General features: G+C 40.3%; 51 protein-coding genes and 1 riboswitch (1 of these 52 running past the window's edge). Of the genes, 43 read left to right on the forward strand and 8 right to left on the reverse strand.

The features are described 5' to 3' along the window. Positions 1-1044, forward strand: a 1044-nt coding sequence (locus Ga0466249_RS13980; protein ID WP_246588734.1) for an electron transfer flavoprotein subunit alpha/FixB family protein, incomplete at its 5' end; no start/stop codon positions are given. Between the two features lie 289 nt (positions 1045-1333). Next, positions 1334-1762: a MarR family winged helix-turn-helix transcriptional regulator gene (locus tag Ga0466249_RS13985; protein ID WP_215830087.1), complete on the forward strand. Its 429-nt coding sequence runs from the start codon at positions 1334-1336 to the stop codon at positions 1760-1762. A 163-nt stretch (positions 1763-1925) separates the two neighbouring features. On the opposite strand, the gene Ga0466249_RS13990 is transcribed toward Ga0466249_RS13985, so the two are convergent. Then, positions 1926-2693, reverse strand: coding sequence for a DeoR/GlpR family DNA-binding transcription regulator (locus Ga0466249_RS13990; RefSeq protein ID WP_215830088.1), 768 nt, complete (start codon positions 2691-2693; stop codon positions 1926-1928). A gap of 545 nt (positions 2694-3238) precedes the next feature. Here Ga0466249_RS13990 and Ga0466249_RS13995 point away from each other — a divergent pair. The 12 genes from Ga0466249_RS13995 (at position 3239) to Ga0466249_RS14050 (ending at position 17086) form a co-directional block, all read left to right on the forward strand. After that, positions 3239-4393 (forward strand): iron-containing alcohol dehydrogenase, encoded by a 1155-nt coding sequence (locus Ga0466249_RS13995; RefSeq protein ID WP_215830089.1) that lies wholly within the window; start codon positions 3239-3241, stop codon positions 4391-4393. Between the two features lie 29 nt (positions 4394-4422). Beyond that, positions 4423-5268 carry a class II fructose-bisphosphate aldolase gene (locus tag Ga0466249_RS14000; protein WP_215830090.1) on the forward strand — a complete coding sequence of 282 codons (846 nt, stop codon included), beginning with the start codon at positions 4423-4425 and terminating at the stop codon, positions 5266-5268. Between the two features lie 15 nt (positions 5269-5283). Next, complete coding sequence (iolC, locus tag Ga0466249_RS14005) at positions 5284-6303, forward strand: 5-dehydro-2-deoxygluconokinase (protein WP_215830091.1); 1020 nt, start codon at positions 5284-5286, stop codon at positions 6301-6303. 6 nt (positions 6304-6309) lie between these two features. Continuing rightward, positions 6310-7104, forward strand: a complete 795-nt coding sequence (locus Ga0466249_RS14010) for a 5-deoxy-glucuronate isomerase (RefSeq protein ID WP_246588735.1) — start codon at positions 6310-6312, stop codon at positions 7102-7104. Between the two features lie 21 nt (positions 7105-7125). Further along, entirely contained in the window at positions 7126-8988 is a 1863-nt protein-coding gene (gene iolD / locus Ga0466249_RS14015) for a 3D-(3,5/4)-trihydroxycyclohexane-1,2-dione acylhydrolase (decyclizing) (protein WP_215830092.1), read from the forward strand. A 16-nt stretch (positions 8989-9004) separates the two neighbouring features. Continuing rightward, on the forward strand, positions 9005-9901 hold the full coding sequence (gene iolE, locus Ga0466249_RS14020; protein ID WP_215830093.1) for a myo-inosose-2 dehydratase: 897 nt from the start codon (positions 9005-9007) through the stop codon (positions 9899-9901). Positions 9902-9961: 60 nt separating this feature from the next. Further along, positions 9962-10987 (forward strand): inositol 2-dehydrogenase, encoded by a 1026-nt coding sequence (gene iolG, locus Ga0466249_RS14025; protein ID WP_215830094.1) that lies wholly within the window; start codon positions 9962-9964, stop codon positions 10985-10987. Positions 10988-11111: 124 nt separating this feature from the next. Beyond that, complete coding sequence (locus Ga0466249_RS14030; protein ID WP_215830095.1) at positions 11112-12620, forward strand: sugar ABC transporter ATP-binding protein; 1509 nt, start codon at positions 11112-11114, stop codon at positions 12618-12620. Beyond that, positions 12607-13605: an ABC transporter permease gene (locus tag Ga0466249_RS14035; RefSeq protein ID WP_215830096.1), complete on the forward strand. Its 999-nt coding sequence runs from the start codon at positions 12607-12609 to the stop codon at positions 13603-13605. Before Ga0466249_RS14030 ends, Ga0466249_RS14035 begins: the two co-directional genes overlap by 14 nt. 177 nt (positions 13606-13782) lie before the next feature. After that, entirely contained in the window at positions 13783-14745 is a 963-nt protein-coding gene (locus Ga0466249_RS14040) for a sugar ABC transporter substrate-binding protein (RefSeq protein WP_215830097.1), read from the forward strand. A gap of 276 nt (positions 14746-15021) precedes the next feature. After that, the gene (locus tag Ga0466249_RS14045; RefSeq protein WP_215830098.1) at positions 15022-16401 is read left to right on the forward strand and encodes a flavodoxin family protein; all 1380 of its coding nucleotides are present in this window, start codon (positions 15022-15024) and stop codon (positions 16399-16401) included. Between the two features lie 25 nt (positions 16402-16426). After that, positions 16427-17086: a TetR/AcrR family transcriptional regulator gene (locus tag Ga0466249_RS14050; RefSeq protein WP_215830099.1), complete on the forward strand. Its 660-nt coding sequence runs from the start codon at positions 16427-16429 to the stop codon at positions 17084-17086. 30 nt (positions 17087-17116) lie between these two features. On the opposite strand, the gene Ga0466249_RS14055 is transcribed toward Ga0466249_RS14050, so the two are convergent. Then, on the reverse strand, positions 17117-17779 hold the full coding sequence (locus Ga0466249_RS14055; RefSeq protein ID WP_215830100.1) for a hypothetical protein: 663 nt from the start codon (positions 17777-17779) through the stop codon (positions 17117-17119). Between the two features lie 302 nt (positions 17780-18081). Here Ga0466249_RS14055 and Ga0466249_RS14060 point away from each other — a divergent pair, with 302 nt between their 5' ends. The 14 genes from Ga0466249_RS14060 (at position 18082) to Ga0466249_RS14125 (ending at position 31348) form a co-directional block, all read left to right on the forward strand. After that, complete coding sequence (locus Ga0466249_RS14060; RefSeq protein WP_215830101.1) at positions 18082-18792, forward strand: ATP-binding protein; 711 nt, start codon at positions 18082-18084, stop codon at positions 18790-18792. 59 nt (positions 18793-18851) lie between these two features. Beyond that, on the forward strand, positions 18852-19040 hold the full coding sequence (locus Ga0466249_RS14065) for a ferredoxin (protein ID WP_215830102.1): 189 nt from the start codon (positions 18852-18854) through the stop codon (positions 19038-19040). A gap of 39 nt (positions 19041-19079) precedes the next feature. Beyond that, entirely contained in the window at positions 19080-20645 is a 1566-nt protein-coding gene (hcp, locus tag Ga0466249_RS14070) for a hydroxylamine reductase (protein ID WP_215830103.1), read from the forward strand. Between the two features lie 153 nt (positions 20646-20798). Then, entirely contained in the window at positions 20799-21305 is a 507-nt protein-coding gene (locus Ga0466249_RS14075) for an HD domain-containing protein (RefSeq protein ID WP_312889776.1), read from the forward strand. 81 nt (positions 21306-21386) lie between these two features. After that, the gene (locus Ga0466249_RS14080) at positions 21387-22829 is read left to right on the forward strand and encodes a M20 family metallopeptidase (RefSeq protein ID WP_215830104.1); all 1443 of its coding nucleotides are present in this window, start codon (positions 21387-21389) and stop codon (positions 22827-22829) included. Positions 22830-22906: 77 nt separating this feature from the next. After that, positions 22907-23557 carry a nitroreductase family protein gene (locus Ga0466249_RS14085; protein WP_215830105.1) on the forward strand — a complete coding sequence of 217 codons (651 nt, stop codon included), beginning with the start codon at positions 22907-22909 and terminating at the stop codon, positions 23555-23557. A gap of 45 nt (positions 23558-23602) precedes the next feature. Next, entirely contained in the window at positions 23603-24343 is a 741-nt protein-coding gene (locus Ga0466249_RS14090) for a DUF6125 family protein (RefSeq protein WP_215830106.1), read from the forward strand. A 231-nt stretch (positions 24344-24574) separates the two neighbouring features. Continuing rightward, complete coding sequence (gene cobO / locus Ga0466249_RS14095) at positions 24575-25129, forward strand: cob(I)yrinic acid a,c-diamide adenosyltransferase (RefSeq protein WP_215830107.1); 555 nt, start codon at positions 24575-24577, stop codon at positions 25127-25129. Between the two features lie 57 nt (positions 25130-25186). Further along, positions 25187-26869, forward strand: coding sequence for a methylmalonyl-CoA mutase family protein (locus Ga0466249_RS14100; protein WP_215830108.1), 1683 nt, complete (start codon positions 25187-25189; stop codon positions 26867-26869). Between the two features lie 58 nt (positions 26870-26927). Continuing rightward, positions 26928-27332: a cobalamin B12-binding domain-containing protein gene (locus Ga0466249_RS14105; protein ID WP_215830109.1), complete on the forward strand. Its 405-nt coding sequence runs from the start codon at positions 26928-26930 to the stop codon at positions 27330-27332. A 1-nt stretch (position 27333) separates the two neighbouring features. Continuing rightward, positions 27334-28311: a methylmalonyl Co-A mutase-associated GTPase MeaB gene (gene meaB / locus Ga0466249_RS14110; protein ID WP_215830110.1), complete on the forward strand. Its 978-nt coding sequence runs from the start codon at positions 27334-27336 to the stop codon at positions 28309-28311. Between the two features lie 24 nt (positions 28312-28335). Then, the gene (locus Ga0466249_RS14115; RefSeq protein WP_215830111.1) at positions 28336-29523 is read left to right on the forward strand and encodes a M24 family metallopeptidase; all 1188 of its coding nucleotides are present in this window, start codon (positions 28336-28338) and stop codon (positions 29521-29523) included. Between the two features lie 35 nt (positions 29524-29558). Then, positions 29559-30536, forward strand: coding sequence for a CoA transferase subunit A (locus Ga0466249_RS14120; protein ID WP_215830112.1), 978 nt, complete (start codon positions 29559-29561; stop codon positions 30534-30536). Then, positions 30536-31348 carry a CoA-transferase subunit beta gene (locus tag Ga0466249_RS14125; protein WP_215830113.1) on the forward strand — a complete coding sequence of 271 codons (813 nt, stop codon included), beginning with the start codon at positions 30536-30538 and terminating at the stop codon, positions 31346-31348. The genes Ga0466249_RS14120 and Ga0466249_RS14125 overlap by 1 nt, the downstream gene beginning before the upstream one ends. Before the next feature lie 67 nt (positions 31349-31415). Here Ga0466249_RS14125 and Ga0466249_RS14130 read toward each other — a convergent pair whose 3' ends face one another. Next, positions 31416-32816, reverse strand: a complete 1401-nt coding sequence (locus Ga0466249_RS14130; protein ID WP_215830114.1) for a hypothetical protein — start codon at positions 32814-32816, stop codon at positions 31416-31418. Positions 32817-32828: 12 nt separating this feature from the next. After that, positions 32829-34163, reverse strand: a complete 1335-nt coding sequence (locus Ga0466249_RS14135) for an FAD-dependent oxidoreductase (RefSeq protein WP_215830115.1) — start codon at positions 34161-34163, stop codon at positions 32829-32831. 520 nt (positions 34164-34683) lie between these two features. On the opposite strand from Ga0466249_RS14135, the gene Ga0466249_RS14140 reads away from it, so the two are divergent. The 15 genes from Ga0466249_RS14140 to thiT all read left to right on the forward strand — a co-directional run bounded on the left by Ga0466249_RS14140 (position 34684) and on the right by thiT (position 54620). Further along, positions 34684-35874 (forward strand): pyridoxal phosphate-dependent aminotransferase, encoded by a 1191-nt coding sequence (locus tag Ga0466249_RS14140; protein ID WP_215830116.1) that lies wholly within the window; start codon positions 34684-34686, stop codon positions 35872-35874. 25 nt (positions 35875-35899) lie between these two features. Further along, complete coding sequence (locus Ga0466249_RS14145; RefSeq protein WP_215830117.1) at positions 35900-36889, forward strand: 2-hydroxyacid dehydrogenase; 990 nt, start codon at positions 35900-35902, stop codon at positions 36887-36889. Positions 36890-36895: 6 nt separating this feature from the next. Then, positions 36896-37852, forward strand: a complete 957-nt coding sequence (locus tag Ga0466249_RS14150) for a phosphoglycerate dehydrogenase (protein WP_215830118.1) — start codon at positions 36896-36898, stop codon at positions 37850-37852. Between the two features lie 198 nt (positions 37853-38050). Beyond that, positions 38051-39448 (forward strand): amino acid permease, encoded by a 1398-nt coding sequence (locus tag Ga0466249_RS14155; protein WP_215830119.1) that lies wholly within the window; start codon positions 38051-38053, stop codon positions 39446-39448. A gap of 164 nt (positions 39449-39612) precedes the next feature. Then, the gene (locus Ga0466249_RS14160; RefSeq protein WP_215830120.1) at positions 39613-40599 is read left to right on the forward strand and encodes a GGDEF domain-containing response regulator; all 987 of its coding nucleotides are present in this window, start codon (positions 39613-39615) and stop codon (positions 40597-40599) included. Between the two features lie 15 nt (positions 40600-40614). Then, positions 40615-43188: a chemotaxis protein CheA gene (locus tag Ga0466249_RS14165; protein WP_215830121.1), complete on the forward strand. Its 2574-nt coding sequence runs from the start codon at positions 40615-40617 to the stop codon at positions 43186-43188. Further along, a complete protein-coding gene (locus tag Ga0466249_RS14170; protein WP_215830122.1) occupies positions 43185-43634 on the forward strand; it encodes a chemotaxis protein CheW in 450 nt (149 codons plus the stop codon). The genes Ga0466249_RS14165 and Ga0466249_RS14170 overlap by 4 nt, the downstream gene beginning before the upstream one ends. A 21-nt stretch (positions 43635-43655) precedes the next feature. Continuing rightward, positions 43656-45662 carry a methyl-accepting chemotaxis protein gene (locus Ga0466249_RS14175; RefSeq protein WP_215830123.1) on the forward strand — a complete coding sequence of 669 codons (2007 nt, stop codon included), beginning with the start codon at positions 43656-43658 and terminating at the stop codon, positions 45660-45662. 40 nt (positions 45663-45702) lie between these two features. Beyond that, positions 45703-46779, forward strand: a complete 1077-nt coding sequence (gene cheB, locus Ga0466249_RS14180; protein WP_215830124.1) for a chemotaxis-specific protein-glutamate methyltransferase CheB — start codon at positions 45703-45705, stop codon at positions 46777-46779. A 12-nt stretch (positions 46780-46791) separates the two neighbouring features. Further along, the gene (locus Ga0466249_RS14185) at positions 46792-47649 is read left to right on the forward strand and encodes a CheR family methyltransferase (RefSeq protein ID WP_215830125.1); all 858 of its coding nucleotides are present in this window, start codon (positions 46792-46794) and stop codon (positions 47647-47649) included. After that, positions 47646-48017 (forward strand): response regulator, encoded by a 372-nt coding sequence (locus tag Ga0466249_RS14190; protein WP_215830126.1) that lies wholly within the window; start codon positions 47646-47648, stop codon positions 48015-48017. Before Ga0466249_RS14185 ends, Ga0466249_RS14190 begins: the two co-directional genes overlap by 4 nt. A gap of 4 nt (positions 48018-48021) precedes the next feature. Beyond that, complete coding sequence (locus tag Ga0466249_RS14195; RefSeq protein ID WP_246588736.1) at positions 48022-48492, forward strand: chemotaxis protein CheX; 471 nt, start codon at positions 48022-48024, stop codon at positions 48490-48492. Positions 48493-48688: 196 nt separating this feature from the next. Continuing rightward, positions 48689-52921, forward strand: a complete 4233-nt coding sequence (locus Ga0466249_RS14200; protein WP_215830211.1) for a 2-hydroxyacyl-CoA dehydratase — start codon at positions 48689-48691, stop codon at positions 52919-52921. Positions 52922-53023: 102 nt separating this feature from the next. Further along, complete coding sequence (locus tag Ga0466249_RS14205; protein ID WP_215830127.1) at positions 53024-53758, forward strand: thiamine diphosphokinase; 735 nt, start codon at positions 53024-53026, stop codon at positions 53756-53758. Between the two features lie 69 nt (positions 53759-53827). Next, positions 53828-53932: riboswitch (TPP riboswitch) on the forward strand. 67 nt (positions 53933-53999) lie between these two features. Next, a complete protein-coding gene (gene thiT, locus Ga0466249_RS14210) occupies positions 54000-54620 on the forward strand; it encodes an energy-coupled thiamine transporter ThiT (protein WP_215830128.1) in 621 nt (206 codons plus the stop codon). Here the strand turns inward: thiT and Ga0466249_RS14215 are convergent, their stop codons facing one another. The 4 genes in view from Ga0466249_RS14215 to Ga0466249_RS14230 are tightly spaced (at most 14 nt apart) and all read right to left on the reverse strand, a layout consistent with a single transcriptional unit that may run on beyond the window. Further along, complete coding sequence (locus tag Ga0466249_RS14215; protein WP_215830129.1) at positions 54621-55055, reverse strand: 3-hydroxyacyl-ACP dehydratase FabZ family protein; 435 nt, start codon at positions 55053-55055, stop codon at positions 54621-54623. It lies immediately after the preceding gene. Positions 55056-55069: 14 nt separating this feature from the next. Continuing rightward, the gene (locus tag Ga0466249_RS14220) at positions 55070-56386 is read right to left on the reverse strand and encodes an AMP-binding protein (protein WP_215830130.1); all 1317 of its coding nucleotides are present in this window, start codon (positions 56384-56386) and stop codon (positions 55070-55072) included. 4 nt (positions 56387-56390) lie between these two features. Next, a complete protein-coding gene (locus Ga0466249_RS14225; RefSeq protein ID WP_215830131.1) occupies positions 56391-57545 on the reverse strand; it encodes a thiolase family protein in 1155 nt (384 codons plus the stop codon). Next, positions 57542-57671, reverse strand: partial view of a biotin transporter BioY gene (locus tag Ga0466249_RS14230; RefSeq protein ID WP_215830132.1) — the 3' end only. The gene runs 422 nt beyond the window's last position; the window shows 130 of its 552 coding nt (coding positions 423-552); its start codon lies beyond the right edge, outside the window; its stop codon occupies positions 57542-57544. The genes Ga0466249_RS14225 and Ga0466249_RS14230 overlap by 4 nt, the downstream gene beginning before the upstream one ends.

Genomic DNA, 57671 nt, shown 5'->3' on the forward strand with positions numbered 1-57671 from the left:
GCAATAGAACGCGAAGCTGTTGAATCGACAGCGACAGTAGATAAGAAAGATTACAAAGGTGTTTGGGTTTTCGTAGAACATCAAAAAGGATTGGCACGTGGCGTCGCTCATGAACTTTTGGGCGAAGGCCGGATTCTTGCCGACAAACTTGGCGAAGAATTGGCAGCTGTTGTCATTGGCGGCAATACAGAAGAAATCGCCAAAGATGTCATTGCCAGCGGTGCGGACAAGGTCTATGTTGTAGCAGGCGAAGAGTATGCCCATTACAATCCAGATGCTTATACCATTGCATTTGTTGACTTAATCAATACGTATAAACCCAATGTGATACTATTAGGCGCAACAGTAGATGGACGCGATCTTGGACCGCGTGTGTCTTGTCGTGTCAAAGCAGGTCTAACTGCCGATTGTACCAATTTGGATATTGATGAAGAAACCCGTTTAGTTGCTTGGACGCGTCCCGCTTTTGGCGGTAATATTATGGCAACGATTCTTTGTCCTGACTATCGTCCACAAATGGGAACAGTTCGTCCGAAAGTATTTAAACGTCCGGAGCAAGACTTTAGCCGGACAGGCGAAATTATTAAAGTGCCAAGTAAAGTAAAACCCGAAGACATTCGTACCAAGCTTATTGAAGTCATCAATCTTTGTACAACTTCCGTCAACATTGAAGAAGCGGAAATTATCGTTTCCGGTGGACGCGGCATGTGTGATATGGCAAACTTTAAATTGCTTGAAGAACTAGCTGAGGCTGTGGGCGGTGCTGTAGGTGCTTCACGTGCAGCAGTTGATGCCGGCTGGATGCCTGCGCTTCATCAAGTAGGACAGACAGGCAAGACAGTGGCACCGAAAATTTATTTTGCTTTCGGTATTTCCGGTGCCATTCAGCATTTAGCGGGTATGAGTACATCAGACATCATTATCGCAATCAACAAAGATCCCGATGCAAATATCTTCAAATTTGCTAATTATGGTATTGTAGCTGACGCGCTGCAAGTTATTCCGATGCTCACCGCAGAATTCAAAAAGTTAAAAGCAAACTGATGGTTTTTAGGAATACACCTCTTCATCTATGGTAGTTGGTTTAGTTACCTTCTTTTTACCATTTTTGAATAGGGGTGTATTTTTTTATAACAAATACGTTTTTTTACTGAAATGAGAGAATTGGCTAAAAAAGAGAATTTCTATTACTAAATTACCGAATTTAGTGAAAACGGAGAAAATTAGTCAAATTAGATTAACAGCATTGCATATGCAACTAAAATATTGTATTATATTAAATATTGATGTTCAAAATAGTTTGCTTACAAAAAAAAATCAGAGGTAGTGGAATATGTTGGAAATTTTCGACAGTAGTTGCATTTTATTAGCAAAGGCCGAGCAAAAACATTATCAGTATACAAAGAGATTACTGGCAACGCAGGGTCTGGAGATTACGCCAGGACAAATGTCTGTATTGTATACCTTGTATAAGCGTGATGGTATTTCCATTACTGACTTGAGTAAAAATTGTTACTTAGATAATTCTACATTGACTGGTCTTATTGACCGATTGGAACGTTTAGAACTAGTTTTCCGTAAAAATGTACCTGAAGATCGTCGCTTGTATTATATTTTTTTATCCGAAAAAGCTCATAGCATTCGTGATAAGGTAATCAATGTTATGACTCAAGTATCAGAAACAATGTTGGATGGATGCAGCGAAGAAGAGACCAAAATATTTCGTCATGTGTTATTAAATATTTTCAATAAACTGGGATAAAAATCAAGTAAAAAAAATTACATTTGTAATATTGGCCTGGAAAATGAATCAATCGTATTTGGACAGTAAAAAAGGATTTGAACGAATTGTATCGTTCAAATCCTTTTTTTTATTCGGTTTTTACCATATCTGGAATAAAGTATCTACACGTTGAGGTATTTATTTACGCAGGAGCTTGGGGGGTGAGTAATGCAATGTTGTGTTCTTTAAAAAAATCGACATATTCATCGGCAGGTTGGACGTTCGTTATAAACGTTTGGATATCTTTTAAATTATAATAAGTCGTTAATGAAGCGCGTCCTAATTTAGTATTATCAGCTAATAAGATAATATTATCACATTTTTCAACAATATACTTTTTTATGTCATACTCATAGGATGATGAATTAGTGACTCCTTTTGAAATGGAAACTCCGGTAGTGGCCATAAAAGCTTTTGAAATATTATATTTCTTGAGTAAGCTAACAGCTTCTATTTCAACAAACGAGTTTGTTCTTCTAAATAGTGTTCCGCCTGTGGAAATAATATTTAGATTAGAGAATGGGATGGAATCCATAATGACATTTAGGTTATTTGTAATGATGGTTAAATTTTTTATTTGAGATAAATAAGGGATCATGTGCAAGGTGGTGGTTCCTGAGTCAATGTAAATAATGTCCCCATCATCAACTAATGTACTCGCAATATGGGCAATTGCCTGTTTGGCTTCTTTATTTCTTACTTCTCTGGATTCGAATGGTTCAGTGGTTTTCTTGTCATTTAGGATAATTCCACCATAAACTTTTTTAATCATACCCTGTTTTTCCAACTCATTAATATCTCTTCGCATGGTGTTTTTAGAAACTTTGAGTAAGTTACATAATTCTTCAATTGTTGCCCGTTCATTTTCAATAATATAAGTTTCCAGTTCTTTAATTCTGCTTGCTTTCAAGTTATCACCTCAGTAAAATTCTGTTTTAAATCTTAAATGGGGCTGAGTAGACTATAACTCCAATTTTTAGGGAATGCATTTTTGGCGATAATTAAGTATTTTAGCCATATTTTGTGTCTATTAAAAGATCAACTTTATTATACAATAACAAAATATAATAATCAAATAAAATCAATATTACCAAGTTAAATAACCAATATAACCAAAAAATATTAGTTCAATGTTTAATGAAATGACTACTCATTCTAGAGTGGGTAGTCTTATACATTTAGGAATGTATTGAAGTACGATTTTTCAAAATAACAACATTTAAGTATGAATTGCATTTCTGTTGGTAACTAAAGAGCAAATCTATTATTTTTCTTATATTTGAATACTGAAAACATTTAAAAAAATATAATTTTAATATTGTAATTACTATTTGCACGGATTATAATGTAACCATAAAGTGATAGAAAAAGCTCTAACATTTTATTGAAAGTAATCAAAATATAATAAAATATAACCATTACGGTATCAACATGTACAAAGAAAGGATGAATGTTATGGCGAATTTGTTTTTAACTCCACAAAGAATTATTTCAGGCAAAGAAGCATTGTTGAAGTCCGGTCCCTATTTAAAAACGTTTGGAAATAAAGCACTTATTGTTACGGATAAGATTATGTTGAGTATTGGTAATGTAAAAAAAGTAACTAATCTCTTGGATAGTCAAAATATTATGTATGAAGTGTTTCCGAAAATTAACAGTGAGCCCACCGATAAGATGGTTTATCAAGGAGTTGAAGTTTATAGAAAGACCGATTGTAATTTCTTGATTGCTCTTGGCGGGGGTAGTCCTATCGATACCATGAAGGCTATCGGAATTATGCTCAATACTTTCAGTAAGTTAGCTGATTATATGGGAAAAGAAATCACGGTTCTTCCGCCTAAATTAGTTGCTATACCGACAACTGCGGGAACTGGCTCAGAAGCCACACAGTTTACGATTATATCGGATACGCAAACTGAGGTTAAAATGTTGTTGAAAGGTGCAGTTTTATTGCCTGCACTAGCTGTTGTCGATCCAGATTTAACGATTACTTCACCAAAGAAAGTTACTGCCGCAACAGGTCTTGATGCTTTGACCCATGCGATCGAAGCCTATACCTCGAAGAAGGCCCAGCCCTTATCAGATATTTTTGCTCTTTCGGCCTGTAAACGTATTTTCGAAAATTTAAAGCAAGCTTATGAAAATGGAAATGATTTAGAAGCGAGAAATGAAATGTCACTTGCTTCACTTGAGGCTGGGATTGCTTTTAATAATTCCTCGGTTACACTTGTTCATGGTATGAGTCGGCCTATTGGTGCATTATTTCATGTGCCGCATGGAATGTCGAATGCGATGCTGCTTGTAGATTGCTTAAAATTCGCCATGTACGGTGCACAAGCAAGATTTGCTGATATTGCAAAAGAGGTAGGTTTTTATAAAGAAGGGATGAGTGATGAAAAAGCAGCTTTGTGTCTTTTAAATGAGATTAAAAAGTTGTGCGATCAATTACAAGTTCCAACTTTAGAAGAATTTGGCGTGGATAAAAATCATTTTTTTGCCATGATCAATAAAATGGCTCAGGATGCTATGGAAAGCGGCAGTCCGAACAATACAGTGAGAAAAGTAGACCAAGACGACATCAGTGCTATATATACGAGACTTTGGAATTAAGAGTATTGCTTTTAAGGAGGAAAACTTAGATGTCGTTAGTCACGATGAAAGATATTTTGAAATACACACAGCAGTCTCATTGTGGAGTGGGATCATTTAGTGTTGTCAGTATGGAAATGGTTATGGGAACGATCAGGGCCGCAGAAGAACTGCACTCGTCAATTATCTTGCAAGTTGCTGAAGTACGGCTAAAATATTGTCCCCTTGATTTGATTGGTCCTGTTATGATTCAAGCTGCACAAAAAGCAAAGGTGCCTGTTGCTGTTCATCTTGATCATGGATTGAAAGTCGAAACCATTCGGCAGGCATTAGAATTAGGTTTTACATCGGTCATGCTGGATGGTTCACAGTTGCCATTGGAAGACAATATTGCGAGGACCCTTGAAGTCATAAGATTAGCGAAAAAGTATGGAGCATCGACAGAAGCTGAGATAGGCAGAGTGGGCGGTAGTGAAGATGGCTCGGAAGAAATTGAAATGATGTGCACCGATGTTCATGATGCGAAACGTTTCTTTGAAGCCACAGGTGTGGACGCATTAGCAGTGGCAATTGGCAATGCCCATGGAATGTATAAAGATAAACCTTGCTTGCAATTTGGGCGTTTGGCAGATATTCATCAGGCTGTCGAAGTTCCGTTAGTCCTTCATGGGGGTTCTGGATTAACAACGGAAGACTTTCGCGGATGTATCAAAAATGGAATTAAGAAAATCAATGTACAGACAGCAACCTTGAATAAAATTATTGAAAATGTACAACTTCTTTTTCAACAAAAACAAAAAGTGGAATATTTTGACTATCAGCAATGTGTGATTGATGCGGCATGTGAAAATGTGAGAAATCACATTCAAGCATTTCAAAGTAATCATCAGGTTTAAGAAGGGGCGGTTGAAGTGAATCACATTGTGTTTGATCAGAAACGAAAAATGGATATTATCCCGGTTGGTAGAGTCGCTATTGATTTTAATCCCATCGATATGAATAAGCCGTTAGAAGAAAGTACGACTTTTAAAAAATATCTGGGGGGATCTCCTGCTAATATTGCTGTAGGTATGGCGCGTTTAGGGAAAAAAGTCGGGTTTATTGGTAAGGTATCAGACGATCAATTTGGCCGGTTTGTGACGCAGTACTTTCAAAAAGAAGGCATTGATATTTCAAACATTGCTATAGCGAAAAACGGCGAGTCTTTGGGACTTACTTTTACAGAAATTGCGAGTCCGACAGATAGCAGTATTCTGATGTATCGCAATGCTGTGGCTGATTTAGCTTTGTCACCGGAAGACATTAATGAAGAATATATCAAAAATGCAAAGTCTATTGTCATATCAGGTACGGCTTTAGCGGCCAGTCCTTCACGCGAAGCGGCGTTATTGGCTTTGGAATATGCAAAGAAAAATGGCACTATTGTAATATTCGATATTGATTATCGCAGTTATACGTGGAAATCAAAAGCAGAACTTGTTGTTTATTCCTCAGCAGTTGCCAGGTTAAGCGATATTATTTTAGGTTCGAGAGAAGAATTTGATTTAATGGAAAGTCTTCTAAGGTCGGAAGTTAGTACAGATCAGGAAATTGCGCAACGGTGGTTTGCGCAGGGCAATCAGATTATTGTTATTAAACATGGCAAGGAAGGTTCAACTGCTTATACTGCCGATGGGCAAAAGTATGTCATTAAACCGTTTCCAATTAAATTGTTGAAATCTTTTGGCGGCGGAGATGCTTATGCGTCAGCTTTCTTATATGGACTAATGGAAGGCTGGGATATTATTGACTGTCTTGAATTCGGCAGTGGTTCAGCTTCTATGTTGGTATCCAGTCACAGTTGTTCGGAAGCCATGCCAACTGTAGATGAAATTAAGAACTTTATTAGCAAGGAAAAACAAGAATATGGTGAAATGATCGCTCGAGTATAGGAGGGAATGATTATGGTACAAGATTTCGGTGAGCTCAAGGATGGCTCCAATACATTATGTGAAGTAAATGGAAAAAATGAAGAAATGTTAATGGATATTAACGTGGAAAAATTGAGTACAAAAGACAAAAAATCTTATTATCAACAAACGAAGGAAATGGCTATTTTACTTCTGGAAGGCAAGCTGAAAATAAGCTGGTCTGGCAAGGAAAAATTAATTGAGCGAAAATCGGTATTTGATGAAGATCCCTGGTGTCTTCATGTTTCCAAAGAAACTGAAGTTACTTTGGAAGTGCTAGAGGAAAGCGAAGTTATTGTTCAATGTACTGAGAATGCCAATAAATTCGAAGATAAATTATATTCTCCTCAAGACTGTCAAAGTGATATCTTTGGGGAAGGCGTTTGGCATGATACTGCCAGAAGAGTGGTGCGGACAGTATTTGACTATCGTAATGCACCTTACTCTAATATGGTTATGGGAGAGGTGATTACTTATCCAGGTAAATGGTCCAGTTATCCACCTCATCATCATCCACAACCTGAAGTCTATTATTATAAATTTAATAAACCACAAGGATTTGGATTATGTTTGGTAGGCGAGGATGCTTACAAGATAAAAGATCATAACTTTGTGACAATTAAGGGAGGCCTTGTTCATCCTCAAACAGCTGCGCCAGGTTATGCGATGTATTATTGCTGGATGATACGGCATTTGAAGAATAACCCTTGGACAGATAGAATTGATGATCCTAATCATACTTGGTTATGGGATGAAAATGTTAAAATATGGCCGGATAAATAGCTAAACGGGAGGGGATATGAATTGAAAACAATCAAACTAACAATGGGACAAGCGTTGCTTAAGTTTCTGGATCAGCAATACGTCGAATTCGATGGGGTAGAAAATAAATTTGTCAAAGGTGTTTTTACCATTTTTGGTCATGGCATGGTTGTTGGTTTTGGTGAAGCTTTACAACAATATCAGGGAGACATGGTTGTATACCAGGGGAAAAATGAACAAGGCATGGCGAATGCTGCCATTGGTTATGCCAAACAAAAAAATCGGCGTGAAATTATTGCTTGCACTTCTTCCATTGGTCCGGGTGCTTTGAATATGGTTACTGCAGCAGGTACAGCATCTGTTAACAGGATTCCGTTATTGTTATTTCCCAGTGATACATTTGCTTGTAGGCAGCCTGATCCAGTATTGCAACAACTTGAAAATCCGACGAGTATATCTATTACTGCCAATGATGCTTTTAAACCGGTGTCAAAATATTGGGACAGAATTGCTCGCCCTGAGCAGTTGATGACAGCTATGTTAAATGCTATGCGGGTTTTGACTGATCCGGCAGATACGGGTGCGGTAACCATTTGTTTGCCTCAGGATGTGGAAGGGGAGGCTTATGATTATCCTGTTGAGTTTTTCGCCAAACGGATTCATTATATAACGCGAAAAATCCCGACTCAAGGAGAAATTGCCCGAGCAGCAGCTAAAATTCAGCGTAGTAAAAAACCGCTCATGATTTGTGGCGGTGGAGTTGTTTATGCTGAAGCTGGTGAAGCTTTAAAACAATTTGCCGAGAAATTTAACATTCCCTTTGGCGAAACGCAGGCAGGAAAAGGGGCAATTCCCTGGAACCATAGCCTGAATTTAGGGGGGATCGGAGTTACCGGTGGATTAGCTGCTAATAAGATTGCAGCCGATGCAGATTTAATTATTGCAGTAGGTACACGGTTGTCTGATTTTACTACATCATCTAAAGGATTATTCAAAAATCCCTTGGCGGAAGTTTTATCGCTGAATGTTAATTCCTTTGATGCCTACAAGATGAATGCAATGGCTGTAGTTGCCGATGCGAAAGAAACGCTGCAGACACTTACTGCCTCACTGGACCAAGCTGGCTACAAATCGCAGTATAACCAAGAAGTTGTTTTAGCCAAACAGGAGTGGGATCAGGAAGTTGATCGGTTATTTGGTGTTGAGATGGATGCAGGATTGTCACAAACGCGGGTTTTAGGTGAAATTTCTAAAATGATGAGTGAAGACGACATTATTGTCGGAGCTTCAGGAAGTTTGCCAGGGTGTTTGCAACGACTATGGCGGCCAATAAAGCCGAAAACCTATCATATGGAATATGGATTTTCCTGCATGGGTTATGAAGTATGTGCCACCTTGGGTGTTAAGATGGCTGAACCACAGAAAGAAGTCTATTCCATGGTTGGCGATGGAAGCTATTTAATGCTTCACTCGGAGTTCGTTACAAGCATTCAGGAAGGCTACAAGATTAATATTCTTTTATTTGATAACAGTGGGTTTGGCTGTATTGAAAATTTACAAAATAGTCAGGGAATCCCATCTTTCGGAACGCAATTTAAATTTCGTGATTCCACTACCGGTCAGTTATCAGGATGTAATTTGCCAATTAATTTTGCTGAATGCGCCAGAGGATATGGGGCAAAAACCTATACGGTACATACCATTCAGGAATTAAAAGAGGCTTTTGCAAGTGCCCGCCAGGATAAAGTATCCACTTTGATTGATATTAAGGTTTTGCCCAAGACCATGACAGGCGGTTATGAATCATGGTGGCGTGTTGGAGTACCGGAAGTATCGGAAAATCCGTCTGTTCGTGCAGCTTATCAGCAAATGAAAACAGAGATTGTCAAAGCGAAGAAATTCTAATTTGGAGGGACTGTGTATGTTAGATAAAACAAAGGTGAAACTGGGAATCGCTCCTATTGCCTGGACGAATGATGATTTGCCTGAACTTGGAAGCGAAAATACTTTTGAACAATGCGTGAGTGAAATGGCGCTTGCTGGATTTACTGGCAGTGAAGTGGGTAATAAATATCCGAGAGATACAAAAGTTCTTAAAAAAGCTTTGAAGTTGCGTGGAATCCATATTGCGAGTGCCTGGTTCAGTTCTTTTTTGACTACTAAGCCGTTTGAAGAGACAAAGACAGCATTTATAAAGCATCGGGATTTTTTACATGCCATGGGAGCCAAAGTAATTGTTGTTGCGGAACAGGGCCATAGCGTGCAAGGAATGATGGACGTAGCGGTATTTGACGGAAAACCTACTTTTACCGAACAGGAATGGACCGATTTAGCAACAGGTCTGGAAAATTTGGGGCGTCTAGCAGCAGAAAAGGATATGAAGATTGTTTATCATCACCATATGGGAACAGGCGTACAAACGACTGCAGAAATTGATAAACTCATGGCAATGACAGATGAGAAACTGGTTTATCTGTTATTTGATACAGGTCATCTAGTATTTTCAGGCGAAAATCCAGAACAAATTTTGCAAAAATATGTTAAAAGAATTAAACATGTCCATTTGAAAGACATTCGTTCTGCTGTATTGGCCAAAGTAAAGAGAGAAAAATTGAGTTTTCTACAGGCCGTAAAATTAGGCGCTTTTACTGTACCAGGCGATGGCATGATCGATTATGAACCGCTGTTTAAAATATTAAATGACAATTATTATGAAGGCTGGTTTGTCGTTGAGGCCGAACAGGACCCCGCCAAGGCCAATCCACTTGAATATGCATTAAAAGCACGTCAGTATATTAGGGAAAAAACAGGTTTGTAATAGTTAAATTGTTTTGATGATATAAAAATGCACATTGGATAATGGAGAGGTGGAATATTGATGGTGAAGATTGGTATTATTGGGGCCGGCAGAATTGGTAAAGTTCATGCGGAAAGTATTAGTAAATATGTTAAAGATGCCAAGGTTAAGGCGATTGCAGATCCTTTTCTTAATGAAGAAACAGAGCGTTGGGCAAAAACACTGGGAATTCAACATGTCTACAAAGATTATCATGATATTCTTCAGGATTCTGATATTGCAGCAGTGCTTATTTGTTCTTCGACGGATACCCATTCGTCTATATCACTTGAAGCTGTGAAGGCTGGCAAACATATTTTTTGCGAAAAACCAATTGACCATGATGTTGAAAAAATTAAATCTGTTATGGAAGCTGTAAAACGGTCAAAAGTCAAATATCAGGTTGGATTTAATCGGCGGTTTGATCATAATTTTCGTGCGGCTCAGGAAGCGGTGTTGAACGGTAAAATTGGTACTCAGCACGTTATTAAAATTACATCAAGAGATCCTGAGGCACCCCCTGTTAGCTATGTAAAAGTATCTGGTGGGATATTTTTGGATATGACCATTCATGATTTTGATATGGTAAGATATTTGTCCGGTAGCGAGGTAGAAGAAGTCTATGCCATCGGCTCTGCTTTGGTAGATCCAGCTATTGGTGAAGCCGGGGACATTGATACGGCGATTATTACGATGAAATTGGCTAACGGGGCGATGGCTGTGATTGATAATTGTCGACGTGCTACCTATGGTTATGATCAGCGTGCTGAAGTATTTGGATCAAAAGGCTCAGTAGCTGTAACGAATGATACCGCTTCTACGGCTACATTGAGTACCGAAGACGGAGTTGTTGCTGAAAAACCACTGTATTTTTTCCTGGAGAGGTATATGCAAGCCTATGCTAATGAAATTGCCGCGTTCGTTGAGGCTATTGTAAAAGATGTACCGGTCCCTGTAAATGTCGTAGATGGTTTGGAACCTGTATTGATTGGACTGGCCGCTAAAAAATCTTTAGCAGAAAACAAACCGGTGAAACTTGCCGAGATTAAAAGTTTATTTGATCTATAAATTGTCACTTGAAGTGCTCACGGTATCTTTTTTAAAAGTATTTATATTAACATAAAAAATCGCAATATTATGAAATAAAGTTAGGTTTTAATATTAGATGATAATTATAAAGGAGGTGGCGACCATGAACGAATACTTTCTAAGTTTAAAGGGAATATGCAAAAGCTTTCCTGGTGTTAAAGCTTTAGATAATATAGATTTAGATATTAAACCCGGGGAAACCCATGCGCTTGTGGGCGAAAACGGAGCGGGAAAGTCAACGCTTATTAAAATATTAACGGGTGCCTATCAATATGATGAAGGTGAGATGTATTGCCAGGGGAAGCAAGTACGCTTTGCCAGTCCAAAAGATGCTTATGCTTTAGGAATTGCTTGCATTTATCAAGAACTTAGCTTGGCCACTAATATGACTGTGACGGAAAATATTTTTTTAGGGCGAGAATTACGTATACCTGGTGTCGGTTTGTTAGATTACAGTAAGATGAATGGGATTGCGCAACAGGTGATTGATGACTTGGGGATTGAGGTTAATGTGAAGGATTTAGCACAATCTTATAGCATGGGCTATCGGCAGATGATAGAAATTGCCCGTGCTCTTGTTGCTAATGCTAAATTGATTATAATGGATGAACCAACTTCAAGCCTATCGGGAAAGGAAGTCAAATGTCTTCTTGAAAAAATACATAAATTAAAAGAAAAGGGTATTGCTGTTGTTTATATTTCTCATCATCTGGAAGAGGTAATGGAGATAGCTGATCGCATTACTATTTTGAGAGATGGCTGCAAAATTAAGGTCATGGACAAGCAAGACACTAATCAGGATGACATGATCCATTTGATGGTTGGGCGTGTACTAGGGGAAAAATTCCCGAAAGTTTCTGTGACACTAGGCAATGTAGCTTTGAAAGTGGAAGGGATTAATAGAGCCGGAGTATTGGATAACGTTTCTTTTGAAGTGCGCAGTGGCGAAGTGTTGGGTTTTTCCGGTTTAGTTGGCGCGGGACGCACCGAGCTGGCGCGCGCCATATTTGGCGCGGATAAAATTGATTCTGGAAAAATTTTTATTAACGGGCAAGAAGTAAAAATTGATAGTCCCAAAGATGCTATTCAACACGGAATGGCTTTCCTTACCGAAGATAGAAAAGGTCAAGGTCTTGTCCTAATGCATAATATACGATTTAATGCCAGTTTGTCAGGTCTTAAGCGGTTTTGCAGATTAGGCCTTATTAATACTAACGTAATGAATCGAGAAGTGGATAACTTAATAGAACAACTTCAACTTCGCCCAGGTAATCCCTTATTGACGACTCGTTTGTTATCAGGTGGTAATCAGCAAAAAGTAGTTATTGCCAAATGGCTGTGTTCACAATCGAAAATATTTATTTTTGATGAACCGACTCGAGGCATTGATGTAGGTGCCAAAGTAGAAGTATATAAACTGATTAACCGCCTGGCATTGGAGGGAGTGGCAGTTATTGTGATTTCTTCAGAATTGCCTGAAGTGATGGGTATTAGTGACCGTATCTTGGTTATGTATGAAGGCAGAATTACTGCTGAATTTAATCATTCTGACGTTACGCCGACCCAAATTATGAAAGCAGCTACAGGAGGTATGATTAATGAACACAAATGAACAAATCATAGCGGATCGTCCTGTTTATAAAAAAAATATGTTTAAAATAATGAGGCAGTTAGGCTCATTACTTGGTTTAGTAGGCTTATGTGTTATTTTATCTTTATCGTCGGAGTATTTTTTAACTGTCGATAATATCATGAATATTGCTAGACAATCCTCTATCAATTGTCTAGTTGCATTGGGTATGTTATTGACTATCTTAACTGCTGGGATTGATTTGTCAGTTGGTTCTATCTTAGCTTTAAGTATTGTTACTATGGGGATTGTTGTAGTAAAGCTGGGTATGTCTCCGATTATAGGCATTATTGTTTGCCTTGGGGTAGGTGCACTTTTTGGTTTAATCAATGGTCTTCTCTTAACTAAATTGTCGCTACCCCATCCGTTTATTTCTACAATGGGTACAATGAGTATAGCGCGAGGATTAGCGTTAATGGTTACGGCGGCTTTGCCCATTTCAAATTTTCCACCAGTGATCCGATTTTGGGGGGAGAGTTTTATAGGACCCATACCGTTTAGTTTCATTCTAGTACTTTTTGTATATGCGATTTTTCACATTGTCCTTAATTATACTGCAATTGGCCGGTATATTTATGCAGTAGGTGGTAATCCCGAAGCTACCCGCTTATCTGGAATTAACATTCATCATGTACTGCTTTTTGTGTATACCATCAGCGGATTCATGTCAGGGTTAGCGGGCTTGTTATTAGTTGGACGAGTCAACGCGGCCTATCCGTTAGCGGGTTTGGATTATTCATCAGATGCCATTGCTGCCGTAATTATTGGTGGCGCTAGCTTTATGGGTGGTGAAGGTACAGTAGGGGGTACGTTGATTGGTGCCATGATTATGGCAGTTTTGAGAAATGGTCTTAACATTTTGAGCGTATCTTCTGAAATGCAGACTGTAGCCATTGGTGTTGTTATTATCTTAGCCGTATATGTTGATGTGTTGCGCCATAAAGCTGCTAAAAATGCGAAAGCATAGTTAAGAGGTTCCCGCGAAGTCTGATTATGATTCACCTTGTTACTGGACTTTATATTTCAGGTAGTGACGAAGTACAATCTGCTATCCTGTTAAGGTGGTGGTAGGATAAGGCTACATTCCATATCATTGTCTTGATAACTTTAATAAAAACCCATAGCAAAAAGGAGGAAAAGTGTAATGAAAAAAACCACAAGTTTATTTGTAGTGTTATTCTTCATGGTGTCCCTAGCCTTAGTTGGTTGTGGTGCTTCAAATACCGTAAAGAATCAAGAATCAACGATGAAAATTGGGGTTGTTGTTAAAGCTTTGAATAGTGATTATTGGAAAACAGTTGAAGCGGGCGCTAAGGCTGCTGGGGAAAAATACGGCGTTAATGTAATAGTTCTAGGACCAAATGCAGAAACTGATGTAACCGGACAAATTTCGATGATTGAAGATCTAGTCACGAAGAAAGTAAACGCTTTAGTTGTGGCACCATCCCAAGCATCTAGTGCGATTCCTGTTTTTAATAAGGCTAAAGAAAATAAAATTCCTGTAATTCTTGCTGATACAGACGCTGACTGGGGCGATAAAGCAGCTTTTGTTGGTACTGGTAATTATAATGGTGGTAAAATCGCAGGCGAATATCTAGCTAAAAAATTAGGTAAAAACGCTAAAATTGTTATTCTGCGTGGTGCTCTTGGTGACCCTACTCATGATGAGCGTGCTAATGGTTGCATTGAAGCATTAAAAGCAGCTGGTTTAGAAGTAGTTGCAATTCAGCCGGCTAATAGTGAACGGGCGATGGGCGTAACGGTTATGGAAAATATTATCCAAAGCAAACAAAGTTTTGATGGTGTCTTTGCGACGAACGATGAAATGGCGCTGGGGGCTGAACAGGCCTTGAAAGCGATTCAGAATAAGGCTCCCATAGTAGGTTTCGACGGATCTATGGATGCCATGTCTTCTATTCAGGGAGGAGAATTAGATGCCTCCATTGCCCAGAGTCCATATAACATTGGTTTTAAAGGTGTAGAAGCCGCAATTGAAGCAGCTAAAGGTGAAAGCATTGAAAAGCGTATTGACACAGGTACAGAAGTAGTTAATATAGACAACATTGTGCAAAAACTTGATGAATTGAAAAAATTATTAGGAAAGTAGGGAAAATCTGAGTTTACTCCTTATTATGGTAGCCCTTGTTTTGGGGTAGTAAGATTATTTATAACTGGCTTATTAGATAAAAGAGGTGCATTGGAACTTTTGTTTCAACGCATCTTTTCTTTTTGAGTCATTTCTGGTGAATGTAGGTCGAATAAGAAATGATTTACAATACAATATAACGATGTTATACTTTAATCATGAATATAACAACGTTATATTAGGGATTAAAGTTAACTTGATTTTATGTTAAATGTAAAATAAGGAGTTGTATTAATTATGAAAATTATTGTTCTTAATGGCAGTCCAAAAGGGCCGGCGAGTGTTACGATGCAGTATGTTGATTTCATGCGGAAGAAAAATTCTCAGCATGATTTTGAAATCATTCATATTGCTCAGCAGATTCGACAAATAGAAACGAGTGAGCGATTCAATGAAATCATTGCAGCAATAAAGGGTGCTGACGGTATATTATGGGCTTTTCCTGTATATATTTGTTTAGTACACGCTCATTACAAGCGGTTTATTGAGCTCATCACTGAGCGGGTGGCAGAATCTGCTTTTCAAGGGAAGCACACGGCACTGCTTACGACATCCATTCATTTTCACGATCATACAGCGCACAATTATCTGCATGGCATTTGTGATGATTTGGATATGAAGGTTTATGGTTCCTTTTCAGCTGGTATGCATGATTTATTTAATGAACAAGAACGAAAAAAGTTAGTGCAATTTTCAAAAGGCTTTTTTGATGCTATTGATCGGGATGCACCGAGTAGCAAGGTGTATGCGCCGCTTATCAGTCCAGCATTTGAATATCACCCTGGGGCGAATTCGGCTGTTTTAGATTCTAAAGGTCATAAAGTTCTGATTGTCACAGATGTGGAAAATAAGCAAACTAATTTAAGTCGTATGATCGAAAGAGTTTCGGCGCTGTTTAAAGAACAAGTAGAAGTCATCAATTTGCATCATATCGATATTAAAGGCAGTTGTCTGGGCTGTATTCGTTGCGGTTATGACAATACATGCTGTTATCAAGGCAAAGACGGATTTATTGATTTTTATAATAACAAAATAAAAGCCGCCGACGTTTTGATTTTTGCCGGGGCTGTTCATGATCGGTATTTATCTTCATTATGGAAAACTTTTTTTGACAGAGCCTTTTTCAACACGCACATCCCTTCGCTTGCGGGAAAGCAAATTGCTTTTTTAATTAGCGGTCCGTTAAGACAATTACCGAATCTTCGGCAAATTATGGAGGCCTATACGCAGTGGCAACAAGCAAATCTTGTTGATTTTGTGACTGATGAAGCATATGACTCACTTGCAATCGATCAGTTGCTTGATGAATTAGCGCAGCGCAGCCTTGATGATGCAAAATGTCAATATATCAAGCCAGCTACTTTTCTGGGTGTGGGAGGTAGAAAAATTTTTCGCGATGAAATCTGGGGAAAGATACGGTTTCCCTTTGCTACCGATCATCGGTTTTACAAACAAAGTGGATTCTATGATTTTCCCCAGCAGGATTATGCTACGCGCGTACGAAATTTATTCTTAAGTTCCATGATTAAAATTCCAGTGATTCGTAAAAAGATTTATAATAAAATGATGATAACAAAAATGATTGAACCTTATCAAAGGTTAATTGCTAAGCTGTGATAAATCCAGTTCTACCGGAGGTCTTATGACGGAAAATGCTAATCAGATTGATATGCGCGCGGTGATTTTAAAACAAGCGCGTGACCTTTTTTTGTCGCTCGGGTATCATAAAACGACGATGCGAATGATTGCCGAGGCGGCTGGGATTTCTACTGGCCCCCTGTATTTTTATTTTCGCAACAAAGCAGAGGTATTTTACCATATTTGTCGAGAAGCTTTTGATTATCTTCTTGATGATTTACGTCAGGCTGCTCAGAGTGATAACCATGCGGGCCTAAGGCTGCGGGATATTTATTATGCTTATAAAGCTTTTTATTATCGCGAACCACAGTTGTTTGAGATTATGCATCTAGCGACGAATCCGATGATAGGGATGAATCTTCCGCAAACGTTAGAAGAAACGTTAAATAAAAAATATCAGGATTTAGTTAAGATTATGGAAGGCGTTATTCAAGAGGGGATTGTTCGTAAAGAATTGCGTCCTGTTCATCCGAGAAAATTAGCCTTGTACCTTTATTCGGTGGCTGAGGGGGTTTTTCTTACTAGTCGTATGGGTGTGTTACAAAATTGTGACATTAGCCTGGACGATATGATTGATACAGCGATTGACTTGATTGGTGTAGGCATGGTTGATTTTCACGGAAGTTGTCCTCGTGTCGAAGGAGAAGATCGGACTATTGGCTGAGTAAAATCTAGTATTTAATTATTTGTAGCATCAGGCTGTTATATTAATAATATTTTTATTCTTTTTTTGTTTGCCATCAGCAGAGGGAAGAGGTGTAGCATTATTTTGCACAGCTCCTTCTGCTGCTTTTTTTATTTCTGTATGTTTTCGCCGTCTGGCGACATCGTTGGCGGCTGTATTTAGTTCAATTGACTGTTTAATATCTTGATCAATTTCATTATTCGTATTCTGTGGAATATCTGTTGGACTATTTGGATTGGAATTTTCAAGAGAAGTGGCTGGAGATGTTCCAGATTTGGACATGTTCCAACAGACTGCTATTTTGCTGAGTGCGGAAGACATTTTTTTCCTACTGGCAGCAGCAAGAATTCGTTCATGTGCAGCGAGTGATTTCTCTGATTGATACATTAATTTTGCTGCTGCTTTTTCACGGTCTAATCTTTGATTTTCTAGCTTATTGCTTACGCTTTTATACAAGGCTTGTTGAAGTGCTACATTCGTTGATTGTAGGTCTGTGACCGTTTGTTTGTTATCAATATGAACAGAGTAAGGGTTAAGAATGTTGCTGTCAGTTGTAGTTTGTTGAGCTAGTTGCTTTAGTAAATCTTCGCGATGTTTTCTTAATGCAGTTAAAGTGTCTTTAGGCTGAAGTACAGACAGTAAGTTATTGAGTTCTATTTGATTTATTGGCATTTTTACTCGCCTTCTTATTATATTTGTATCTGAAAAATAGCTTATATACTTAATATCGTAATTTTTTTTAATAAGTTTAACTGGAACGGATGATTACAGCGGATTTTGGGAAACTAATGATCTGGCAGCCGGAAGTTCAATTATTTTTTTTTACTTATTAGTCGAATAAAGTAATTTATGTGATATAAATCACCGACAGCTGATAATTTATCTTGTATGCTGTAACCATGACAGGGATGATAGTTTTACTCATAAAAAATGCTGAGTTTTTCATACAAAATAAATGCTGAGGAGGCGAAAACATGTTAAGAAAAATTGTCCAGATTGATGAAGAAAAATGTAATGGTTGTGGATTGTGCATTGGTGGTTGTCATGAAGGTGCGCTTAAACTGATTAATGGCAAGGCTAAGCTTGTATCAGATTCCTATTGTGATGGCTTAGGAGCCTGTTTGCCTGATTGCCCAACAGGTGCCATTTCTATTGTTGATCGTGAAGCAGCAGGATTTGATGAAGAAGCTGTAAAAAGTCATTTGGCCCGTCAGGGGAAAACGCTTCATACTCCGCCAGCAGGCGGCTGTCCTGGCAGTATGGCGCGGATGATTGCGCGGAAAGCAGGCGATAATCAGCCTAGTGTATCGCCTGCGGGCTCGGAGCTTCGGCAGTGGCCTTGTCAATTGAAACTTGTGCCTGTAAATGCGCCTTATTTTGATGAAGCCCATTTACTTGTTGCTGCTGATTGTGCCGCCTATGCCTGCGCTGATATGCATGCAAAATTTATGCGTAATAAGATTACACTGATCGGCTGTCCAAAACTTGATGAAGTGAACTACGCTGAGAAGTTAGCCGACATACTAAAGTTGCATGAAATTAAAAGTCTTACTGTTGTGCGTATGGAAGTGTCTTGTTGTGGCGGGTTAGTCAATGCCGTAAAAGAAGCCATTATTAAAAGCGGCAAAATGATTCCATGGAGTGTTGCTGTTATCGGTACAGATGGTAATATACGTGAAGACTAAATAGGTCAATATACTGGCCATTTGGTGATAAATAGAAATGTTGGAAGGAGGGAAAGAGTATGAAAGGTTTTGTTGATAAGGATGCGTGTATAGGTTGTGGATTGTGTCCTGGAGTCTGTCCGGAAATTTTTGAAATGGATGATGACGGAAAGGCCAAAGCATTAGATAAGAAAATTACGGATGATTTAGTTGAGAGTGCGAAAGATGCTGAAATGCAATGTCCTGTCAATGCAATAAAAGTTGAGTAGATACAGTTTTTTTACAGAATAGATGGGGGAGGATTTTTGATGAGTGACATGTTTTGTTTTCAATGTGAACAAACGGCTGGTGGCAAGGGGTGTACTAAAGTAGGTGTTTGTGGCAAAAAACCGGAGGTTGCGGGTAAGCAAGATGAACTGACTTGTGCCCTTATTGGCTTGGCACGCGCGGCAACAAACAAGACGCCTCATAAGGCGGCTGACAAGATTATGATGCAAGGCTTGTTCGCCACAGTGACGAACGTGAACTTTGATTTTGACCGCATTGCGCAATTGATTAGCATAGCAAAACAAGAAAAAAACCGGTTAGACAGCAGCGCACAAGATTTTCCTGCCCAAGATTTATGGACAGGTCATGAGGACATTGTATCACTAAGGTCTACACTGCTCCTTGGCATGCGCGGCATGGCGGCCTATGCTTGGCACGCCGCAGTATTAGGCAAGGAAGATACCAATGTAACAGCGTGGTTTTACAAGGGCTTAAGGTCCCTTGGTGAAGAACATAGTGCAGATGAGTGGCTCGGTCTTCTTATGGAATTTGGACAGATCAATTTAAAATGCATGGCTTTGCTCGACGAGGCCAATACATCAGCCTATGGACATCCTGTACCAACATCTGTTCCGCTGCTTGTGGAGAAGGGACCTTTTATTGTTATCAGCGGACATGATCTGCATGATTTAAAACAATTGCTTGAACAGACTCAGGGTAAGGGGATTAACGTTTATACACATGGTGAAATGCTGCCTGCACATGCTTATCCGGAACTAAAAAAGTACGTCCAATTGAAAGGTAATTTTGGTACAGCTTGGCAAAATCAGCAAAAAGAGTTTGAAAATATTCAGGGACCTGTTTTGTTTACGACGAATTGCATTATGCCGCCTAAAGCGTCTTATGCGGATCGCGTTTTTACTACAGATGTTGTTGGCTATCCTGAACTACAGCACATTTCAGATGCTGAAGGGAAAAAAGATTTTACGTCTGTTATCGATAAAGCCCTGGAACTTGGCGGATGGGACGAAGATCGACAGTTTACAGGCATTAATGGTGGCACTCAGCTTATGACGGGGTTTGCCCGCAATGCTGTGCTTGGAGTGGCGGATAAAATTATCGAAGCCGTAAAAGGAGGAGCTATTAAGCATTTCTTCCTTGTTGGCGGATGTGATGGTGCAAAACCGGGCCGGAATTATTACACCCAATTTGTGGAGCAGACGCCGAAAGATACCGTTGTATTGACTTTGGCGTGCGGTAAGTATCGTTTTAATGATCTTGCTACAGGGGAGATCGGCGGTATCCCTCGTGTTCTTGATATGGGACAATGCAATGATGCTTATTCGGCTATTCAAGTAGCTTTGGCTTTGGCCAATGCATTTGAGTGTGACGTAAACAGTCTGCCCTTAACACTAATACTTTCCTGGTATGAGCAAAAGGCCGTGTGCATTTTACTGACGCTGCTGGCCCTTGGCATTAAGAACATCTATATTGGCCCCTCACTTCCGGCCTTTTTGTCTAGTAATGTACTCAATATTCTTGTGGAAAAATTTAATTTGACACCTATTAGTACGCCAGAGCAAGATCTCAAAAAAATCCTTGGTTAAATGTTATAGGCGTACAGAGGTAGAATTTTAGATCATATAAAGTTTCATGTTTTGTCAAAATATCTTGCTGTTTATGAGCAGGATATTTTGACGTTTTTACTTTTATGTACAGACAGTGTAAGGTGAGAAAACCTATCTATTGGAGGGATTTTTGTGAATAGTATAGCTAGTGTTGCGGTGAATAAAATGATTGGCTACTTTCAAAATGATGTAAAAAGAGTGAATCATGCCTTAAAAGTATATGGTTTTGCTAAAAGTATTGCAGAAACTGAAGCGTTATCAGGAGAGAGACTGGAAATACTTGAGGTTGCTGCTGTCTTACACGATATTGGTATAAAGCTTGGCGAACAACAATATCATTCTTCGTCTGGAAAATATCAAGAAATGCTGGGCCCGGCAGTGGCTCGAACTTTACTTCAGGAATTCAATCTTCAGGAAAAATTTATTGAAAGAGTGTGTTATCTTATTGGTCATCATCACACTTATTCAAAAATAGCGGGGATTGATTTTCAAATCCTCATTGAGGCCGATTTTTTAGTCAATATTTTTGAAGAGGATCTTTCAAAACAGCAAATTAAATCCATTCAAGAGAAGTATTTTAAAACATCCGCCGGAACGGCTTATTTGGATAACCTATATCTTACTAAAGCTGAGAATTGAGCTGTGGTTGAATTGAGGTATAATAGAAAGAAGGTGCAATCGCATGCAACCCGTTTGTTATCAATGAAAGGGTGAACAAAGATGAATAAAAACCGATTAGACGAGATTATTGATGAAAAGCAAGAATTGTTTATTGCAGCAAGTGATCAGATTTGGAACTATGCCGAAACAAAATTTCAGGAGGTTCAATCAGCTGAAACTTTGTGCCTTCTTTTAGCCAAAGAAGGGTTTGAAATAGAAAAAGGTATTGCCGAACTTTCCACGGCTTTTGTCGCCACATTTGGCAGCGGATCACCTGTTGTTGCACTTCTTGGCGAATATGACGCTTTGTCAGGATTGAGTCAAAAAGCTGGTGTGGCACACAAAGAAGCAATTGTTGAAGGAGGCAACGGTCATGGCTGCGGCCATCAGTTATTAGGCACAGGTTCGTTAGCTGCGGCAGTGGCTGTTAAAAAGTATCTGGAAGAAAATCATATAAAAGGAACGATTCGTTATTATGGGTGCCCAGGTGAAGAGGGTGGTTCAGGCAAGGCTTTTATGGCTAGAGCGGGTGTTTTTGATGATGTCGATGTGGCATTAACTTGGCATCCTTTATCCTATAACGCTGTTTGGTCTACTTATTTTCTAGCTAACTATCAAGTAGCTTTCAAATTTCATGGAAAAAGTGCTCATGCGGCCTCAGCTCCCCATGTGGGAAGAAGTGCTTTGGATGCCGTTGAATTAATGAATATAGGTGTGAATTATTTACGCGAACATATTATTCAGGAAGCTCGTGTCCATTATGCTGTAACAAATACAGGCGGTGTATCCCCCAATGTCGTTCAGGCAGAAGCCGAAGTGCTCTATTTAGTGCGAGCGCCAAAATTAAATCAAGTTCAGGAAATATATGAACGCGTCTGTGATATTGCTAAAGGAGCAGCTCTCATGACAGGCACAGTATGTGAAATCATATTTGAAAAAGCCTGCTCAAATTATATTCCCAATCTTCGGCTGGAACAGCTGCTACATGCCAATTTACAGGAAGTAGGTGTTCCACAGCTTGATGAAGCTGAAAAAAACTTCGCTCAGGAAATTAAAAGTACACTGTCTGAACAAGATTTAAATAACGATTTACATATGGCAGAACTTTTAATGGGCAAACAGGATCCCGAACTTTTAAGTCTGATAAAAAACCAGGAGGTGTCAGATGTCATTTTACCGTATGCTCACGCTGCATCATTGTTGCCAGGTTCCAGCGATGTAGGCGATGTCAGCTGGATTGTTCCGACAGCTCAGTTCAGTGTGGCCTGCAATGTCATGGGTACGCCGGGCCATTCGTGGCAGATGGTGGCCCAGGGGAGAGCCGGTTTAGCGCATAAGGGTATGCTCATTGCCGGGAAAGTGCTGGCAAGGACGGCTTTGGATGTTTTCTGGCACCCAGGAGTGGTAGCAGAAGCGAAAAACGAATTGAAGCAAACGCTGGGCGGTGAGTGCTATGTCTCGCCGATTCCGCCTGAGGTGAAACCAAAGTTCAGTGAACAATAGCTTTGTTATTCTATTGATAGAATAAAGTGGTATACTGGTTTTAAAAGTAATATGATTCATTCAAGAGGGGGTATTTTATGTTAGAACAAATTGCTCAGTGGAAAAGTGTTCGAAAATTTTTACCTCAGCCTGTGGAAAGAGAAAAAATTTTGGCTATCATGCGCGCAGGACGCCGAGCACCTTCATGGAAAAATATTCAGTCATGGAAGTTTATTGCCATGACTGGGGACGAAGATAAGGAAGTGCTTGCCGCTGGATTTTCTATGAAAAAGCTTATCACTAAGGCTCCGGCCGTTATTTTATGTGTAGGCACGTTAAAATCATGGGAACGTAGCCATCAGCGGGACTGCTTAAAAGAATTGCTTGCAAATACAGGAATTATTTTGGAAAGTGAAGAAATTGAGAAAAAATTTTTAAATAATGATATAGCTAAATCGTTTGCCCAAAAAAATTCTTCCCTAGTTGCCCGAACGTTTGAGAATATAGGCATCGCCTATGGATTCATGATTCTCGAGGCTATGAATCAAGGGCTTGGGGCGTGTATTGTTGGAGAAATTGCCAACGAATTAGCAGAAGTGGATAGCATAAAATATCAGAAAATTAAATCCCAATTTGGCTTGGATGATTCGGAAATAATTACTGCCGCCATTATTTTAGGCTATCCAGCACAAGAATCAGTCGTAAGTCCACGCAAATCGGAAGAAGAAATTTTTGAGTTTCGTCAGTAAGGTTGCTCGATATTTTGGAGGGGGAACAGGAGGGGGGATATAACTATGGAGCAGAATGTGAATGTTGAAAAATTGAGTCAGCAGGAATTGGCTAAATTAGCGATGGACATGTTCCATCGGACACTTGTCCATCACGTATTTTGGTTTAAAGAGGTGGAACATCAGCTCGGTTTTGAAAAAGCACTGGAAATGATGGGATCAGTCTATGAAAAAAGCATGGGCATTCAATTAAATCGCTTGGGGAAACTTTTTGGGTTTAAACTTGTTGACGGTATCCCTGAACCTTTGCTTGACATGCCAAAGGACAAGCTGACTGAGTTAATTGAAATTTTAGGATTGAACTGGTTGGCTGGTGATGGAATTTGGTTTCAAGCCGTAGAGTCTAAGGAGGGAATGCTTGATGCTAAACGCTGTAATGATTCCTGTTGGGCTTGGTTTGCTCCCTTTGAGGCATGGTCAATTAAACGTTTTTTAGAACTGCCTGATCAGCCTGGCATTGAGGGACTCAAAGCGGCGCTCAAACTGCGTCTTTACGCGAAAATCAATGTACAGTCTATTATTGATGAAGGCCCGAATCGTATTTTATTTCAGATGAATGACTGCCGAGTTCAGTCGGCTAGAAAAAGTAAGGGACTTATCGATTATCCTTGCAAGTCAGCGGGACTTGTCGAATATAAGACGTTTGCTCAGGCCATTGATAAGAGAATTAAAACGGAATGTATCGGTTGCCCGCCTGATGATCATCCCCAGGAATGGTTTTGTGCTTGGCGATTTAGTATTGAATGACGAAGGTATCAGAAATAAATATGCGATAAAAATATTTTGGAATAAAAGGAAACTGTAAAGTTACGGCGAAGATATATGAAAGATAGTGAAAAGGTGAACTAACTTTCTTGCTTATGCTAAAAAAACGCGATTGTGAAAAGCAATATTCAGAATATTTAACTTTGTCAACTATTTGAAAGCCAGCTGTCGCCAAGTTAGATCTAGCATTTTTTTTTGGAAGGAGGTGACAAAATGTCAGCGTTGCAATCTCATGAGACAACCATAGAGAAGCGTGGCTTAGTGCTCGTTATTACAGGGAATGGTAAAGGCAAAACAACGGCTGCGTTTGGGCAGGCATTGCGAGCAATTGGACAAGGATACAAGGTATGTGTGATTCAATTTATGAAGGGGATGAAGTATGGAGAAGTTTTGGCGGCAGAAAAATATTTCCCGGATTTAAAAATTATCCAATCTGGCCTTGATAGTTTCGTCATGCGGGATAATCCAACTCCAATAGATATTGAGCTTGCCAAACAAGGTCTTGAAAAGGCCAGAGAAATTATTCAAAGCAAAGCATATGATATGGTCATATTAGATGAGATTAATGTTGCTGCTGATTTTCATTTAATTCCTGAAGAAGAGATTCTTGAGCTCATAAGAAATAAGCCGACTGAGTTAGATCTGTTATTAACTGGACGCTATGCGTCAGATAAGATAAAGGATTTGGCTGATACGGTCAGTGAAGTGATGGAAATTAAACACCATTATAATGAAGGAATTAAAGGGCGAGCTGGCATTGAATATTAATTATATGAATACGAAAAACCAAGCAATTTCTATACTAAACCTTGGGGGGAGTAAAGATTGTTTACCAAAGACGTATTGGATAAATCAAGTGAACTAAGATCAAAATGGGAAGATGAAGTAAGAAAAGGTGTGGCAAAACATGCCGACCAAAAAGAAAAATGGACGACTGTTTCTGATTTAGGCATTAAGAGAATCTATGGCCCAGAAGATGTTAAAAATTTAGATTTTGAAAAGGATATTGCTTATCCTGGACAATTCCCATTCTTACGCGGCAATCAACCAACAGGTTATCGGGGAAAATATTGGACATTTCGTATGTTCGCTGGTATGGGAACGGCTGTTGAGACAAATAAACGTTGGCATTATTTGCTGACTACGGGCCAAACGGGTCTGAGTACGGCATTCGATTTTCCTACTCTTATGGGTTATGATTCCGATTCGTCGAAAGCTAGAGGAGAATGTGGAAAATGTGGCGTAGCCATTGATACGATTGAAGACTTTGGCGACCTCATTAAAGGTATTCCATTGGACAAAATCAGTACTTCTATGACAATTAATCCGCCTGCAACCGTTCTATGGGCTATGTATTGTGCATCAGCCGAATTGCAGGGTATTCCATTGAACAAGATTAGCGGTACGATTCAAAATGATATTCTGAAAGAATTTATTGCTCAGAAAACCTTAATGTGTCCGCCAGAACCTTCTGTCAAACTCATTAGTGATACCATTGAATTTGGTACGAAATATGTGCCAAAATGGAACACTGTGAGTATTAGTGGTTATCATATTAGAGAAGCTGGCGCAACGGCTGCACAGGAATTGGCGTTCACGCTGCGTGATGGTATTGAATATGTGGAAGATGCTATTAACCGTAAAGGTTTGCAAGTGGATCAATTTGCTTCCCGGTTGTCTTTCTTCTTTAATTCGCATATTGATTTCTTTGAAGAAATTGCTAAAATGCGGGCAGCTCGTCGGATGTGGGCCAAGATCATGCGTGATCGTTTTGGTGCTAAAGATCCCCGTTCTTGCTGGATGCGGTTCCATACTCAGACAGCAGGCTGTTCACTGACTGCTCAGCAGCCTTATAATAACGTTGTTAGAACGGCTACAGAAGCGTTAGCTGCTGTTTTGGGCGGCACTCAGTCCCTACATACTAATTCATTAGATGAAGTATTGTGCCTGCCTTCTGAACATGCTGTGCAGATTGCTTTAAGAACGCAGCAAATTCTAGCTGAAGAAACGGGTGTTGCCAATACTATCGATCCTTTAGCAGGTTCCTATTTCGTTGAGTCGCTTACGAATGAAATGGAAGAAAAGGCTTGGGAATATATTCATAAGATTGATGACATGGGTGGCATGATTAAAGCCATCGAAAAAGGCTATCCGCAGATGGAAATATCTGATGCTTCTTATAAATTCCAGCAACAAATAGATTCCAAGGAAAAAGTCATGATTGGTGTTAATAAATATGTTGAAGAAGACGAAAAAATCGATATTCCACTTCTGGCAATTGATGATTCGGTGGAAAAAGAACAGCTCAAACGTTTGGCTTCAGTCAAGAGAAGACGCGACAGCCGTAAAGTATCACAATGCTTGAAAGATCTTGCCAGTGCATGTAAAAAAGGCGACAATGTGATGCCTTATTGTATTGAAGCTGTTAAAAATTATGCAACCGTTCAAGAAATTTGTGATGTTTACCGTGAAGTTTATGGTGAATATCGTGATCCTGGCATATTCTAATCGAATAGTGAAAGAATGAATGGAATCACTGATTAACTGACTTAGGGAGGTAAGTTTGATGTCTAATAGAAGAATTCGTATACTTGTGGCTAAACCCGGTCTTGATGGACATGATCGTGGGGCCAAAGTGCTAGCAAGAGCTTTTCGTGATGCTGGTTTTGAAGTAATTTATACAGGGTGCCACCAAAGTCCTGAACAAGTTGTTTCAGTTGCAATTCAGGAAGACGTAGATGTGGTTGGATTAAGCTGTCTATCAGGAGCACATAAGTTTTTGTTCCCTGAAGTAGCTAAACAGTTAAAAGAAAAAGGCGCCGAAGATATTATTGTCATTGGCGGCGGCATTATTCCTGAACAGGATATGCCTGCCTTGTATGAAGCTGGGCTCAAAGAAATCTTTACACCGGGAACGACACTGGATTCAATCGTTGAATGGATCAATACAAATGTGACCGCAAGGGCGTGACATGATGGAAGATTTAAGCAAGAGGGTTTTGGCCGGAGACATTCGTGCCGCCTCTCGACTTATTAGAAATTTAGAAGATCAAATACCGAATACGCATCTTGCCATGCGAGAAATTTTTACTGCATCCAGTAATTCCCATGTTATTGGGATTACTGGTGCCCCCGGTGCGGGGAAGAGTACTTTGACAGATGAACTCATTGCGACTTATCGGCAAGATAAAAAAACGATTGGCGTACTTGCTGTGGATCCTACAAGCCCGTTTTCAGGCGGGGCCATATTGGGTGATCGTATTCGTATGCTACGGCATTCGGAAGATGAGGCTGTATTTGTAAGAAGCTTGGCAACGAAAGGATCTTTGGGTGGACTTTCCAAGGCTGTTGGCGAAGGAATTCATGTTATGGAAGCCTTGGAGAAGGAAAAAATCATCGTTGAGACCTGTGGTGTGGGGCAGCAAGAAGTTGATATTATTAACCATGCCCATACAGTAGTTGTTGTGCTTGTACCGGGGATGGGGGATGAAATTCAAGCCATTAAAGCGGGATTGATGGAAATCGCCGATATTTTTGTCATTAATAAGGCTGATCGGGACGGCGCAGCAAAACTCTATCAAGAACTACTCAATATTGTTGCTATGTCTAAAAAGAACGGGTCGAATGCCAAAAATGGCTGGACCATTCCAATTTTAAAGGTTGGCAGTGTCCTTGAGCCCAAGGAATTTGCCAAGAGTGTGGAGCTTTTACGTGACAAGATTGAGGAACATTACAAGTTCTTAATTGAAAGTAATCTGTTAGCAGAACGTAAGCGTCGTAAAGCTGCTGCTGAACTGAATGAAGCCTTGTGGGCGACTATTTTCGAGCCTGTGCTGAATGAATTGCAGGATCAAGGCGAAACGGAAAAGATGGTTGATCAATTAGTTGCCAGGGAGATTGATCCTTATACACTTGCTGAAGAAGTAGCGCAGCGCTATATGAAGAAGTAACGAGGAACTGGAGAGAAAGCAGCTATGGATTTGACCCCAAAAGCGGAAATTGATGCAAGGACAGCTCATTTGCAGCAGAAGTTAAGTCAGCAGGGACTTGACGGAGCTCTTATTCTATTAAACAGCGATATGTTTTATTTTGCCGGGACAGTACAAAACGCTTTCCTTTATGTACCAGCTCAGGGCGAATCCGTACTGATGATAAAAAGAAGTTTGCAACGCGGTAAGAATGAATCGCCGCTTATGAATATTGTCGCTATTCGGAGTCCTAAAGAAATTCCAACCCTTCTCGCATCTTTTGGTTACAAAAGCTTGGATAATGTTGGAATGGAATTAGATGTATTGCCTTTTAATCTATATCAAATGTATAAAAATATTTTTTCGAATGCTGAGTTGAGCGATATTTCTCCGGCAATTAAAGAAATTCGTGTCATCAAATCATCTTATGAAATTGGGTTCTTGCGTAAGGCATTAAAAGTTTCTGACGAGGCTTTTAAGACTGTACCTGATTTTTTGCGAGAAGGCATGCCTGAAATTGAACTTGCGGCATTATTTGAAGCGGAATTACGTAAACGTGGTTTCGCTGGTTGTTGTAAGCTGCGTGCTTTCAATCAGGAGTTTTTCTATGGCGATGTTTGTAGCGGTGAAAGTGGCTTTTTCCCGAGCTTTTTTGATGGACCCATTGGTGGACCAGGTGTTTGCGTATCCCATCCCAATGGGGCTGGCTGGAAAAAAGTAAGGCGCAATGAGCCGGTGCTTATTGATTATACGTCAATTATTCAAGGCTATACAGGCGATCAGACTCGGATGTTCTGTATTGGAGAATTGTCACCCAAACTAGAGCAGGCTTTTCAAGCGGCTCTACAGATTGAAACAGAAGTACTTAAAATCATGAAACCAGGTACTCCAGCTGAAGAACCTTATCTCCTGGCGTTGAAATTGGCCGAAAAATTCGGTTATCAAGATTACTTCATGGGTTATAAAAAAGATCGCGTGAAATTCCTGGGCCATGGTATTGGTCTGGAATTAGATGAGTGGCCGATATTCGCTAAGGGATTTAAGAATCCATTATTGCCTGGCATGACATTTGCTCTTGAACCTAAATTTATCTTTCCTGACGGCGCGATTGGAATTGAAAATAGCTTTGTTATGACGGAAACAGGGCCTGAATCATTAAGTATTACTCCTGAGGCTATTACTTATGTGAAGTAGAAACACAATAAAGTGAATATAAAGGAGAACTTACATTGAGTAAACCGAAAAAAATTACACTAAAAGAAGCCGGTGCACTAGTTCATGATGGTGATCAGATAACTTTTAGCGGTTTTACCATCTGGAGACGTCCGGTAGCACTTTGTTATGAGCTTATTAGACAAGGAAAAAAGGATTTGCATTTGTTTGAGGTCCAAGGCGGCTATCACAGCGATTTACTTGTCGGTGCAGGCTGCGTAAAAATCTGGGAAGGTGCCTGGATGGGGCAAGAAATGCTGGGGAAAATCGGGGAGAACTTAGCCCGTAAGCAGATTGCCGGTGAAGTTCTTGTTGATGACTATAGCCATGGTCATACTGCTGGGCGATTGATGGCAGGGGCCTTGGGACTGCCGTTCTTTCCCTGTGCACTCGCGATGGGGACAGATATTTTTAATCCGGAATATGATCAATTAGCTCATGCAGGTTTAAGAGACGGCAAGCATCGCAATATTCCAGCGCAAAAATATGTCATGGCGAAAGACCCTTTCTTTGGCCGGAGTGATTGTGTGCTGCTACCAGCTGTCAATCCTGATGTGGCGTTGGTTTATGCACCAATTGTGGGTGATGAAGGGACGGTCCGCGTTCTTTCGCAAAGTTATAATGATGCAGAAGTCATTAAAGCTTCAAAAAAAGTCGTCGTTATTTGTGAAGAAATTGTTCCAGACAGTTATTTACGTTCCGATCCTACAGCAAATTTAGCATCTGGTTACGAAATTGACTACATCGTGGAATGTCCTTGGGCTGCTCATCCGACAGGTTCGCAGTTTTATTATGATTCTGATGCAACGTTCCTTAAGGATTATAATCGTAACGTACGGAGTCAGGAAGCTTTTGATAAATTTGCTAAAGAGTGGATTTTTGGCGTTGATTCTCACGAGGAATACTTGGAAAAACTCGGTGTACGTCATTTAGAAGAATTACGTGCCAGCCAAATCATGGGCTATTCAACGCGTATGAAAAGGGGGAAGAGATAATGGCTGACTCTAGCGAATACTGCAAACCTGGCGAATTTAAACCTATCGATTTATTAGCTGCTGCAGCTGCCAGGGAAGTATGTGACGGTGACGTTGTTTTTGCTGGTACCGGGCTTCCCATGCTGGCCATTACATTAGCGCAAAAGGAACAGGCTCCGAATGCTGTCTGTATTTATGAAGCAGGCAGTATTGATGGAAGGCCCTTAGATATTCCAACTTCTGTCGGTGATGCTCGTTGTGCTTATCAGGCTTCGAAGGCTTCAGGATTATTTGAAGCTTTTTATGGACAGCTCCATGCTGGGTATGTTGATCTTGGTTTTCTAGGCGGAGCTGAAATTGATAAGTATGGTAATGTGAATTGCACGGTTATCGGTGATTACAATCATCCGAAAAAGAGATTTACAGGAAGTGGTGGTAACTCCGATATTTGTTCCTATGCCAAACGAACGGTATTTATTATGGTGCAGGAAAAGCGCCGTTTTAAAGAACACGTGGATTATGTAACTTCACCAGGCTGGCGCGTCAAAAAATGGCCATCAGGTGAATGGGCCTCGAAACAGGAAGTTTATGGCTCCTATTTTAAAGGTGGCGTTTCTACTGTTATTACGGATATGGCAGTGTTTCGTTTTGATGAAACAGGAGAAATGTATCTAGATACAGTGCATCCTGGCTTTACTGTTCAGGATGTCGTAGATAATGTGGGCTTTAAACTCAATGTTTCGCGTGTATCAGGAGAAACATTACCACCTACGAAGAAACAGGTTGACTTACTTTATAACAAAATTGATCCTGAAGGCATCTTTTTGCCTTAACCGATTTCATACCAAAAAAGACTGCACCTTTGGGTGTCAGTCTTTTTTGGTTTCTTATGATGCGCTATTACGCTAAAACGGTCGTGATCACTATGCCAGCTGCTAGACCGAGCAACGTTGGCCACAAGTTTCGTCTGGCTAGATCGGATGGGTCAACGCCTGCCATGGCTGCTGTGACTGACAGAAAGCCCCATGGGACAAGTGTAGCACCTGTCCAAATAGCTGCCATTTGGGCTTGAGAGGCAAGTATTGCAACATTGGCACCAATCGGTTTGCCTAAAGCCATAGCGATGCTTGCCCCTAAAGGAATGGCCGCATAGCCGGATCCGTCAAAGGCGGCCAGCATTCCGGCAATGGTAACCATAATGGATACCATGAAAGTGTTAATGGGGATGTAGGCGGCAATAAAATATCCCCAGTCAAACATGAGCCCTTGAGCATTTTTGTCTTTGAGAATATCTTTTAACGAATCGCCGCCAAGCCAGAAAAAACCGGCGATAATGACAACGGGTCCGAATACCTTTACAGCAAACATCCAGCCAGTGCGGGCATGTCCCATTACCTTGGCAAAAGCGTCGCCTTTGTATTGGAAAATAGCGCTAATCATGGTAATCATGAGCACGGTGCCGCCGATTAGCGCTGTTGCATCGCCGCCTTTGAGGTTGAACTGAAACATAAAATAGACGTCAAGTAATAAAGCCAGTGGAATAAACCAAGCCATGATCTTGCCAATTGGACTTACCTTGAAGGTAGCCGTAGCGGCCACAGCTCGCTTGGCCATTTCTTCATTGCTTATCGTTGTTTCAGCCCGTGTTTTGTCTTTGCTGTTAATAGTCCGTTTGGCGATAATAAAAGCTGTAATAGCGGCAATTACCGATACAGTTGCCCAGACAGGCATATTGGCAGTCATAATATCAGCAACAGGTATTCCCGTCATTTTGGCGGTTACAGAAGGTGTTCCTTGTATAATAAAATCACTCGATAAGGCAATGCCTTTGCCAAATATGGATAAGGACATAGCGGCTATGATAGGCGGCAATCCGCCAACAATGGCTAGTGGAAGCACAAGAGCTCCCAATAGAGCCACAGCTGGCGTTGGCCAAATAAACCAGGACAATACAAGCATGGCTAAGCCAATTACCCAGTAGGATATACTGGGTTTGCTTAACAGACTGCGGATGGGAGTAACCATTAGGCGGTCTGAGCCCATATCTTCCATTGTTTTCGTCATCATGACTACCAAGGCAATAACAATAATAATATTCAGTAAATCTGTAGTGGCAGCAAGGATGGCGTTGAAGGTTACCATGAGTCCGCCCATAATATTGCCTTTGAGTACAGAACCAACTACGAGAAGTCCCAGCGAAGTAGGCAGTAAGGCATCTCGCCGTGTTGCGAGGCAGCCGAGGGTAACAATCACGAAAAACATAAATAGTCCGTCAGCGACAGATAGTGTGACAGTGTGCATGCAGTTTCTCCCCTACCTTTTTTTCGTGGCAGCTGCGTCTAAATGGGGCTGTGCAAGGGGGATGGCAAAAAAGTCTGTCATATTGGCTTGCTGGACACGAGTGTTAATTTGCTGAATATCTGTTGTGTAAAGATTTTTTTCCTTCATGCTTTCGAAATATACAGAACCGGAAAAAGTATATTTTTTTGTTAGACCCTCTTTGGTCTGCATCTTCTCTCTTACATGAGCGATGGCGTCACCACAAGCTAGGCTTTGCGGGATTTCAATGGGAGACAGACCGACAGCGCAGCGTGCTGCATTATGACCTGCTAGCGTTCCTGTTACAATTGCTTCGGTATGGCCAACTAATAGACCGGCCTTTTCACCGCCGCAGAACACATTCTGCAGTCCTTCTACCTTCAGGGAATTGTCTCTTGGCAGCATACCAAAATAACGCATGGAATTACCAATACCACCTGAATAGGGATCTTCAAAACGGGCATTCGTGCAGCCTGGAATTTGGCGCAGCAGGTCTAGTGGATAATAAGCTGACATGAGTTTAGCATGCCCCGTATCTAACAGGACAATGTTTTCAGCAAATTCTTTCAGGGCATATTGCTGACACGCTTTTTGGCCAAGAGAGGCCATACTTTTTTGCAGGTGTGAAGGCACTGGAATAACACAGACACCTGTGCGATCAAGTTTTTCTCTTACGTCAGGAGCCAGGGAGTCTTTGTGAAGTTTGCAGGAACCACTCATAGCACCAAAAGTACCATCCGCTTTTTGACCGATGATTTCTTTTACACCAGCCTTGGCAGCAATGCTAAAGCGTGGTCCGAAAGTAGGGCAGCGATAAATACACATGGCGCAGCCGTTGCCATATTTCATGCAGTTTACTTGGGGTCCCGCTGTACCAGCCGTGTCGACAAAGGCATCACCAGTCGCTTCAATGACTTCATTACTATGATATACGTCGGCAATGACTTTCATGATTTTTCCATTTTGCCCAACGATATCTTTGATACGGGATTTTAAATGAATATTGACTCCCGCATCAAGCAGTGTCTTGCGAACGGCTGGTTCAATGCGAGATACATCATATAAATTAGCATGTTTGTGTCCTGGAAATTCAATGTTTTTGTGTCGAGAATTGTTGTCACAGACTTTGAATAAATCGCCGCCACCCATGGCAATCATTTCTTCAGTTGCAGTAAAACGCCCATTGTTCCGCATGATACCCCCAACGAGACCTGTGCCAAGCAGCATATCTGTTCGTTCAAATAATTCTACGTCAGAGCCTGCTTTTCGTGCAGCTAGTGCTGCAGCACAACCTGCCCAGCCGCCGCCAACAATTACAACTTTCTTCATTTCTATTCCTCCTTAAAAAATAAGAGTAGATAAGAAGGAAGCCTTCATACCTACTCGACGTTGAGTGAATTTGAATTATGAGTCGATAGAAGATCCGTAAAAATAGCTAGAATCTTATTACGGGTATCATAGTTATTTATTGTGGAACATCGACTATCAGTAAATTCTAGCATGTACTATTCTAGCTGTATTTATAAAGTCCTGCTTGAGTTTCTCATTTGATTCATGAAAATAATGAAAATTGAACAATTTTTGCAGGAAAATAGTTATTTTTATCGAATAGTAAAAAATTAGAAAACAAAATAATTTCCTGTATATGTATAAAATAGGTCACAATGGCGTGCCGAATTAGAATCATTATCTAATTTTGGCACGCCTATTTATCATAGGTGGTTGTGGTAAATTTTATACTGTACATAGCTACTCATCTTTGATGAGTTAACTTGAAATATTCAACTTACCGAGATTCCAATAAGCGGAGCAATAATGGAATAGACAAAAAAATTGAGGAGGTATTGTGATGGACTATTTACCAATTATTTCAAATAGGTTGACAGATATTTCTTTTGCGGGAATTCGAAAGGTATTTCAGCGGGCCAATGAAATAGAAGCGCAAGGGAAAAAAGTGATTCATTTTGAAATAGGGCGCCCAGATTTTGATACGCCGTCTCATATTAAAGAAGCGGCGAAAGTAGCTCTTGATAAAGGATATGTCCATTATGCGCCTAATAATGGACTGCCTGCTTTACGTGAAGCACTGGCCATGCGGCTCAGAATAGATAAAGAATTGAATTATGACTTAGAAAAAGAAATCATGGTGACAGCGGGAGGACAAGAAGCCCTATATTTAACTTTTTTAAGCTTATTAAATGATGGAGACCAAGTGATTATTCCTGATCCTTCTTTTGGTCCATTTGCCCTCGCTATTCAATTGGCTGGTGGTATTCCTGTGAAAATTCCACTTGAGCCAGATGAAAATTTTTCCTATGATTTAACAGCGGCTAAACGTGCATTAACACGGCGAACCAAAGCCATCCTCGTCAATTCACCACATAATCCTACAGGAGGTTGTTTAACGAAAGAACAATTAAAAGAAGTGGCTGATTTTGCTGTAGAAAATGATTTAATCCTGATCTCTGATGAGGCGTATGACAAAATGATTTATGAAGGAAACTTTGTATCGCCAGCTAGTTTTCCAGGTATGCAAGAGCGGACTGTTATTTGTGGTACTTTGTCAAAAACTTATGCAATGACAGGTTGGCGTATCGGCTATATTGCAGCTTCGGAAACAATCATTGGCGCAGCTATTCGTCTTCAGCAGAATGTTATGCTGTCCTTGTGCACCTTTGCCCAGTATGGGGCCATTGCGGCGCTTACAGGGTCTCAAGAGTGTGTAGAGTCTATGGTGCGGGAATTTGCCCGGCGCCGATTGCTTGTCCTTGGCAGGCTGAAGCAAATTCCAGGTCTTGAACTCAACGGAATACCGCAAGGTGCTTTTTATGCTTTCCCTCGCGTTACATTGCCTAATATTACATCGGCGCAAGTTGCCAATTATTTATTGAATCATGAAGGTGTCGCTGTAGTCGATGGATTGGCTTTTGGTCAGGGAGGCAACGGCCACTTCAGGCTATCTTATGCTGTATCTTATGATGACTGTCGTATCGGATTGGAGCGCATTGATGAGGCTATGAAAGTACTTAGAAAGTTATAAATTAAAGAGAAAGAAGGCTGTTTTTATGTCAATCATTGTGAGTGTAGTGCCTAAATGGCGATTTGATGCTTCTCATGTTGAGATACCGGCAAAATGGAATGTCCGTTTTGTCACACCTGCTACGGAGGATGAATTAGTTGCTGCTTGTGAAGGTGCCGATTGTCTGTTTGTGCCAGCGACTTTTCCAGAGATTAATGCTTCTATACTGAAACGAATCCGTCATATCAAATTGATTCAATCTGTTGGGGCAGGCTTTGATTTGATTGATGTTGAAGCTGCCGCAAATGAGGGGATTCCTGTAGCGAATGCTCCGGGTGCCAATGCCAATGCTGTTGCCGAATATACCATTGGGCTCATAATTGCCCTGCAACGCCAAGTGATTGTCGCTGATAGCGAAACAAAAGCTGGCAAGTACAGCGAAGTGAGAAAGAGTTTGTTAGCACATGGATTGAATGATATGGCGGGCAGCGTGATTGGATTGGTTGGGATGGGGGCTATTGGGCGACGGGTTGCACAAATTTTAAAAATTTTGGGGGCTTCAGTGCAGTATTATGACTGCTTCGGCTCAGCGGCAAAAATTGAACAAGAGCTAGGCATTCAGTATGCACCATTACGGGAACTATTGAAAGGTTGTTCGATGCTGAGTCTCCATGTCCCTTTGACGAAGGAAACACAGGGCTTAATTGGGCGAGATGAATTGATGCTTATGCCTAATGGAAGTTTTTTGGTGAATACAGCCCGGGGGGAAGTGGTTGATCAGGTGGCTTTGGCTGAAATGCTTGAATTAGGCCATATCGGCGGAGCGGCAGTAGATGTTTTATCGCCTGAGCCGCCACAGTCTGATCATCCTTTATTAAATCTTTCATTCAAGGCACGCCAACGTCTGATTGTAACACCTCATATTGCAGGTGTTACAATAGGATCTTTTGGAGAGATGCTACGCATGTCACTTGATAACATTGATCGAGTACTTTGTCATAAGAAGCCGCTCTATGTCGTCAATATTAGGGAGTGAGAAAAAGTGAAAAATATATTGATTACATCGAAAAGTTTTGGCAGTCAACTGGACCGCGAGCATAAAGAGCAACTTATTCAATACTTCGAAGAAAATGACTGTCATATTATTTGGAACTCGACAGATCATGCCATGAGTGCCCAGGATATTATCAATGTAGATGCAGAGCAGTCGCTTGATGCCATTGTTGTTTATTCAAGTTCGGATGAGATGAACCATACTGTTTTTGAGTATTGTCGAAATTTAAAAGTCGTTTCCAGGCATGGTGTGGGTATTGAAAATATTGATGCTCTTGCGGCGAAAAGGGCGGGAGTGCAAATTAAAACAACAACAGCCATGCCCGGCAATGAAACGGTTGCTGATCTAGCATTTGCCCTTTTGTTATCTGTGGCAAGAAAGGTGACTGTTATTGATGCTCAATTACGTCAGAACCATTGGCATCGTCCTATTAGTCGTGATGTATGGGGAAAAACATTAGGTATTATCGGTTTGGGACGGATTGGAAAAGCCGTTGTCAAGCGTGCACAAGGTTTTGGTATGAACATTTTAGCTTATACAGGTCATCCCGATAAAAATTATTTGAAAAAGAATGGTATTACCTTATGTACCAAAGAAGAGCTTATTGCCAAAGCAGACTTTATTACTTTGCATTGTACATTGAATGAAGAGACGCGAGGACTTATCGGGGTGAAGGAATTTTTTTTAATGAAACGAACAGCTTATTTAATTAATACTGCCCGATCAGGTCTCGTGGATCAACGTGCTCTGCTTGAGGCTCTTAAGAACGACGAAATTGCGGGTGTGGCTATTGATGTTTTCGATATTGAACCTGTTGTGGATGATCCCTTAATCAAGGAAAATTTGGAGAATGTCGTAGCGACAGCCCATGTGGGATCTTATACTTTTGATTCGATTAAACGAATGGATTTTCTTGTAGCTGAAAATGTTGTTCAAACCATTTAAGCCTAATGATATAAAGACATTCTATTTATATAAACATCCTTGTAGAGTGGACTTTTGGTCTTCTTTATCTTCAGGATGCTTTTTATTTTGAACTTTTTTTGTATATGTGTTATTATTACACGGGTAAATGACAGGGTAAAGTTGTTAACTAAGATTGTTAAACATACTTAAATTTAATCATTGAAAGAGGTTTATTACATGAGTTTATTTCGGACAAAAAGCCTTGCGTCTTTTCAGGAAAAACAAAATCAACAGAAATTGCAAAAAAATATGGGAGCACTTGATTTAGTTTTGCTTGGCGTCGGGTGTATTATGGGGACAGGCATCTTTGTTTTTACGGGAGTTGTAGCTGCTACCTATGCCGGACCTGGTATTATCATTTCCTTAGTATTATCAGCGATTGCCTGTATATTTTGTGCTTTATGTTATTCAGAACTGGCAGTTGCTGTACCGTTTGCTGGCAGTGCCTATACCTATTCCTATACGGCCTTGGGAGAATTTTTTGCCTGGATTGTTGGTTGGAGTTTGGTTCTCGAATATATGATTGCGGCGAGTCTTGTTGCGGCAGGATGGTCGGCATATGTTATGGGTCTTTTTAAATCAGCAGGCATGGCTGTTCCTAAAGCTTGGACTGCCGTTGCTGCTGATGGTGGGATTATTAATTTGCCAGCTATGTTTATATTGCTGTTTCTCAGCATACTTCTATTGCACGGTACCAAAGAGAGTGCTACGCTAAATAAGTTTTTAGTAGGTGTGAAGTTATTAGCTGTCTTCATCTTTTTATTTTTAGCTGGGCCTAAAGTAAATACAGCCAACTGGTCGCCATTTTTGCCATTTGGATTTTCTGGCGTTATGACTGGAGCTGCTGCCATGTTTTTAGCCTACATTGGTTTTGATTGTGTGGCAACGGCTGCCGAAGAATGTAAGCATCCCAATCGTGATTTGCCGATCGGTATTATTGGATCGTTAATTATCTGTGCCGTCCTTTATATTTCTGTCTCGGCTGTGCTTACTGGAGTTATACCTTATCAAGAGCTTAATAATGCTGAACCCGTGGCATTCGCCTTGCGGCAAATCGGTTATAATTTAGGTTCGGCTTTGGTGGGCACCGGGGCTATCGCTGGTTTGACAACTGTTTTGATGGCGCTTTTGTATGGTCAAACGCGGATCTTTTTTGCCATGTCCCGTGATGGATTGATTCCTGCCGCCATTTGCAAGGTCCATCCTAAATATGGAACTCCTCATATTATTACTACTATTTCAGGTATTCTTGTTGCTATCATAGCTGGATTTACGCCGGTTCATATTATGGCTGAACTCGTGAATATTGGGACACTTGTTGCTTTTTTGGCAACTGCTGTGGGTGTACTTGTATTACGTAAGAGGGCACCTGATTTACCGCGTCCCTTTCGTTGTCCTGCTGTTTATTTTATTGCACCGGCAGCCATTCTTTCTTGTGTTTATCTTATTTACAGTCTGCCTGTTGAAACGTGGATTCGTTATGCTGTTTGGACGGGTCTGGGGCTTGTCTTTTATTTCGTCTATGGATACCGCCATAGTGCTCTAATTCTTGCTGAAAAAATCACTAATCAATAAGGAAAACAGGATAGCGATAAAATAAGGTATTCCGTATCACTTTTATGTGATACGGAATATTTTTATAGATAGGTACACTATCATATGATTCATTGTTCAAATTTGGATAAAATATGTTATATTATATATTGTTGGTATTATATATACAACAAAGGTGAGATAGAATGAAGTTGTTAATTATTGACGACGAACAAAGTATGCGAAAAATATATGCCGCACTTGTAAAAAATTGGGGTTATGAAGTACTGTTTGCTGCGGATGGTTTGAGTGCATGGAAAATACTTGGGGTTATTGATGAACCTATTATTGTACTACTGGATTGGGTTATTCCAGGAATGGATGGTATTGAACTTTGTCAGACCATCAAAGGAGGGGAGAAGGCACTTCAGACTTATATTATTATGGTAACAGGCAAAAAGAATGATGCCGATGACGTAGTCAGAGGTTTTGAAGCAGGAGCAGATGATTTTTTAACGAAGCCTATAGCTGCCGGAGAGCTTAACTGTCGGTTAGCTGTGGGGAGACGTACTTTGACTTATCAATATGAACTGGAGCAACGAAATCACTCTTTGCATGAGACAACAAAAGTAATGGAAAACGTTATGCGAGAGTTAAGTGCAGCCAATAGCCAGTTAAAAGAGCTTTCAAGGATTGATGAAATGACAGGTATTGCTAACCGTCGACGCTTAGAAGAATATTTATCTCAAACCTGGCATTGTGCTTTGCGGAAAGAGGAATTATTAACTTTGGTCATGGTTGATGTCGACTTTTTCAAGCTCTATAATGACACATATGGTCATCAAGCTGGAGATGAATGTTTAAAAAAAATCGCTAAGTTATTAGCAGCAGGTATTCATCGTCCTAGTGATCTTGTTGCTCGATATGGCGGTGAAGAGTTTGCCATTGTTTTACCTAATACGAATTCTGACGGTGGACAGACAGTCGCAGGAAGAATTCTAAAAAAAATAGATTCGCTTGCTTTGCCTCATAAGAATTCACCGATTCATTCTTATGTTACGATTAGTTTAGGCATTGCTACGATGATTCCCAAGCCCCAGTTGTTTTATAAAACACTCGTTGAGCATGCCGATAGTGCTTTGTATCAAGCAAAGCAGGAGGGACGGGCTCAATGGAGTCTCTGTGTAGATTAAAAAGAGGTGCTTAGTGTGATCGATGATGAGAACTTGCTGCGAGACTTTGTCATTGACGCGAAGGAACATACTGAAACCATTGAGGTAGGATTGCTTCAATGGGAGCAGGGTCAATATAATCAAAAACTCATAAATGAAATCTTTCGTGCAGCTCATAGTATTAAAGGAACGGCTGGATTTTTTGAACTGAAAAATATCGTCGACTTATCGCATGCCATGGAAAGTGTGCTTGGTAAAATAAGAAGTCAAACTGTGATTGTTGGGTTACAGATCACAGATATATTATTGGAAGCAAATGATGAACTAAAGAACTTATTAGAGCATGTTGCAGATAGTGAAACAGTTGATATTTCTCATTACATAACAAAATTGCGCGCTGTTATTACATTAGATCAAGGGACTTCTTTATTATGCGTATCATCCCAAAAGCAAGGTAAAACAGACGATTGGTGCATGAAATATCGTGAGAAATTAAAAAAGATTTGTAAGCATGGTCGAAAATTTTATCAATTTATTTCAAAATCTTTTTTGAATAATGGGAATGAAGAAGAATTTTGTGTCAATATGGCGAGCAATATTCAGTCTATTGGTACGTTGCTTACTTATTATATACGCGATAATTCAGCGCAGACAAGTACGCTTCCAGTTTCGGGTAAAAAGGTGGTTTTTCTATTTAGTACAGTTTTAGAGCATGAGCTTGTTGTCATGGCTTTGGGGGCAATCGAAAGTGAAATTGTGCAACTTGATATTCATAGACAAGAAGCAGAAATATTTCAATTGTTAGTAGAAGCGGAGCGAGGGCCCGATGCTCAAGAAGCGGTTCTTCCAGCATTATCAGTGGAAGAGCCGCAAAGTTTTTTTGAGGATGAAAAAGCTTTTCACTCGAATCATGTTGAAGAACGAATTAAAGTTGCTGTGGATGTGTTAAATGAGTTAGTAAATTTGTCTAGTGAAATGATTTTAGCAAGAAATCAGTTAGTACGAACGCTTGCAAACTGCACAGAACCGGTACCAGGTATTCGGCCTATTCTACAAAAAATGGATCATACCATTACAGAAATGCAGGAAAAAATTATGCGTACCCGGATGCAACCTGTAGCGAATTTATTTCATTCTATGCCGCGTTTAGTACGCGAGTTATCAAAAAAATTGAGGAAAAACCTTGATTTGCAAATACAAGGTGAGCATGTTGAATTAGATAAATCTATTATTGAAGGTCTCGTTGATCCTTTTACGCATTTAGTTCGTAATGCTTTGGATCATGGTATTGAATTACCAGCGGTACGAAAGAAACTAGGCAAGGATCCAAGGGGAAAGTTAGAAATCAAGGCTTATCATGAAAGTGGCCGTGTTATTATTGATATGAAAGATGATGGGGCAGGGCTTCATTTAGATAAGATTAAGCAGCAAGCTTTGCGTCAAGAAGTAATTACTGCCGAGCAAGCGGCAAAGATGAGCGAGGTTGAGCTGATTCAACTGATTTTTCTGCCGGGCCTCTCTACTGTGAACCAAGTCAATGAGCTTTCCGGACGTGGTGTGGGATTGGATGTTGTCCGATCAAACATTGAGAAATTAGGGGGAACTGTAGAAGTTTATACAGTAATCAATAAGGGTACTACTTTTCGGTTGATTTTACCCTTGAGTTTGGCAGTGATTCCTTCACTGATTATTACTATTGACGAGCATTCTTTTGCTTTGCCTCAAGTGAATTTACAAGAAATTGTACGCATGGGTTCTGACTTGACCGCGAGGAAAATCGAATGGGTCCAAGGGTATGAGGTGATTAGAATGTCCGACGGGTTAGTTCCAATCATTCATCTTACTGATGTTATTGGCGTGCCTCATGCTGAATGTTCTCAGTCTTTGGCTGCCAAGATATTGATTTTAAAAACAGGAACAAAGAAATTTGGTCTTGTCATTGATTCGATTGATGATTGGGAAGAAATTTTAGTTAAGCCTCTCTCGCGTTATTTAAAGAAACAACAGGCTTATTCTGGCGTGACTATCCTAGGGGATGGTAGGATCGCTCTGGTGTTAGATGTCGATGGCATTGCCAAGGCGGCAAGCTTGCTTGTGGTGGAGCAAGCGGTTCGAAAATTTTCTACTGATGTGTTTATAATGGATCAACAAAATTCGGACGAGCAAGAAGTACTTCTTTTTCAATGTTCTGGTCCGGAAATACTGGCTCTGCCTTTAACGATGATTGCACGAGTTGAGAAAGTTCAGGAACAGCAGATTGAAAGAATGGGAAGTAAGGAGTATTATCATGTGAAAGGAAAGATTATACAGCTAATTAGGCCGGAAGACTATCTCCCTATTACCATGAATTCTGTGTTACAGCAAACAGCTTATCTTGTGATACTGAAAAAATTCAGGCCTGCCGTAGCGTTGGTCGTATCAAAAATTGTTGATACCGTTCAAGCTTCACTGCAAGTTCTAGAAGGTGGACCTGAAGCGAAAGGGCTATGGGGTTCAGTTCTTTTGCATGATAAAATTGTTTTGAGTGTTCATGCTGAGGAACTCTTTCACATGGCTTACTGTGAGGCCGAAAAAGGGAGAATTTTGGCACAAGGGGGACAGTCCCTATGACAGGAAAAATCTTAACATTTCAGCTTGGTGCAAATGTATATGGCATGGATATAGCTTTTGCGAAAGAGATTAATCAGAATGTTTCTTACACGATTGTTCCTGGGGAGTCGGATGAGATTGTTGGACTTTTAAATCTAAGGGGAACCGTGATTACTTTATTCAATTTAGCGGCCATACTGCAGTTTCAATCAGCCGAAATGACTAAGCGAAATCACTGCATTATTTTAAGAAATTATGCTGATGAGTTCAATCAAGCAGGCTTTTTTATTGACAAACTGGGTGATGTTATGGATATAACATCCAATATGTGTGAAGAGCCGCCAGCTCAAATGAAAAACGGACAAGACTGTTATATTTCTGAGGTTGTGAGGTGTACGAATCAACTGATACTTGTCCTGGATATTCCTAAAATATTTGGTGCTAAAACAAATTCATTGCCTTGCTGAGCCTAGAGAGGGGACTATCTTATGGAAGGGTTTAGAAATTTAGGTATTAAAAAGAAACTAGCGGTTTGTTTTCTGATTCTCGTTGCTATTTCGTGCTTAATCGGTATGGTAGGAATAATTAATATTCAAAATATTGCTGTCATCGATCATGATTTATATGAAAAAGATACGATGCCTATTGCGAGTCTAGGCCAGGCAGCTATTGCCTATCAAAAGATTCTATCTAATACCGGACAAATTATAATGGAACCGGATCAAAGAAAAAAACAGCAAGTTGTTAAAAATATATTCACTCTTTCTCAGGTACTGGATCAGAAGATCGCTGATTTTGAAAAAAATCAGCAAGGGGAGGAATCTTATCAGAAATTTAGTCAATTAAAAACAATTTATAAGAATTGGCAGTCTACGCAAGGCGAAGTATTAGAATTAGCATTGACTGGCCAAAATCAAGCAGCGGCTATGTTGTATAATGACAAAGAAATGCAAGAGGCCAATGAATTGGGGCAAGTATTTGATTCGTTTATTGATCTGCAAGTAACGCAGGCGGGGCAAAGAGCACAAAGCAATGGACAAGTTGCTAAAACAGCAACAAAGGAAATGCTGGTTTTACTCGTGATTTGTTGTTTAGCAGCACTCGGGTTAACAGCATGGATTACGCTGCTTATTACACGGCCGATTGAACGGTTAAAAGCCTTGATGATACTTGTTGAAAACGGTGATCTTACGGTTCAGGAAAAAGTTGTTACTCATGATGAAATTGGTGGGCTTATCGTTTCTTTTAATAAGTTTATTGTGATTTTGCGTAAAATGGTGCAGGATATTTCTAATACGACACATGTTTTGAATCAGTCCTCTACCCATATGCTTCAGGTATCGGAGACAGTCGCATCGAACAGTGAGGAAATGAGCGTTCTTACAAGTGGTTCGAATTCGGCTGTGTCCGTTGTTACAAAACAAACTCAGCAGGTGGCTGAGGCTGTTGTTGCTACAAATGATCAAATTCATTCTATTTCGGCTGCTACAGAAGAAATATCGGCTACCATTCAGAGCTTAGCTTCAGCTTCGGAGCAGGCTTCAGTTAATTTGATACAAGTGACGAAGCTTGTAGAAAAAATGTCCACAGGAATTAATGTTGTAGCTGGTTCATCAAAAGAGGTTTCGGGCTCTGTAGCGCATGTTGTTACGGCGGTAAAAGAAATTAATCTTTCTTTGAATGAAGTAAGCAAAAATTGTGAAGAATCCATTATTGTATCGAAAGAGGCGGAACATCAGGCTAAGGAGACAACGTTTATTATTAATAGGCTGAGTGAATTATCTAAAAATATTGGCAAGATTGTTAATTTAATTGATGATATTGCGGATCAAACGAATATGTTGGCCTTAAATGCCGCTATTGAAGCTGCTGGAGCAGGAGAGGCGGGGCGGGGTTTTGCTGTTGTAGCCAATGAAGTTAAAGAATTGGCCAAGCAGACATCTGGGGCAACAGATGAAATTGCTAGTCAGATTGAAACGATGCAAGCGGAAATGGCTGATGCTGTGAGGGCTGTCAGTGGAATTACACAAGTCATTAGTAATGTCAGTGGTAATAGTAAAAATATTGCTGCTGCTGTAACGGAACAGTCTGCTGTTATTGGGAATATTTCAGCTGCTATTGTGAAGGCTGCTGGACAGGTGAATTTAATATCAGATGAAATGAATAATATTGCTGAAAGATCATCTCATATTGCGCATGGTGCTCTTGAAAGCACCCAAGGTGTTAAGGATACAGCTCATTCTGTCAGTGATTTATCTATGGCTGTCAGTCAACTTGCCAGGAGTACAGAAATGGCTTCGGTCCGTGTGAACGAAATGGCTGAAACAGCTCAGGTTTTTGCTACGAATACAAAAGAAATTTCTCGCAGTATCAGTGAGATGGATAAAGCTTCGAACGATACCGCTGCAAAAGGGGCGGAAACACGTAAGGCGGCCGATGGACTTGTGGCTATTTCGACAGATTTAGCGCAATTAACGAAACGGTTTAAAATATGATGTTTTGATTTGTTAGGGATAGAATTGGTGGGGGTATCAAGTGGAAAAACTAAAAGTATTTGTTGTTGATGAAAATGCAATGGATCGGAAAATATTATCTGATGCTGTGTATGGTACAGGGCTGGCCATTGCTGTGCAAACGGCATCAAATGGCAAGATTGCCTTGGAAAGGCTGAAACAACAAACTTATGATGTTGTATTGTTAGGTGCTTTGATGACAAAAGCAGCGGGCCTTGAGACGTTGGAACAAATGAAACATTCTTATCCAGAAATGATGGTTATTGTGGTAAGTGCTGAAGCGGTAGAACAGAGTGTAGTTTCGATGGGGGCGCTAAAACATGGTGCTATTGATTATGTTTTGAAACCAAATAAAGAGAAGAACTCCAGTATTGTTTGGCTGCAAAATATTTTACGTTCGACGTTTTTAGAAATTATGGTCCAAAAATCCATGCATTTTAGGAATGAATGCGGATTGACAATGGATCAGGACAGAAAAGCAGAAATCCTTCCTATGAAACAAGGAGATTTTAAGGGAAAACCGGATGTGATTGTTATTGCTTCTTCAACTGGGGGCCCAGAGGCGTTAGGCACTGTGTTAGCGGGACTTCCTGCCGCCATAAAACAACCTATTCTCATTGTCCAGCACATGCCAAAAGATTTTACGAAGCTCTTAGCTGAAACATTAAATAGAAACTGCAAATTGCCTGTTTCTGAAGCAAAGGCAGAAGACGTTGTTCAGACTGGCCACATCTTTATTGCTCCTGGCGGTCAACACATGACAGTTAAAAAAAGTGCGAGTGGTCAAAAAATAATTCACTTGGCGAAGGATAAGTTTGTAAATGGTGTTTGTCCGGCAGCTGATGTTTTATTTCACTCCATTGCAGAAGTGTATAGCGGGAAAAAAGTCCTCGCGTTGATTCTTACGGGTATGGGACGGGATGGTAAACAGGGCGTAATGGCTATGAAGCAAACTTGTGACTGCTACTGTATGACGCAAAGTGAGCGCAGTAGTGTTGTATATGGTATGCCAGGCAGTATTGCTGTTGCTGGATTATCGGATGAAAGCGTTGATTTAAAGCAAATACCGCATAGGTTAAGGCAGATTTTGTTAGCATAGGGTGGATGATGAATGAATACGAGCTTGTCTTCACAAGAATTTCAATTATTTCAACGCTATATTGAAGAACAGTGCGGGATTCGTATTTTGAATGAGAAAGCCTATCTCATTGAAAGTCGGTTATCAAAGTTTTTAATTCAATTTGGGTTAGATAGTTTTGAAGAACTCTATTGGCTACTTAGTCAACAATCACAAAAAAATTTAGCGGAAAAAATTATTGATGCCATGACAACAAATGAAACATTATGGTTTAGAGAACAGACGCCATGGAAAATCATGGAGCAAAAACTATTACCCGAATATATTCAGGCCCTTAGACAAGAAAGTTGTGACAAAATTCGCATATGGAGTGCTGCTTGTGCGAGTGGACAGGAGCCGTATTCTATTGCGATGTGCCTGGACCACTACTTAGTAGAGCATCATATTCAAGATATTACATTAGATCATTTTGAAATCTTGGCTACGGATATTTCTCATACAGTATTGCGTATGGCTAAGATGGGGAAATACGACAATATTTCTATGGCACGGGGATTAAGTAAAGAATATCGTGACAGGTATTTTGAGCAGAAAGGTAGAATTTGGACATTAGATAAGCACATTAAAGAACGTGTTCAATTCAAACAGTTTAATTTGCAAGAGAGCTTTTTGTTCTTAGGAAAATTCGATCTAATATTTTTTCGTTATGTAGCTATTTATTTTTCAGATTTGTTCCGAACAGAAGTTGTTCATAAAATTACTGCGGCTTTAAAGGATAAAGGCGTGCTGATTTGGGGCAATTCAGAGGTGTTTTTAAATTATCAGGATGACTATGAAGCCGAGAACTACGACAGTGCTAATTTTTATCGACTAAGGAGTGGAGATGCATGAAAATATTATCCGTTGATGACTCGGCCATTATCCGGAAGATTATTCGTAGCGGCGTGGAATTGTTAGATTTTGAATTATTGGAAGCGGCAGATGGTATGGAAGCTTTGAAAATATTAGCACAGTCAAAAGACGTTGGATTGATTTTATTAGATTGGAATATGCCTGGTATGGATGGTATGGATTTTTTACTGAAAGTAAAAAATAGTGAGTCATTCCCGGATATACCCATTATGATGGTGACTACAGAGAGTGAAAAGGAAAATATTATTAAAGCTATTCAAGCAGGGGCGATCAATTATCTTGTGAAACCGTTTACGATTGAGGAGTTAATGAAAAAAGTACTGGAGTGTGTTGAGGAAGGGGCGTAATTTTTTGCAGCAAGATCGAAAGTTTTTACAGCAATGTTTGTCACAGGCTGTTATTGATGTATTCGCTACAATGGCTGGTCTGGATATGTGTGAAACGAAAGAACGAACTCAAGCTTGTAGACAAGGGCAAAATGAACTTACTGGCATTATGATGATTTTAAGCGGTAGAAATGCCGTGTTGTCTATTACGATGGACAAGAAAGATGCCCAAACAATTATTTCGTTTATGACGGGAACGGTTCTTGAAGAATTAGTTGATTCGGAATTGTATGATGGTGTTGCCGAGTTAATCAACATGATTGCCGGACGTTTCAAGGCATCGTTGATTGATACGGACTATCATTTTTCTATTACGCCACCATTTACTATTGTTGGGAAAAAACATTTTATTGTCTATAAACAGACGATGTTTCAAATTACGATGCATTTTCAAGCTGATGAGACTCCCATTCATTTAAATTTGACTTATTTGTAAAAAAGATACATTCTATTGAGGCTCAATATGCAGTCAGTGCTGCTTGTTGAGCGTCTTTTTCTTCAACGACGTAGAAAGGTATTTTTCAGATTTATGTGGAATATTTTCTTTAAGGAAGATGTTATATTGTACTTGTTTCGCAATTTTAATGACTAACTATTTATTTTGGTAATCCATTTAGGAGATGAGTATGAAAATGAATAGAGTGCTGCGTGTTGGGATTGATATTGGTTCAACTACAATCAAAATGGTTATTCTTGATGAACAGAATAGTATTGTTTTTCAGCAGTATTTACGGCACTTTTCGAATATCACGACGACTCTTCAGGAAATGGTTGCCAAAGCACAAGGAATGCTGAAACAGAAAATGTTATCCGTTATGTTTACAGGTTCGGCAGGCATTGGCATATCGAAATCGCTGGAGTTGCCTTTTGTACAAGAGGTCATTGCTTGTACGAAGGCAGTTAGGCATATTATACCTAATACGGATACGGTGATTGAGCTTGGTGGGGAAGATGCGAAGATCACTTATTTTGGCAGTACTGTAGAACAGCGTATGAATGGTGTATGCGCAGGGGGGACAGGTGCATTTATTGATCACATGGCTGCTTTGCTTCATACGGATCCGGCCGGCCTCAATGGATTAGCCAAGCAATATCATACGCTTTATCCGATTGCATCGCGGTGTGGCGTATTTGCCAAGACGGATGTGCAGGCACTTATGAATGATGGAGTGCCTAAGGCGGATATTGCGGCATCTATTTTACAAGCTGTCGTCAATCAGACCATTAGTAGTTTGGCTCAGGGACGGCCGATTAGTGGAAAAGTGGCTTTTTTGGGCGGTCCTTTATATTTTTTATCGGAACTGCGTAAACGATTTATTGAAACATTGAATTTAAAGAAAGACCAAGTCATTAGTCCCGAAAGTTCTCCTTATTTTGTGGCCATTGGTGCGGCACTTATTTCGCAAAGCGAACCTTTTTCTTATGAATGTTTATATGAACGGACGCCGAAAATGGTTCATTTAAGTGCAGATAATCAGGAAAAGCTTGAGCCGCTTTTTACGAGTGACGAGGAATATCAATTGTTTAAGGAACGCCATGCTCAAGATGCTGTGTTAAGAGAAAAAATAGCTGATTATTCAGGTAATGCTTATTTGGGAATAGACGCCGGTTCAACAACAACGAAGCTTGCTCTTATTAGTGATGAGGGAAAATTATTATATTCCTACTATGGTAGTAATCAGGGCAAGCCGCTGGACACAGTGATTTTAGCGCTGAAAGAGTTATATAGCCATTTACATGATCAGATTCGAATTGTTAATTCCACTGTTACAGGATATGGTGAGCAGTTTATTAAAGCAGCATTGCAAGTGGATATTGGTGAAGTGGAAACTGTTGCTCATTTTAAAGCTGCGAATTCTTTTTTGCCTGGTGTTACATTTGTTCTCGATATTGGGGGGCAAGATATGAAAAGCTTTTTTGTTCGTAGTGGGATTATTGATTCCATTATGCTCAATGAAGCATGTTCATCTGGTTGTGGTTCTTTTATCGAAAATTTCGCCCAATCCATGAAAATGGATGTAAAAGAGTTTGCTCTTTTAGGTCTTAAATCACAGCAGCCCGTTGATCTTGGTACGCGCTGCACTGTATTTATGAATTCTAAGGTGAAGCAGGCCCAAAAAGAAGGGGCTCAGGTTAGTGATATTTCAGCAGGTATTTCCCTATCTGTTGTAAAAAATGCCTTGTTTAAGGTTATTCGGCTAAAAGATGTTGATCAATTAGGTGATAAAATTGTTGTTCAAGGCGGAACTTTTTACAATGATGCCGTGCTGCGTGCGTTAGAGAAGATTCTTGGCAAGAATGTTGTTCGACCAGATATTTCCGGGATTATGGGGGCCTATGGTGCGGCCCTTATTGCCAAAGAGCGGTGCTATGAAGGACAGTGCTCTACTTTGTTGCAAGCGGAGGAGCTGAAGAACTTTTCGTCAGATACGACAATGCACCGTTGTTCCTTCTGTGGAAATCATTGTCTGATTACGACGCAGCTGTTTTCAAACGGCCAGAAATATTCTGCAGGCAACCGTTGTGAACGAGGAGTGGGCAAAGAAAAGGCTGGTTCTGGCATTCCTAATATTTATGAGTACAAATATAAACGTCTTTTTCAATATGTACCTCTGGCGGCTTCTGTAGCAAAACGGGGAACGATCGGGTTACCACGCGTATTGAACATGTATGAAGACTATCCATTTTGGTTTACCTTTTTTACAACATTAGGTTATCGCGTCGTTTTGTCGGGACGGTCATCGCATAAATTATATGAAATGGGCATGGAAACCATCCCTTCAGAGTCAATTTGTTATCCTGCCAAACTTGTTCATGGTCATATGGCTGATTTAGTCCAACGAGGCATCAAAAAAATATTTTATCCTTGCATTCCTTATAATATTCAGGAGGACAAAGAAGCTGACGACTATTATAATTGTCCTATTGTGACCTCTTATCCGGAAAATATTCAGGCTAATATGGATGTTTTTCATCATGACAATCTGGTGTTTTATCATCCTTTTTTACCGCTTGACAATGAAAAACGGCTGGTTAAAAGGCTGGTTCATGAACTGGCAGCTGAAAATCTTGTGAAGAAAGATATCATTGAAGCTGTGAAAAAAGCTTATGACGAACTTGAACATTACAAAGACGATGTGAGACGAAAAGGCGAAGAAATTCTTTCTTTGATGTCTCAAACGAATCAGAAGGGAATTGTTTTGGCAGGACGGCCTTATCATGTGGATCCAGAGATTAATCACGGTTTGCCTGAATTGATTCAGTCATACGGATTGGCTATTCTGTCAGAAGATTCTATTTGGCATTTAGCTGTAACAGAAAGGCCGCTACGTGTTGTAGACCAATGGACATATCATTCCCGTCTCTACCGTGCAGCCAATTTTGTTGTACACCAGCCCAACTTGGAGCTAATACAGCTTAATTCCTTTGGTTGCGGTCTTGATGCTGTCGCAATGGATCAAGTCAAAGAAATACTTGAAGCACATGATAAAATTCACACAGTCGTCAAGCTTGATGAAATTAATAACTTGGGTGCCGCAAGAATTAGGATCCGGTCGCTTATTGCTGCATTAAACGAGCGAAATAAGAGTTCGGTAGTGCCTCATAACAGGCATTATCGGTATAATAAAGCTGTTTTTACGGCGGACATGAAGAAAAGACATACTATTTTGGCGCCGCAAATGTCTCCGATACATTTTCAGTTTTTTGAGGCTGCATTTAAACAGGCAGGCTATAATCTCGTTATTGTGGCCATGCCTGACAAAGAAGCGGTGGATGAAGGCTTAAAATTTGTGCACAATGATGTGTGTTATCCGGCGATTATCGTTGTGGGGCAATTGCTTAAAGCCCTAAAATCGGGCGAATTCAATCTAGACAATACATCCATCATGCTGTCGCAGACCGGTGGCGGATGTCGTGCTACCAATTATGTTGCGATTATGCAAAAAGCTTTAACTGATGCAGGTATGCCGCAGGTACCCGTTATTTCTCTAGGGGGGGAAAATTCGCCTGGCTTTTCTTTATCAATTTCACTCTTGAAACATTTAGTTATAGGACTTATTTATGGCGATTTGCTTATGCGCGTTCTCTACCGCGTACGGCCTTATGAGAAACAGTCCGGTGCGGCGAATGCCCTGTATGCAAAGTGGGTGGCAAAATGTCAACAGGATCTTTTAAATGGTACAAAACAAGAGTTTAAAAATAACATTTATGGTATTGTAAAAGATTTTGATGGTTTGCCTATTGATGAGCAGCTTATTAAACCGCGCGTCGGCATAGTCGGGGAAATTTTGGTCAAATATCACCCCGGAGCCAACAATCATCTTGTTGATTTGTTAGAAGGCGAAGGGGCGGAAGCAGTTGTATTGGACTTGATGGACTTTTTTTTGTATTGTGCCTATGATAGAAAAGTAAAATATGATCTGTTGTCTGGAACTTTTGTGAATCGAGTCAAGGGAAGTTTATTCATCAAAGCCATTGAATTTTATCGGAAAGAGCTTAAAAAAGCGCTGCTTTTGAGTCAACGTTTTGCTCCCCCTCTTGCAATCGGCCAAATTGCTGGACTTGCGGCTCCGCATTTATCACTCGCAAATCTAACAGGTGAAGGCTGGCTCTTAACAGGCGAGATGGTGGAACTGATTGAGCGTGGTATTCATAATATCATTTGTTTACAGCCCTTTGCTTGTCTTCCTAATCATATTACAGGCAAAGGGATGATTAGAGAAATACGCCGCTCCTATCCCGATGTCAACATTGTTCCGATTGATTACGATCCAGGGGCAAGTGAGGTAAATCAGCTGAATCGCATCAAACTGATGATGGCAGTTGCCAGGGAAAAAGTTCAACAAGACCTTCGGATAATCTAGAGAAGTCTAATTTATGCTGAGCGTCATTATTTTGTAGAAAATTTTGTTTTTGACTAAGCGAATAGTAAAGCTTGTATAGTAAGCAAAACGGGAGATATTGGAATGGGACATAGTTTAACATTACCGCAGGCAAAGTGTTCTTTTGGCAAGGCATTATTTCAGCATCACGTGTTGCTTGTTGCAGGCGGAAGGTCGCCACAAAATGAGTGGTTGATTCAAGCGGCTCAGGGAGTTCCGGTATGGTGTGTCGATCAAGGCATTGATTATTGTTACGATAGTGGTATCATTCCAGAGCGGTTAGTTGGTGATGGTGACAGTGCAAGTGAGGCAGGTTGGGCTTGGGGAAAGACACTACAGATCCCTGTTGATGTTTATCCTGTTGAAAAAGATTTCACTGATTTACAGTTGGCTTTGCAAAGAGTAGGTTCTGTGTACAGCCAAGCCATGATTGTTGTAACAGGTGTGTGGGGAGGCCGTTTCGATCATATATTTAGTAATATCTATTCTTTAGTAGGTTGTTGTGATCAAATGGACTGGATTGGCTGTTGTGCCGCAGATGAAAAAGAAGTCCTTATTTTGTTAAAAGGTTGTGATACTTTAGCTATTAAGATGAAAAAACAGGCTGAAGTGATTTCGCTACTGCCTCTTTCGGATTGTTCAGGCGTTTCGATTGATGGCGTTCATTGGCCTTTAAAAGATGTCGTCTTGAAACAAGGTTTCCCCTATGCCATTAGCAACCGCCCAATTGGCTTCAATAGGGATATTACCGTGGCTGTAGAGAACGGTTGGTTAGGTGTTTATTTTTGCTGGAATACGCATGATTTACAGAAGCGATAAGGACTATTTGGAAAAACATAGAAAATGATTGCTGAATTTTGGTTTACAAAGTATAATGGGGACAAATCATATAAGTGCGAAGGGTGCCTATTTGGGCTGAGAAATGGGAGAAATTCCATTAACCTTTCACCTGATCTGGGTAATGCCAGCGTAGGGACGCGAAATATAACTTGTTAAAAACGCATTCCGATGGGAATGCGTTTTTTGTTTATAAATATGAAAATTGAGGAGAGTGAATTTGATGGAAGTTGATTTTTTTAGCCATTTGTCAAAAATTATGGATAATCCTTCAAGTGTTGCCGCTCTTGTGGGAATGCTGATTCTTATTTTGGCATTCTTACGCATAAAGAAACTTGTTTTCAATACGCAAATGATTGTTCACATCGGGATTGCCTTGGCTTTAACCGTTGTTTTACATGCCTTACGTCTTTACCATATGCCGCAAGGAGGAAGTATTACTTTTGGAGCGATGATACCGCTGTTTTTAATTTCGTTTCGTTATGGTCCTATTATGGGTTATTTTGCCGGTTTTATCTATGGTCTACTCAATTTGATACAGGATCCCTATATTTTACATCCTGTGCAGGTCCTCTTTGACTATCCTTTGCCTTATATGGCGTTAGGTTTGGCAGGCTATTTTAAGGACCGTTATTTTATGGGTGTTCTTGTTGGTATTTGTGGCCGGTTTTTTTGCCATTTTGTATCAGGAGTTGTCTTTTTTGCTAGTTATGCACCGCCGAATGTCTCTCCTTATTGGTACTCGTTGACTGCCAATGCCGCTTATTTAGTACCTGAACTAGCCATTTGTCTCATCCTGATGCGTGTTTTACCAGTAAGGAGTTTGCTCATCAGCATGAGATAATTATGATGTTCTGACTATTTCGTTTGGGAGTCTTAAGCATAACCAGGTGGCTTCTAGAATGGCTTTATCTTGATAAAAAGCCACTCCAGTTTGTTTGAGTGCGATTTGGGATATTTTTAAATTTTTTACTGTCATTGTTACTGTTGCATTCGGTTCAATAAAATCGAAAAATCTGACATTTTCTACAGCGGCTAAACCCCATAAGACGTTTTTAAATAAGCCTAAACGGGTGATACCTGCGCCACCGCATTGTACGAGGGATTCCACGAGTAGCATATTTGGTATTATTTTTTGTTTAGAAAAATATTCTTGGTAAAATAGAAAAGTGGAATCATAAGTTTTTATTCCTAAAATTTCTTCTGGCGTTGCCGAAATAATTTTATCGACAAATAAAAACGGGGCTCGTTGGGGAAGAAGTGTCTTTATATCAGTCATAAGGGAGTCTCTTTTCATTGGGCTTTTAAACGTATTCGATCGATTTTTCCGTTACTATTCATTGGTATTTCATCAACAAAGATAATCTGTTGTGGACAGCAAGACGAGAGCATTTTTTGTCGACAATAATCCAAAATGTCGGCTGCTAACAAAGTGGGCTTCTTTTTTACAATCCAGGCACAGACTTTTTGTCCTCGCATGGGATCAGTTATTCCACCTACAACGGCTTCGTCAATTCCCGGACAGCGGCGTAAAATGTTTTCTAGTTGCTCAGGAATGATTTTTATTCCGCCGCTATTGATGATACCGCTTTTTCTTCCCAATAAATATAAGTAACCTTCCTTGTCGATTTTACCTAGATCACCTACAGTAGACTTAGGACTATATTCGGGAGCTAAGTAAGGACTTTCTGCCCAAATCGTGTCTTGCTCAATAGTCAGGGTAACGCCTGGAAAGGCTTTACCGACTGATTCAGGATGACTTAACAGGTCTTTTGTTGCGGAATAGCTGACATGACCCAGTTCACTTGCCCCATAATATTCACAAATATTTGCTTGAGGAAAAGCTTTTACGAGGTTTTGGACGGTTTGTCCATCTATTTTGGCTCCGGCAGTGACGAGCGATGTTATCTGATTAAGGGGCGCGTCGATTACTTTCAATAACAGGCGGTAGTGAGCAGGAACCATAAACATCGCACTGACCTGATGTTGTTTTATTTCTCTCACCCATGTTCGGGGCAGGTGATTGCTGGCCATTACGACGGTACCACCTTCAGCAAGGAGATGAAGGCAAGCATTTAGATTAGCTGTGTACGCCAATGATCCTGCCAAATAGATCGTATCTTTAGGGCTGATATGGAAGACTATACTTTGACTAGGGAAAGCGTTTGTCCAGCTTTGATGGCTTCGCCAGATCAGCCTTGGTGTGCCTGTACTGCCGGAACTTAAGGCTCCCAAGAAGATGTCTTCAGGATAAATATCAGGGAGTGTTGCTGTTTTGTTTTTTGACAATTGAAAATTTTCGTCGATAGCAAGAACAATTTTTTGTTCTTCCATGAGGCTTGTACACACCTCTTGCGATGTTGAGGCGTCTACAAAGATGCAACAGCCACCGGCTTTTACGGTACTTAAGAAATATAGTAACTGCGAGACAGGGTTTATTTGTTTCACCAGGACTTTATCGCCTTTTTGTATTTTTGTTGCTAAGCGTTGAGCGAGAAGATTCACCTTTTGTATGAGTTCTTGGTATGTTAGCCGGGTAGTGCCATGAATCAGACACAGCTTCTGGGCCTGACTTTTTCCAAAATGAGTGATGTTGCTATGAATTAACATGTTTTCAGACCCTTTCAATCAGCGTTGCTGTTCCCATGCCGCCAACAGCACCAATAGCGGCAATGCCGAAATGTCCCTTTGCTTGTTGCAATGCCTTGAGGAGATGGAGGAGGATGATGGCTCCAGAAGCTCCGTAAGGATGACCGTAGGCTAAGGCTCCTCCAAGCCTGTTGGTCTTATTCAGACTAAAGCCGAGTTCTTGACAACAGGCCAGTATTTTCACGGCAAAGGCCTCATTGATTTCGAGGGCGTCCACGGCTGTCAGAGGCAGGTCCACTTTCTTTAATAATTTTCGAATGGCATATACCGGCCCCAAGGGAAATAAATTAGGATCACAGCCGCAGTCAGCTATAGCTGTAATCTGCGCTTGCGGTGTTAAGTGATATTTTTTTATGGCTGCGTGAGAGGCAAACATGAGGACCGCAGCACCATCATGTTTTAGACAAGTATTGCCGGCAGTGATTTTGCCGCTTTCCTTAAAAACAGGTTTCATTCTTTCCAGTAATTTCAAGCTCATGTGGTTTCGGATGCATTCATCAGACTTGATGATTTTGTTTGTTGCCGTGAGTGGTATTATTATATCTTTTAGCAAACCCTGTTCTTGCGTTTGTACCGCTCGTTGATGACTTTCAAGGGCCAATAAATCCATGTCGTGTCTGGAAATAGCCAGTTTTTCGGCCAGGGCTTCCGCCGCTTCTCCTATATCTGGATCGCCGATTAAAGGGGTAGAAAAGGGAGCTCGTTCATAATAAACAGCTTCTCCTTGAAAACGGGGATCATTGGAATTAAACTGTCGTCGAGGCGCCATACTAGTACTTTCGACTCCTCCTGCAATAACAAGCTCGGCAGTACCCGATCGGATTTGGTTTACAGCCAGGTTGATGGCACTGAGTCCTGAGCCACATTGTCCGTCAATTGTGAGAGCGGGAATAGCATAGGGCCAGCCAGCTTCAAGTACAGAGACTCTGGCAATATTGCCGCCAGGGCCCACGACGTTGCCAAGGATGACTTGATCAATAATTTTTGGTGAGATTTCGTAGCGGTGTATGACTTCATTTAGTACGGTGGCAGCTAATTGTTCAGGAAGAAAGTTTTTTAAGAAGCCGCCTGTTTTTCCGATCGGTGTCCTCATGCCGCCAATTAAATAGGCCTGATTCATGATTGCACCGAAGCATTCTGTAGACGTTTATTTATGGCCGTACCAATGATTGTTGCGATACCAACTTTAAGTAAATCGCCGGGGATAAAGGGGAGTGCTCCCACCATCAGTGATCTTTGTAAACCC

The organism is Pelorhabdus rhamnosifermentans, assembly GCF_018835585.1.
Classification (GTDB): Bacteria; Bacillota; Negativicutes; order UMGS1260; family UMGS1260; genus Pelorhabdus; species Pelorhabdus rhamnosifermentans.

Bases quoted from the DNA above. Each gene is read 5' to 3' on its own strand.
- Ga0466249_RS14170 (WP_215830122.1), top strand. From the start codon at position 43,185: ATGACAGGAAAAATCTTAACATTTCAGCTTGGTGCAAATGTATATGGC.
- Ga0466249_RS14125 (WP_215830113.1), top strand. From the start codon at position 30,536: ATGGCTGACTCTAGCGAATACTGCAAACCTGGCGAATTTAAACCTATC.
- Ga0466249_RS14215 (WP_215830129.1), bottom strand. From the start codon at position 55,055: ATGACTGATATAAAGACACTTCTTCCCCAACGAGCCCCGTTTTTATTT.
- Ga0466249_RS14045 (WP_215830098.1), top strand. From the start codon at position 15,022: ATGAAAATTATTGTTCTTAATGGCAGTCCAAAAGGGCCGGCGAGTGTT.
- Ga0466249_RS14220 (WP_215830130.1), bottom strand. From the start codon at position 56,386: ATGTTAATTCATAGCAACATCACTCATTTTGGAAAAAGTCAGGCCCAG.
- Ga0466249_RS14060 (WP_215830101.1), top strand. From the start codon at position 18,082: ATGTTAAGAAAAATTGTCCAGATTGATGAAGAAAAATGTAATGGTTGT.
- Ga0466249_RS14055 (WP_215830100.1), bottom strand. From the start codon at position 17,779: ATGCCAATAAATCAAATAGAACTCAATAACTTACTGTCTGTACTTCAG.
- Ga0466249_RS14185 (WP_215830125.1), top strand. From the start codon at position 46,792: ATGAATACGAGCTTGTCTTCACAAGAATTTCAATTATTTCAACGCTAT.
- Ga0466249_RS14155 (WP_215830119.1), top strand. From the start codon at position 38,051: ATGAGTTTATTTCGGACAAAAAGCCTTGCGTCTTTTCAGGAAAAACAA.
- Ga0466249_RS14010 (WP_246588735.1), top strand. From the start codon at position 6,310: ATGATTATGGTACAAGATTTCGGTGAGCTCAAGGATGGCTCCAATACA.
- iolG (WP_215830094.1), top strand. From the start codon at position 9,962: ATGGTGAAGATTGGTATTATTGGGGCCGGCAGAATTGGTAAAGTTCAT.
- Ga0466249_RS14090 (WP_215830106.1), top strand. From the start codon at position 23,603: ATGGAGCAGAATGTGAATGTTGAAAAATTGAGTCAGCAGGAATTGGCT.
- Ga0466249_RS14175 (WP_215830123.1), top strand. From the start codon at position 43,656: ATGGAAGGGTTTAGAAATTTAGGTATTAAAAAGAAACTAGCGGTTTGT.
- iolE (WP_215830093.1), top strand. From the start codon at position 9,005: ATGTTAGATAAAACAAAGGTGAAACTGGGAATCGCTCCTATTGCCTGG.
- Ga0466249_RS14205 (WP_215830127.1), top strand. From the start codon at position 53,024: ATGGGACATAGTTTAACATTACCGCAGGCAAAGTGTTCTTTTGGCAAG.
- Ga0466249_RS14130 (WP_215830114.1), bottom strand. From the start codon at position 32,816: ATGCACACTGTCACACTATCTGTCGCTGACGGACTATTTATGTTTTTC.
- Ga0466249_RS14200 (WP_215830211.1), top strand. From the start codon at position 48,689: ATGAATAGAGTGCTGCGTGTTGGGATTGATATTGGTTCAACTACAATC.
- Ga0466249_RS14085 (WP_215830105.1), top strand. From the start codon at position 22,907: ATGTTAGAACAAATTGCTCAGTGGAAAAGTGTTCGAAAATTTTTACCT.
- Ga0466249_RS14050 (WP_215830099.1), top strand. From the start codon at position 16,427: ATGACGGAAAATGCTAATCAGATTGATATGCGCGCGGTGATTTTAAAA.
- Ga0466249_RS14160 (WP_215830120.1), top strand. From the start codon at position 39,613: ATGAAGTTGTTAATTATTGACGACGAACAAAGTATGCGAAAAATATAT.
- Ga0466249_RS14035 (WP_215830096.1), top strand. From the start codon at position 12,607: ATGAACACAAATGAACAAATCATAGCGGATCGTCCTGTTTATAAAAAA.
- cobO (WP_215830107.1), top strand. From the start codon at position 24,575: ATGTCAGCGTTGCAATCTCATGAGACAACCATAGAGAAGCGTGGCTTA.
- Ga0466249_RS14140 (WP_215830116.1), top strand. From the start codon at position 34,684: ATGGACTATTTACCAATTATTTCAAATAGGTTGACAGATATTTCTTTT.
- Ga0466249_RS14065 (WP_215830102.1), top strand. From the start codon at position 18,852: ATGAAAGGTTTTGTTGATAAGGATGCGTGTATAGGTTGTGGATTGTGT.
- Ga0466249_RS14000 (WP_215830090.1), top strand. From the start codon at position 4,423: ATGTCGTTAGTCACGATGAAAGATATTTTGAAATACACACAGCAGTCT.
- Ga0466249_RS13985 (WP_215830087.1), top strand. From the start codon at position 1,334: ATGTTGGAAATTTTCGACAGTAGTTGCATTTTATTAGCAAAGGCCGAG.
- Ga0466249_RS13995 (WP_215830089.1), top strand. From the start codon at position 3,239: ATGGCGAATTTGTTTTTAACTCCACAAAGAATTATTTCAGGCAAAGAA.
- hcp (WP_215830103.1), top strand. From the start codon at position 19,080: ATGAGTGACATGTTTTGTTTTCAATGTGAACAAACGGCTGGTGGCAAG.
- Ga0466249_RS14040 (WP_215830097.1), top strand. From the start codon at position 13,783: ATGAAAAAAACCACAAGTTTATTTGTAGTGTTATTCTTCATGGTGTCC.
- thiT (WP_215830128.1), top strand. From the start codon at position 54,000: ATGGAAGTTGATTTTTTTAGCCATTTGTCAAAAATTATGGATAATCCT.
- Ga0466249_RS14115 (WP_215830111.1), top strand. From the start codon at position 28,336: ATGGATTTGACCCCAAAAGCGGAAATTGATGCAAGGACAGCTCATTTG.
- Ga0466249_RS14225 (WP_215830131.1), bottom strand. From the start codon at position 57,545: ATGAATCAGGCCTATTTAATTGGCGGCATGAGGACACCGATCGGAAAA.
- meaB (WP_215830110.1), top strand. From the start codon at position 27,334: ATGATGGAAGATTTAAGCAAGAGGGTTTTGGCCGGAGACATTCGTGCC.
- Ga0466249_RS14145 (WP_215830117.1), top strand. From the start codon at position 35,900: ATGTCAATCATTGTGAGTGTAGTGCCTAAATGGCGATTTGATGCTTCT.
- Ga0466249_RS14030 (WP_215830095.1), top strand. From the start codon at position 11,112: ATGAACGAATACTTTCTAAGTTTAAAGGGAATATGCAAAAGCTTTCCT.
- Ga0466249_RS14080 (WP_215830104.1), top strand. From the start codon at position 21,387: ATGAATAAAAACCGATTAGACGAGATTATTGATGAAAAGCAAGAATTG.
- Ga0466249_RS14135 (WP_215830115.1), bottom strand. From the start codon at position 34,163: ATGAAGAAAGTTGTAATTGTTGGCGGCGGCTGGGCAGGTTGTGCTGCA.
- Ga0466249_RS14190 (WP_215830126.1), top strand. From the start codon at position 47,646: ATGAAAATATTATCCGTTGATGACTCGGCCATTATCCGGAAGATTATT.
- Ga0466249_RS14105 (WP_215830109.1), top strand. From the start codon at position 26,928: ATGTCTAATAGAAGAATTCGTATACTTGTGGCTAAACCCGGTCTTGAT.